Consider the following 41,202-nt stretch of genomic DNA (forward strand, 5'->3'; position numbering starts at 1 on the left):
TTGTTTCTCGGTTCCGCATCCGCCATCAAATTGGCGGGACCGGCGATCTTGTTCTCCTATGCCATCGGCGGCATCGCCATCTTCTTTATCATGCGCGCGCTTGGGGAGATGGCGATTCAGAACCCGGTCGCAGGCTCCTTCAGCCGGTACGCCCGCAATTACATGGGACCCCTGTTCGGATACTTGACCGGCTGGAACTATTGGTTTTTGTGGGTCATCACCTGCATGGCGGAAATTACGGCCGTCAGCGTGTATATGGAATTCTGGTTCCCGGGCGTGCCGCGCTGGATCTGGGCGTTGGCCGCGCTGATCATCATGAGCGCCGTCAACCTGATTGCCGTCAAAGCCTACGGCGAGCTGGAATTCTGGTTTGCGCTCATCAAAATCGTCGCCATCATCCTGATGATCGTGCTTGGAATCAGCATGATCGCATTCGGGCTCGGCAACGGCGGCACCCCTACGGGCATCAGCAACTTGTGGGAGCACGGCGGATTTTTGCCGAACGGTTGGAAGGGCGTTCTTCTATCCTTGCAGATGGTGATGTTCGCTTATCTGGGGATCGAAATGATCGGGGTGACCGCCGGCGAAGTGCAAAACCCCAAAAAGACGTTGTCCCGCGCCATCAACAGCGTTTTCTGGAGAATTCTCCTTTTCTACGTCGGCGCTCTGTTCGTCATCATGTCCATCTATCCTTGGAACGAAATCGGGCAGAAAGGCAGCCCGTTCGTTATGACCTTCGATCAATTCGGCATTCCGTATGCGGCAGGCATCATCAACTTCGTCGTGCTGACGGCGGCATTGTCCTCCTGCAACAGCGGCATCTTCAGCACCGGCCGCATGCTGTTCAACCTGGCCCAGCAAGGGGAAGCTTCTCCGAAATTCGGCAGGCTGAGCAAGAGCGGAGTGCCCGGCACGGCCATCATCGTCTCCGGTTTGGCGCTGCTGGTAGGCGTCGTGTTGAACTACCTGGTTCCGGAAAAAGTCTTTACCTGGGTGACCAGCATTGCCACGTTCGGCGCGGTATGGACGTGGGCGGTGATCCTGATTTCGCAGCTTCGGTTCCGCAAATCCTTGTCCGCTGAAGAACAGAACCAGCTCGTCTACAAAATGCCCTGGGCGCCTTACAGCTCTTATCTGGCATTGGCGTTCCTTGCCCTCGTCATCGTCCTGATGGCATTCTCGCCGGAAACCCGGATCGCCCTGGTGGTCGGCCCGGTCTGGTACGCCATTCTGATCGGGGTATACTACAAAAAAGGATTGCACAAGAAAAATAAAACGGTTCTTCTGAACGAAGACCGAATGGCAGGCTGACCGGCAGTCGGCGTCACCCGGTTTATGTAAGCCCTTACGTTGGAACGCCCCCCGGAGGAAATCCCGGGGGGCAAGGTTATTTTTTGGCCAGCTGCACCAGCTCGATCGGGTTCACGATTAAGACCACCTGTCCGTCGCCCAGCAAGGTGGAGCCGGAAATGCCGGGTATGCCCGCCAGGTGCCCGTCCAACGTTTTCATGACGAATTCCTGTTCGTTTTTCAGCTTGTCCACGACAAGGCCGAATTTTTCCGGCCCATTGGAGACAATAACCGTATTCAACTCTTCATGGTCCGTCGTTCTTTCGCCGAGCAGAAACAGCTTGCTCAGCCATTCGATGCCGATGACATCCCCGCGGAGATGCGCGAAATACTTGCCGTTGAACGCATGGATCTCCTCGGGTTTGATTTTGACGGTCTCGGAAATGTAATCGATGGGAATGATGTACGTTTCGTTTAATACGCGGACCGGCAGTCCTCTGGATACCGCAAGCGTTAGCGGAAGCTGAATGACCATTTTCGTGCCCCTGTCCACTTCGCTGTCAATCCTGATGCTTCCGTTGATTTTCTCGATATTGCTCTTCACGATATCCATCCCGACCCCGCGGCCCGACACCTCGGTAATTTGGCCGGCGGTGCTGAACCCCGGCAGAAAGATCAGGTTGATTGCCTGGCTTTCCGTCATGTTTTCCGCGTCTTCTCTTGAAATCAAGCCTTTATCGACGGCTTTCTGCTTCAGAAGCCGGGCGTCCATTCCTTTTCCGTCGTCTTCAATCTCAATATAGGCATGTTTGTTTTTATGGTACGCCCTCAGGGTGATTTTCCCCGTTTCGCTTTTTCCCTTCCTTTTTCTTTCTTCCGGGGGCTCGATCCCATGATCGGCCGCATTTCGAATCAAATGGACGATCGGATCGCTGATCTGCTCGACGATCGTTTTGTCGATCTCCGTATGTTCGCCTTCCATGCGCAGTTCCATTTTCTTGCCGGTGCTTTGCGAAATATCGCGAACGATTCGGGGCATTTTTTGAAATACCGTCTTGACCTCGATCATTCTCATGGACAGGATGGCATTCTGCAATTCATCCGATATCCGGTTGATGGAAGCGCCGACCCTTTTCACTTCCTTGGACATTTCCGGAAGGTCGTATTCGACGTTTAATTTGGCGGCGATGTGCATAAAGGCATTTTTCGCGATCAGCAATTCGGAGATCATATTCATCATCTTGTCAAGCTTGTCCTGGCTGACCCGTATGCTCTGCATGCCTGGCGTCAACGCGGCTTTTTGCGGCGGCTCGGGACGAGGATGGAATCTCCCGGAATCGGGCGCCGAATCCATGCCGCCGGTTTCCAAAGCGGACTCCCCGGATAAGGCTCCCGTCGGCTCCCCGGACGCCGGTGATTCCACGGAAGGCGCTTCGCCGGCGGAACTTTCCCGCTGTTTTTGCTTGTTTAAGATCGCATTGGTTTTGCCGGCAATCTCATCCATGCTGCGTTCATCGTCAAATTCGACGACCAGTTCCGTTGCCGGATCGTGCTCTTCGACTTTCCGGGCCAGCCGGATCAGGGAATGGCTTAACAAATCGGCGCTGATCAGCAGATGATCGATAAGTTCGGCATCCGCCTCAACGTTCTTCTCCCGAACCGCAACCAACAGCGTCTCCATGTCGTGGCAGAGCCTGACGATAAAGTCCAACCCCATAAAGGAAGAACCCCTTTTGATCCCGTGCACCCTGTTGTATAGGTCATCCGCCAGTTCGGGATCGTCGGAAACCTCGAGCTTGAGGACCAGCTTCTCGAGATCTTCCCGGCTTGTCTTCCACTCGTCCAGAAGCGTCCTTAACAGGCCCGCATCCCCGGAATGAAAAGCATATCGCATCATATGCACTCTCCCAACTGCACGCATCATCGATTCCATGACCCGACGAGGGACGTTGCCCTTGTTCGGTCATCTCGGTTTTGAATAAACGATGCCGTCTCCGATCCTCTGCATGCGATAGGCCGAAGAGATCCTTCCGACAGATTCGGAATGGCCCAAAAAGATGATGCCCCCAGGATTCAGGCTTTCGTAGAAATCGGCCAAAACCGCCTTTCTCGATTCGTCGTCAAAGTAGATCAGGCAGTTTCGGCAAAAGATAAAATCGCAGCCCGTAATATGGCCGACGGCATCCGAATCCATCAAATTGATTTTCCTGAATTGGACGAACTTCTTGACGTCGGGATTGACCCGATACGATCCATCCTGTTTCGTAAAATATTTTTTCAAATATTCGGGAGGCACATCCCGGACAGACCTGTGTTCATAAACGCCGATCCTTGCCGTACGAAGCACGTCCGTATTGATATCCGAGGCAACGATTTGCAAATTCCAGGTTTCGGGTTCGTCCAGCATTTCCTGAAGGATGATGGATAAGGTGTACGGCTCCTCCCCCGTCGAACAGGCGGCGCTCCAGATCTTGAGGTTACGGTTGTTGCTCTTGTTCTTTTCCCTTACGACCATCGGGAGCACTTCTTCGGCGAAATTTCGAAGCTGCGGATAGTCCCGGAAAAAATACGTTTCATTGACCGTAAGCTCGTTGATCAGTCTGTCGAATTCGGCCGAATCCGTGGAGAACTTCAGCATGCGGTAGTAATCGTGAATGCTGTCCAACTGCAGCATTTCGGCCCGCTTTTCAAGCCGTTTCTGGACGTAATACTTTTTATTCCGCTCGTAGAAGATTCCCGTTTTTCTATAAACCAACTTTACGAATTTATCGAAAAGGTCGTCGGACAAAACCATTTCATCACCGATCTCTCCGGGAGGCTGCAATCGTCTCTCGAATCGCTTCCCGCCATCGTTCCAATTTTTTGACCGAATCATTCACGACTTCCAATACCTGCTCGTTGCTTTTGAACGGCTTGACGAGATAGCCGTTCGCGCCGAGCTCCAGGCAAGTCAAGATCCGGTCCAAGGTCGAATGTGCCGCCATCGCAATCACCTGCGTCAAAGGATCGTATTCCCTGATCCTCCTCAGAAATTCCATGCCGTCGATCTTTGGCATCGTCATATCCGCAAGCACGATGTGGTATTTCTTCTTTTGGAACATGTCCAGGGCATGAGCGGGATCCGCGCAGAGCTCGACCTGGCTGTATCCGGCCAAAACGAACGTTTCGTGGAGCCGTTCCGATATTGCCGTATCCTCATCCACAATCATGATGCTGTATCCGCTCATTTCCCAAGCCTCCATTACGTTTCATCTGCCGCAAACGAAATACCGCCCCCCAGCGCCGCGTCCGTTTCCGTATCGAACAGCTCGAAAGGTTCGATCGCACGAATGGAATCGAATATATTGACCAGCCTTTTCCGCAAGGAATGGCGAACAATAAGGCGCACCGCAATCCCCATGTCCCGAAGGCGCCTTTTCAGCCCGATCAGCCGGTTCAGTTCGGATTCATGAATCATCTCAAGCCGGCTGAAGTCCAATAACAAGCTGCGCGTGCCGGATTTGTCCATCCGTTCGACAAATCCTTCGAGACCCTCCATAAAGGAGGCATGTTTGGCTATGTAAATTTTGTAGAAGTATCTTCCTCTGGCATAACCGTATGCTTTCTCGAACAGCTCCACATATTTTTGGCGGAGGGTTTGGACAAGCTTGCCGTCTAAGCTCCTTTTCCCGCCCGCCGCATCCAGACACAGGCTATAAAACGATTCGATTTCCGGTTTCAGGTCATAACCCGTTGCATCGGGCGGGATGAGGCCGGCCGCTTCCAGATTTTTTCGATATTGCTCGCGGACGAGCTCGGCATATTCCTCCCGAGCGAGGTTGCCCGGATCCTGAAACAGAACGGGACGCATTTGGGGGAACTCTTGAAAAAAAACGTCAAAAAACCGGCGGCTTTCCAGTCCGAACGAATCCGCCCGATTCAGCATCCGATGCTCGGTGAGGTCGGAGATGGCGATTTTCTCGACATAGGTCACATCGAAATAGGTGTATAATTCGGCTTCTTCCAAGTCCGACTCTATAATCATGAACAGAGACGAAAGGTTCGGGTCGGCCGAAGCTCCGTATAGATCCTCGTCGGATACATTGGTATAGACAAGCGAGCCGACATCCTTGACCTGGTTAAAAATCATGAAAAGGATAGGGGAAACCATCGGAATATCGTCGCTGAACGAAATGCAGACGCCGTAGCGATTGGCCCCCGCCCGCTCCGTTCCTTTTAATGAGCTGACCAACCGATCTTCCCGGGCCGGATTCGTTCCGCCGCTTCCCGTTTCCGGATTTGCGTTCAGGATTCGATCGATTTCCTCTTCCAGCAGACCGGCGGCATGAGCGAATTCGTCGCGGCTTTCGTGGCCGGTCGTGGTTTTTTTCGACTCGAGCAGTTGTTTGACATGGTCCAACCCGCTGAAACACAATTGCAGAATCTGGCCGTCCAGGCCGATTCGGCCCTTTCGGACCATGTCCAGCATGTCCTCGATCTTGTGCGTCAGGCTGCCTATATCCTCGTATCCGATCATTTGCGATGAACCTTTGACGGAATGAAAGATCCTGAACAACGCGTTCAAATCGTCGATCGAGTAGCCGGCTTCCAACCGGATCAGGCATTCTTCCGCTTGCTGAAGCCATTCTTCGGTTTCCTCAAGATAGGTCATATATAGCGAATCCATCATGTTACCGCCCTCGCGAAGCCGCCAACGGCCATTTTGATGCATGCTCGCGCTGCAACCATCAGCATAGATGAACAGCCTTAACAATTTCGTCGGCAATCCGGTAGGATGGAACGACGATTTCGGCTCCGCCTCTTTCGATTGCCGCCCTCGGCATCCCAAAGACGATCGCCGTGGATTCATCTTCCGCAATCGTGACGCCTCCGGCCGCTCGGATTTTCACCATGGCGTCGGCTCCGTCGTCGCCCATGCCGGTCATCAGGACGCCGACCACTCTTTTGCCGCCGTATGCCCTGAGCACGGATTCCATGGTCACGTTCACGCTGGGCATGAATGGGGTCACGGGGCTGGCCGAAAGCCGAAGCATTCTGCCGTCCCTGTGAACAAGCAGCTGGTAGCCTCCGGGCGCCAGATACCCTCTTCCGTCCGCCAGCACATCGCCGGCCTCCGCTTCTTTGAACGGAAAAGGACAGGCTTTTCCCAGCCTCTTGGCAAAAGAAGAAGTAAAAGTCGGCGGCATATGCTGAACAACGATAAGCGCAGCCCTAAGGTCCGCCCGCAGCATGGGCAGAACGTCCATCAACGTTCCCGGCCCGCCCGTGGACACGCCGATTACGACAACCTTGGACAATTCGGGGCTTCGGTCCGCACCGGATTTCGCCCAATCCTCGGCGTCCCTTGCCTTCGAGAAGGAGCTTCGGGTCCGGATTCTGTTCTTCAGGCTTGTTCGATTGGCATGCTTGTAGGCGAGCTTGATCTTTTCGATAATCTCTTTTCCGACAATATACAGGTTCGAAGATACGGTTCCGGAAGGCTTGGCCACAAAATCAAACGCGCCCAGCGCCAATGCCTCGAAGGTGGCAAGCGCCCCGTCCCGGGTTAAGGAACTGATGATGATCACCGGGATTTCAGGGTTTTCGTTCAGGATGTACTGCATGGAGGTGAGGCCATCCATCTCGGGCATGTTGATGTCCATCGTGATGACGTCCGGTTGGATTTCCCTGGCCTTTTCAATGGCATCCTTCCCGTCCCTTGCCACCCCCGCCACCTCCAGAGCCGGGTCTGTCGCAATTAATTCACGCAATGCTTTTCGCATCAATGCGGAATCATCTACAACCAATACTTTGATTTTGTTCTTCACAACCATCACCTGCAGAAATAAGGCCGACATAGGACCGGCCCAGGACAACGGCACGTCGCCTGGGCGCAACCGGCCGCATTATGCGGAAATTTGGGCGCAGCCCAGCACCTTATCCAGACGCAGGATCATGACCATCCTTTTCCCCTCGTCGAGTTTGCCGACGCCTTCTACATAGCTGCTGTCAATCCCGCTCTTCAACAGTTCCGGCGGCGGCTCGATCAGCGCTTTTTCAAAACGCAGCACTTCCGACACCGAATCCACGATGATTCCGGTTTTTTCCCCGGCCGAGTCGACAATGATGATCCTTGTCGTATCCGTCACGGCTTTATCGGAAAGGCCGAAAAGCTTTCTTACATTCAGAACCGGGATGATGTTCCCCCGCAAATTCACGATGCCGTCGATGAAGGAGGGGGCGCGGGGAACCTTGGTGACTTCGGTCATCCGGTTGATTTCCTGCACTTCCCTGATTTTGATCCCGTATTCTTCATTGTCGATTTTGAACGCGACCAACTGTTCCTCATCCATATTTTGTCTTTCGAAGCTTTCCGCCTCGCCGGCTTCTTGCGGCGCTTCCTCCAGACCGCCGATCAGCCTGTACGCATCGGCAGACATGATTTTCGACGGGTCGAGCAGCATGATCAGCCGTTTGCCGCCATCGAGCTTGGCCACCCCTTTAAGCTGCTCGCCGCTTTGCGCAAGGAACTTTGGAGGGGGCTGAATCAGGCCGGAGGGCACCCTGAGCACCTCGGACACCTTATCTACGATCATGCCGGCCGAAAAGCCTCCCATATCCACAACCAGCACTCGGGTCTGATCGGTGATCGCCTCGGGTTCCATGCCAAAATAGGTTCTCAGGTTGAGAATGGGAAGAAGACGGTTCCGGATGGATACGACCCCGTCCACATAGGCTTCGCAGTTCGGAACCTTCATTCGTTCGGGGACGCGAATGATTTCTTTGACCTGCATGATCCCGATCGCGTATTCCTCTTTGCCAAGCAGGAAGGACACCAATTGTTCATCGGCGGCGGCATCCGACGCCGGCTCGACGCTGGGCTCCCAAAACCGGCCGCCCGAAGCGTCCTGCTCCGCCGTTTGCTCCCTTGCCCCGCCGTCTCCGCTAACGGCTTTGACGATGTCAAGCAGCATGATCAGCCGGTTTCCGTTATCCAGCTTGACAATTCCGTTCACGTAATCCGCCTCTGCATGTTGTGCGATTTGCGGAGGCGCCTCGATGTCCGAAGCGCTGACCCGAACGACTTCGGACACGCGATCGACAATGATTCCGGTCGCTTTGCCGTTTACCTCGACGACCAATACCCTGCTGTTTTCGTTCCTTTCTTTCTTCTCCATATGGAAGCGGGCTCTTCCGTCGATAATGGGCAGGACATGGCCCCTTAAGTTGCAGGCCCCTTCGACGTAACTCAACGCATTCGGCACTCTGGTGATTTCGGGAACTCTTACGATCTCCTTTACATGTACGATGTCCGCACCGAATTCGTCATCCCCAAGATGGAAGGTAACCAGTTGGCATTCGTGAAAACCCGCATTTCTTTCGGAAGACGCCATAGCCTCTCCTCCCGCCCGCTACATATTTTGAAGTTCGTCCGCAAGTCCGGATATTTCCTCAATGGCTTCGGCCAACTCCTGCATGCCTTTTGCCTGCTCGGTTGCCGCGCTTGCCGCCTCCTGCGTAGCCCTGCTGGCCTCCTGAGCGGCAATGGCAATCTGCTCGATCGCTTTTCTGGCCTGTTCCAACGCGACCAGCGATTCTTCCGAGCCCCTTTCCGTATCCTTCGTTCCCGCGCTGATTCGGATCATGCTTTCTTCGATCACGTTCAGATTGTGCGTAATCTTCTTCGCTTTCTCCACTTCGGCGAACGACGTCTTGCTGGAAACGTCGATATCCGCTGCGACTCTTTGAATCTGGGTCTGAATGCTTCTTACCAGATCCTTGATCTTGTCCGTATTCTCGGCGGATTCATTGGCCAGCGCCCGTATGTCTCCGGCTACTACCGAGAAGCCTCTGCCGAATTCCCCTGCCCTGGCCGCTTCAATAGACCCGTTTACCGCCAGCATGTTGGTCTGAATGGTCACATTGACAATCGCGTCCACGATTTTGTCGATCTTGCGGACGGTTTCCTCCAGATTTTTGATGTTTCGGGCCGCGACCAGGCTGGCGTCGGCCGAAGCCGAAATGCCGGCGATCATGTCCTCTACCGCGATTTTGTTGCTTTCGATCAGTTTTTGCAGCTCGGCCACCTTCTCCGAAGAGACCTGCGCCCTTTCGTTCATTTGTCTTGCCGCCACCACAAGCTTCTCGGCAAACAGCGAAGACTTCTCGGTAAGCTCCGCCTGCATCTCCGCGCCCGCCGAAATTTGCTCCATCGCCTTCATAATCTCGCCGGATGTGGAATGGGCCTCCTCCACGTTCGCGGCCAATTCCTCCGCCGCGGCGGCGAGAGCTTCGGACGATTTCTGGGTGTCGGTCGAGACCTTTAGCTCTTCCGCCATCTGGGCCAATTCGGAAGCGGCCGCATTCAGCTCGTCGAAAGCCCGGTTTTGCAGCTGCAAGGATTGCTCCACTTCCTCGGTGGCGCTGCTTTGCTGTTCGGCTGCCGCCGCAATCTGTTCGACGAGGCGAAGGAATTCGGAGGCGCCCTTGCTGGCATCGGCGGCATTCTGGGAGATTTCGGCGACGCCGTTCTTGACCGCCACGATTTCCTCGTCGATCTTGATCAGATCTTCCGTCGTTTTCTTGGCTTTTTCCACCTCCGCATTCGTGGCTTTCCCGGCGTTTTCGATGTCGCTCACGACGATCTTGACATTATTTTGAATCTCCGTCACCAATTCCCGGATGTTTCTTGCGGACTTCTCGGATATTTCGGCCAGATTGCGGACCTCGTCGGCCACGACGGCAAATCCCCTGCCATGCTCGCCGGCTCTGGCGGCTTCGATCGCGGCGTTTAAGGCCAACAGATTGGTTTGGTCGGCGATTCGCACGACCGCCTGCACAATATCGCCGATCTCATCCGACTGCTTTTCCAAATCGCCGACCAGCTTGACCGACTCGATGTTGGCTTCGGCCGCGGTCTGGATTCCCCGAATCATCGTTTCAATGTCTTTGGACGTATTCTCGATCAGCTCTTTCGCCGCATCCACGCGCTGAAGGGACTCCCTGGCGTTCGCGTCCGCCACGACGGACGCCTTCTCGATCTGGTTAATGGCAGCCCTCGATTCCTCCGCCGCCGAAGAAGTCTCGCTGGCGCCTTTCGCAATTTGCCCGACGCTTGCGCTAAGCTCTTCCGCCGCGCCGCTCGCTTCTTCTATCCCTGCGGCAAGCTGTTCGGTCGCGGTCGCGATCCGCTCCGCGAGCTGCTGCTGCTTGGCCAATGTTCTCGCCTTCACCTTGTCCAGCGCCTGCTTTCGGGCGAACTCTCTCTTTTTCTCGATCTGATCGGCATGAACGGATCGCGGCGCGCCTCCTTTGCCTTGAGCGGCGGCCGGTTTCGCAAGTTTCTTTTCCATCGATGTTCCTCCTGGCGTTAAATGTTCAGAACGGTCGCATCCGGAACGGGCCGAACCTAAGACGGCTCGTTCGTCAAGGGATCGTGCTCCGGGCAGTAAATCAAATAGTAGACATGCACTCCGTCTCCGGTCGGTTCGTTCCCCAAGTACCCGTCGCGAAATAACGAATGCACCCTTTTGCGCAAGTCCTCTATCGTCGTTAGAATATGGTTTTGCGCTAATGCCTTATGGATTTCGGCTAACGTAAACAACTCGTTTTCGCTGTACTTCAACAGCTTCAACAATTCTTCATCGGTCGTCAGTTGCATTTTCAGCCCTCGTTCTGGATGTGTCGGTTTAGGCGGCGGTAGCGCCGGGACGCTCGATATCGGGAAGCCATTCCTGCCGGACGCAAGGTCCCCCCTTTTGCGAATCGAACAAAATTATCATTTTGTTAGGTCCGGGAAACGCTTCAAAAAACAAAAAAAAGCCTTTAAAATAAAGGCTTACGGTCATTTCGGACGCTCCCGAAAGGGAATTCAATCTAACATATTGAATTATATATTGCATTATTCGAAATCATGAGGTGTTCTCGATCATGGCAACAAGACGTGGAGCAAATGCGGTTGAACCCATACGCGATTTGGACAAAATTCAGGAAATCAAAAACTATTTGCTGGCACGTTCTTATCGCGATTATTTTCTGTTCGTCTTCGGCATCAACTCCGGTCTGCGGATCAGCGACATCCTCCCTTTGAAGGTTCTGGACGTGCTGCACACGAAACACTTGAAAGTAAGGGAGAAGAAAACGGGAAACGCCCGGAAAATCGTCATTACAAACGCGCTGAGGAAAGAAATCGAGAAATATACCCAAAATCTTGCCGATTCGGATTATCTGTTTCCGTCCAGAAAAGGGGGAAAGCCGATTCACCGCGTGCAGGCATGGCAAATCATCCACGACGCCGCAAAAGCGTGCAACGTCGAAGGCGCGATTGGAACCCATACCTTGCGCAAAACGTTCGGTTATCATTTTTATCAGCGTTTTAAAGACGTAGCGATGCTGCAATACATTTTCGGGCATTCCAGCCCGTCCGTCACCTTGCGGTACATTGGAATCAATGACGACATGGTCGATGAAGCTTTGGAGTCATTTTCTCTCTAGTCCTTTATGTCTAATTTTGTAGAATAATGTGGAAGAAACGTCTGGATTTTTTGGTTCTATTGAACTATAATGAATGTGTTTATCATGGTTCCATTTTCCACTAACCTAACAAAATGATAATTTTGTTTTTTTGGATGCGGCCGTCCGTTTCCATTTGAAAGGAAGCTTCTTGGCTTTCGCGGGGGGTTGGGCCCGGAACGGCCGTCAATCCGCTCCGAAATTGTAAGGTTATGTCGAATCAGGGGCGGGAAAACAAAAGCCAATCTTACGAAACGTTCGTTTTGTAAGATTGGCTTTTCGTCTGCTTGATATCTTTATAGGATTTGGTGTATGCCGCTTCCCAGGTCAGCTTCAAAGTGTAAGAACGTCTATAATGGAGAAAATGATACCATCGGCCGCTTTCGCCGGAGGGCAATTGGATGGGTTGGATTGACGCGCAATTGGCTGGTGAAAGCAAAGCCGGTTGCTCTTTATAATGGAACAAGGTTGAGCGCGGACAACGCGCGGCGTTCCATGTTGAGCGCCGCGAGCAAAATCCAGATGGCAGGTGGGAAATCGGAGATGAATACAACTTGGCTGCTGGCCGCCGTCGTGATCGTCATGGTTTCGGGTCTTATCGGGACGTTGATGATCGGCCTGTCGAAAAGCAACAAGGAAGAAAACCCCGATTATTTCCGGCATACGGGGAGGAAATGGATACGTCTTAGCGGGATTTATGTCGTCGGCATTGTCGTGGTGGTCATTATCTTTATTGCGTTGTTGAACAGGTAAGGCGCGATTCGAACCTGATAAAACGAAGGAACAACCGCCGAGGAACGCTTGTCCGGCGGTTGTTCTTGTCGGCAGGGTTAACCGATCATTTTCCGCAGCGCTTCCGCAAACTTCGCGATCCCCGGAACGATATCCTTGGTTTCCGGTCTTGCAAACGTAAACCGCACAAAGCCGGAATCCGATCCGTAGACGCTTCCCGGCACGAAGACGACTCCCCTTCGGATCGCTTCATCCAGCAGCTTGCCGTCGTGGACTTCGGGAATCAGCTTGCACCACAAGTGCAATCCGCCTTGAGGAACCGTAAATTCGACCAGTCCCGGCAATTCTCTTTGCAAAGCTTCGATCAGCAAATCCCGTTTATAGAGAAGCTGCGTGCGCAAACGCTCCATATGGGGACCGAAATAGAGCGACCGCAGAAACTGCGCGGCAACCTGCTGCGGAATGATGCTGAGGCCGAAATCCATCTGCTGTCTGGCATCGGCGAGCCGATCGACTACGGAGTGCGGAGCGACCATCCATCCGATGCGCAGCCCGGAAGCCGCGATTTTGGAGAAGGAACCGATATACAGGATCGAACCGACCGGATCCATCGATTTCAGCGGCGGCGGAGGGTTCCCCTCGAAGGCCGTCAAGCTGAAGGGATCGTCTTCCACGATCGGAAGCCCCAGTTCGCTCGCCACGTCAAGCAGCCGCCTCCGCCGTTCGGCGTCAAGCACCGTGCCCGTCGGATTTTGAAAGTTCGGATTCACGAACACCATTTTGATGCGATGTTTTTTGTATAAGGAACGAATGTCCTCGGGACGGATTCCTTGGCGGTCGACGGGAAGCCGGAACAACCGCAGCCCGGCCGATTGGAACATGGGCAGCGAGTAGCAGTATGAAGGATCTTCGATGGCCACCGCGTCTCCCGGGGACAGCAGGCATTGCGTAATCAAATACAACGATTGCTGCGAACCGGACGTGATGAGAATCGACGATTCGGTCGCCTGTATGCCCCGATAGTCGCGAAGATACGAGACCAGCGCCTGCCGGAGCGGGATATACCCTTGCGGATTGTCATAGCCCAAATAAGGAATGGACCGGTTTTCGCTCATGAGCGCCGCGATTTCCTCAATAGGAGACAAGTCCGCCGCCAGCTCGCCGCTCGCAAAATCGATGAGCGACGGATGCTGCGCGAGCGCCTCGCGGATGCGCCGCAAAAAAGGCAGGTTGGGCAGGAAACTCCCGCCTTCCGCATACCGGCGCCAGTTCGGGGTATGCCTGGGCGTGGCTCCCCATTTTGTTTTGCTGACCCGCGTTCCGCTGCCTGTCCGGCTTTCGATGATGCCAAGCGAACGAAGCTCCGCGAAAGCCATAATGACGGTGCTGCGGTTGACGCCCAACTGTTCGGCCAATTTTCGTTCGGAAGGAAGCAAACTGCCCGGCGGAAATTCGCCGTAGGAAATGCGCCGTTCGAGATCGTCGGCAATTTGTTGATAGAGAGGTTGTTTGCTTTGGCGATCGGGCTTCCACACGATCTCCGCCTCCTCCGGTTTGGATATCGAATAAACCATCATCTGCGCCTTTTATCATACACCATTTTCGAAAGCGGAAGGCGCGTTTTTCCTCGAAGCCATGACAAATGTCTGTCGATTCGTTGAACATGGATGGTGTTTTTCGCCTCGAATTGGATGGTTTGTTTTTGACTTCTTTCTTTTATCATAGTCAACAAATCGGAATTCTGCGGGGAGGGATCGTTCTTGACCATTCAGGGCAAGGAAAAAGAATCGAAGATCGAAGCGATTAAGCGGCAAAGCCGCTACCTGCGGGGCACCATCAAGGAAGCCCTTCAGGATGGCAAGCCGATGTTCTCGGAAGAGGACATCCAGGTGCTGAAGTTCCACGGCGTGTACCAACAGGACGATCGGGACTTGCGGTCCAAGCTGGTGAAGGAAGGCAAAGAGAAGCATTACTCCATGATGATCCGCGCCCGCATCCGTTCAAGGTTGCGATCGTACCGGAAGGCGACAACTGCCTCGATGTCTACGACAACGACATCGGCCTTGTGGCGCATATCGAGGACGGCCGCGTCGCGGGCTACACCGTGCTGGCAGGCGGCGGCATGGGCCGGACGGCGGTCGATCAGTCGACCTACCCGAGGCTGGCGAGCCCGCTCTGCTATGTGTCCAGGAAGGATGTCGTCGATACGATCCTCGACACCTGCGTGGCCATCGTGACCATCGAACGGGACTTCGGAGACCGCTCGAACCGCCGGTTCGCCCGCATGAAATATTTAATCGACCAGCGAGGACTGGACTGGTTCCGGCAAGAGGTCGAGGCCAGACTCGGACGGAAATTGGAGCCGCCGCGAACGCTGCAATGGCATAACGGGCACGACCATCTCGGTTGGCATCGCGAGCGCGACGGAACGAGTTTCCTGGGCCTGTTTATTCCATATGGCCGCATTAAGGATACCGAGAACATGCAACTGAAATCGGTTCTTCGCGACCTTGTGCTTGAGCTTCGGCCGACCGTTCGCTTCACCGCGCAGCAAAACGTGATCCTGAGCGGCATCCCGGACGAGCTTCGCCCGGCGGTCGAAGAGCGGCTGCGCTCCGCGGGCGTGCCGCTTCCGCAGGAGCTGTCTACGGTCCGGCAAAATACGATGGCGTGCGTCGCGCTCCCCACATGCGGACTCGCCCTGGCCGAATCGGAGCGGTTCGCCCTGTGCTGGAAGCGTTCGCCCATGAGCGGGAACAAGGCGAGGACTTCGGCAGCTATTGGCGCCGCGTTGGCTTGGAACGGTTCCGAAGCGCCGGGAACGCATAACGGAAGCGCGAATCATGCGTAAGATCAAGGGCTGGGAGGAGTACCCGGGATGGCCAAAGCGCTGGAGGGAAAACGGATTGTCATTGCGGGGTCCCGCAAAATAAGCGAAATGAGCGAAATTATCGAGAGACAAGGCGGCGTTCCCGTCGTCCGTCCGCAGCAAGGGACCCTGGTGCTGGCAGAAGACGAAGTGAAGCGCGATCTGCTTCAAGTGCTGGAAAGCGGGACCGATTGGTTCATTTTCACGACGGGAACCGGACTGGAAACCCTGCTGGATCAGGCGGAACGGATCGGTGTCCGATCGCCGCTCCTCGACATTGTGAAGCAGTCCAAAGTCGGGGCAAGAGGCTATAAAACCTTGGCGAAACTCAAGCAGCTTGGCATCGAGCCGATTGTCGCCGACGACGACGGGACGACGCAAGGACTGATCCGGAAGCTTGAAGCTTACGATTTCGAAGGTCAAGGGGTAACCGTTCAATTGCATGGCGAGCCCATGCCGTCCTTGGCCGGCTTTTTCGAACAAAAAGGGGCCGCAGTCCGGGCGATATTGCCGTACAAGCATGTTCCGCCGGACGCTCAGGTGTCGCGCCGGTTGTGCCAGGAAATTGCGGACGCGTCCGTCGATGCCGTCTGCTTCACGTCAGCGGTGCAGGTTCGTTATTTTTATCAATTTGCCAAACAGAACGGCCTGGACCGGCAAATTACGGAAAGCCTGAACCGGCGGGTGCTCGCGGCGGCGGTCGGAAAAGTCACGGCCGAGGCTTTGCGGGAAGAAGGCGTCAGCCGGGTGCTGGCGCCGGACATCGAACGGATGGGCGCGATGATCGTGGAGCTTGCCCATTATTACCGGAACCAATCTGCGCTAAAGGGGATGATGGAATGAAACAGCGCCGAATTCGTGCCGCCGTCGTGCAAGCGGCGCCGATTCTGTTCGACAAGCGGTCCGCGATGGACAAAATCAGAAGCAAAACGAAGGAAGCGGCCGGGCAAGGCGCCCATCTCGTCGTATTTCCGGAAGTGTTCCTGCCGGGCTACCCGCGGGGCTTGTATTTCGGCACGCGCGTCGGCAGCCGGGATTCGGCCGGCAGACAAGACTGGGAACGCTACTGGAACAGCGCGATCGAGGTGCCGGGCGCCGAAACGGACGAGCTGGGCGAGCTGGCCCGAGAGACCGGCGTTTATCTGGTTGTAGGCGTTGTGGAGCGGGATCGGGAATTCAGCACCGGCACGTTATACAATTCCATCGTGTATATCGGGCCGGACGGAAGCGTATTGGGAAAACATCGAAAGCTGGTGCCGACAGGGGCTGAACGGCTCTTGTGGGGACAAGGGGACGGCAGCACGCTTACGGTGATCGATACCCCTTTCGGCCGGATCGGCGGTCTGATCTGCTGGGAAAATTATATGCCGCTTGCCCGCATGGCCATGTATGCGCAAGGCATTGACATCTTGATTACGCCGACCGCGGATGCGCGCGACACCTGGCAGGCCACGTTGCGGCACATTGCCTGCGAAGGCCGCTGCTTTGTCGTGTCCTGCAACCAGTTTGTGACGAAAGATTCGTATCCCGGCGACTTGGCCTGCTACGAGGACATTCGGTCCGATCCCGACATTCTTTGCAGAGGCGGCAGCGCCATCGTCGGCCCGCTTGGAGACTATGTGGCGGAGCCGCTCTACAACCGGGAAGGCATCCTGACAGCCGAGCTTGACCTGTCCCAAGTCACGCAAAGCCGCTTCGACTTTGATGTGACGGGCCACTATAGCCGGCCCGACGTGTTTCAACTCGTCATCAACGGCCAGAAGCAGGAGATTGCCCGCTTCACCGGCAACTAAAAACTCGTTCCCCGAAAAAAGCCGGGCATCCGTCAGGATGACCCGGCTTTTTCTTATGAACCTCAGCACTTCACAGCATATTTTTCCCGGGCAATCTTGGTTGCCTCGACCATATTCCGCAGCGAAGCGACCGTCTCCTCCTGCTTGCGCGTTTTCAACCCGCAGTCGGGATTGATCCAGAACAGCGCCGGATCGAGAACCCTTAGCGCCCGATCGATCATGGCGACCATTTCCTCGACGGACGGCACCCTCGGGCTGTGAATATCGTATACCCCGAGCCCGATTCCCTTGTCGTACGTGTTGTTTTCAAAGCTTTCGATCAGCTCGCCGTGACTGCGCGAGGTCTCGATCGAAATGACGTCCGCATCCAGCGCGCGGATGGCGTCGATAATATCGTGAAACTCGCTGTAGCACATATGCGTATGGATCTGGGTCTCGTCCTTCACGGTGGAGGTAGACAGGCGGAAAGCCCGGACCGCCCAATCCAAATAATCCGCCCATTTGTCGCGTTTGAGCGGCAGCCCTTCCCGGAGCGCAGGCTCGTCTACCTGGATCATACCGATGCCCGCCGCTTCCAGCGCCTCGACTTCGCTGCGCAGCGCAAGCGCGATTTGATACGCCACCTGCTCGCGCGGCATATCGTCGCGGACGAACGACCAGTTCAAAATCGTAATCGGGCCCGTCAGCATCCCTTTGACCGGCTTGTTCGCAAGGGATTGGGCATACACCGTTTCCGCAACCGTCATCGGCTTGACGAACGCGACATCGCCGTAGATGACCGGCGGCTTCACGCAGCGCGAGCCGTACGACTGCACCCATCCGTTCGACGTAAACGCAAATCCGTCCAGCTTCTCCCCGAAAAATTCCACCATGTCCGTCCGCTCGAATTCCCCGTGAACGAATACGTCGAGTCCGAGCTCCTCTTGCAGCTCGATCCACGTTTTGATTTGTTCCCGGATAAACGTTTCGTACTGCTCGTTGCTCCACTCGCCTTTTCTCCATTTCAGCCGGGCTTGCCGGACTTCCGGCGTTTGCGGGAAGCTGCCGATCGTCGTCGTCGGCAGCAGCGGCAGCTGCCATCTCTGCTGTTGAACCTTCCGCCGGGTCTCGAAGCTGCTCGCCCTTCGGGAAGGATGGGCGTCGAGCCGGGCGACCGTTTCCTGAACGGATGGACGGTTGCGAAGCGGCGACTGCTGCAGCGCTTCTCTTGCCTCCCTGCTGGCCGTAAGCTCTTCCGCGACGGCAGCCTTGCCTTCCTTAACGGCTTTGACGAGCAGCGCAAGCTCGTCCAGCTTCTCGTCCGCAAAGGCCAGCGCCGCTTTCAGAACCGGGTCCAGCTTGTTTTCCGGCTCCGTGGTAACCGGAACATGAAGCAGGCTGCAAGACGGCTGGACGATCATGCGCTCGTAGGGAACGACCGCGGACAACTGCGCAAGAAGCTCCAGCTTGGCATCCAGATCGGCACGCCAAATGTTGCGCCCGTCAATCACGCCCGCGCCAAGCACTTTATCTTCCGGGAACCCGAAGGCAGTCAACGAGCGGAGGTTTTGCTCCGAGCCGTGAACGAAATCAAGTCCGATCCCCCGAACGGGGAGGGAAATGACGGCTTCGTAGTGATCGACGGCTTCAAAATACGTTTGCAGCATGACCTTCAACCGCGGAGCCGCTTGGGCCAGCGCCTCGTAAACGGCGCTTACGCGCTTCATGTCCTCCGCCGTCAAGGAAGTGGCGAGAATCGGCTCGTCAACCTGCACCCATTCCACGCCTTCGGCTTCCAGTTCCTTGAACACCTGGACATAGAGCGGCAGCAGCCGGTCGATCCATGCCCCGAGCTGCTCCGGTTCATAGCCTTTGGACAGCTTCAAAAACGTGTACAAGCCGACCATCACCGGCTTGCCGGCAATGCCGAGCTTCTCTTTGGCCTCCCGGTAAGCGGAAAGCGGGCGATTCTCGGTCAGCGCCGGCGCCGCATCCGCCAATTCCGGCACAATATAATGGTAGTTCGTGTTGAACCATTTCGTCATTTCGCACGCCGTCGCCTCCCGGTCGCCGCGGGCCATGGCGTAATAGACGGAAAGCGGAACCGCGCCGCCTTTGTAGTCGAACCGTTTGGGAACCAATCCGAACATGACGGCCGTATCCAGCATATGATCGTACAAGGTGAAGTCGCCCACCGGAATCCGGTCGATGCCCTTCTCCCGCTGGCGCTTTAGGCCGTCCAGCCGAATTTCCGCCAGCTGCTCGAGAAAGCTTTTTTCATCCAGCTTGCCGGACCAGAACGCTTCAAGCGCTTTTTTCCATTCGCGATTTTTTCCGATTCTGGGGTAACCCAAATTACCGCTTTTGATCAATGTTCAGCACTCCTCGCAAGGTTTAAGTGATAGCAGCAGGCCGCAAATAAAAAAGGCATCCCTATCCTAAAATAAGCAGGATAAAGATGCCCCTCTTGTTTGTTTCGCATAAGACGGACGCCATCTTTAACACCTCCCTATCTCCCGTAGGTCAAAGCAGTGTTGTTAGAACAGGCAGGTCTCCTGGCTCCAGAATCTACGCCTTGTCAGCAGCCTTCCCAACCTTGCGGTCAGTGGCCAAGCGCTGCGGCTCCTCTGTTACAGTGGCGGGACCGCGCCGGATTTGCACCGGTCTTCCCTTTTAAGCCTTGGACGAAGGGTCCAAAGCACCTGTTCCCAAAGTATTCAATTGTGAAACGTTGCAGCGTTGGCGCGCATAATCGCATTGAGCTGCAAACGTATAATGTCACATTATATCGTAACCCTCCCGAATATGCCACCGAAAAAAAATCGGCGTCCTCCGGCGGAGACGGAGCGGTCAGGTTACGGCAGCAATTTCAATTCCGCCCAATGCGGATGAGCCTCAAGGCGCCGTTCCATGTCGCGGAAAGCCTGGAGCGACCGTTTCAGCTTCGCGTAGGCGTCGCCCCCCTCGCTCCAGCCCTGAAAACCGATCATTCCATCAAAACCGATCTTTTTCAGCGCTCCAAGCAAAGCGAAGTTATCCAGCTCGCCTTCGTCCAGCGGCTCGATCGTCGCCACGTTGCCGAATCCGTGCGGATTCCGGCGGCTGCCGGACAGGTTCGCTTGCTTCAGGTACGGCGCAGCCGCCTCCAGAATGCCCGTCAGGTTGGTTCCGTCGACGGCGTACCAGTGGTAGCCGCAGAACACGATGCCCAGATTGGGGTGGTTCAACCGCCGGCACAGCCGCACCGCATCCTCGTGGCGTTCGATCCAGAAAGACAGATGCGTATACAGCAGGAGGTCGATGTTCCGCCGCTCGCAAATCTTAAGCGCTTTTTCCAGCCACTTCGCCGCGATGTCGTCGCCCGCCGGGTCCGACGGACGCAGACGGCCGCCTACGGACTGGATCGCCAGTTCGACCGTCGAGCATCCCTCGATCGTCTCCAGCAGTTTCAGGATGCCTTGATTTTTCGGATGGTCCTCGCCCAAAGACAAATCCAGCACGACGTACACGCCCGCGACGTCCAGCCCGTATTTTTCCTTGACGCCGGCAAGCTTCGCCGCATCCCGCCACCGCTCTCCGTGCCAGACGGACATATGCATGGCGTCGTACCCGATCTCTTTCAGCATCTCGCACCGCGCTTCAAAGCTGTAAATGCCCATGGAGTTGTAAAAGGAAAAATCCATCGCATAAACACGGTAAGCCATCGCGTCAGTTCCTCCTTCCCGCCGAACCGATTCCCGCGTCCACGGAATCGCCGTAGCGTTGCCCCAACGCATACGCTCGTTGCAGCAGATTGTCGTAATGCTTGCCGATCTCTTCCCCGCTCTCCATATCCTCGGCCAGCGTGTTGTACAGAAACGCCACTTCCGATTGGGAAATGCCCGTATACCCGGCCAGACCGACATTCAGATAATGGGAAATCATCGTATCGAAATTCCGTTTTTTCAAGCTTTCTTCCGTCTCCCCGACCAGCGGAATCCATAATACTTTTTTGTGCGGAAGCTTCGATCCGCCGTAAGCGAAGCCATAGTTCCACGTGCGGTCGATATAGCCTTTGACCATGGCCGGCAGGGAATACCACCACAACGGGAAGATAAACGCCAGCCCTTCGTTTCGTTTCAGCCGTTCCATCTCGGCGTGAACGCGCGCGGAATAGCGCTTTTGGGGGTTGTCCCAATCGGGCTCGTCTTTTTCGAAGACAAGCGGATCGAACTCCTCCCCGTACAAGTCCGCCACTTCCGCTTCATGGCCGGCATCGGTCAGGCCTTGAACGAAGCGTTCGGCAACGGCAAACGTAAGGGAATTTCTTCTCGGATGCGAAACGATCGTCAGCACTTTCACAGCAGCCACTCCTTAACGGATTTTGGCGAAGCCAACCGGCCGCGAGACAGCCGGGGTTCGTCCGCTTACGAATGTTCCTGTTGCTTGCCCGTCAATGCGGGAAAATGCGGCACGACTTCTTCGCCCAGCTCTTCGATCACTTCTTCCACCGGACGATGGCCGTATTTCAGATTGATGATCACGTGGTTGACGCCGATTTGCTTCAAAAAGCGAATGAAATCAAGCAGCGGATTGCGCCCGATTCGGAACCCCAAATGGATGGGAACCGGCGGATGGTTCGGATCCTCGGTCAAATCGATATACAGGGATTGGGTGAACGGTTTAAACTGATCGGTGTGCGACCGCCAATTTTTAATCAGCTCCGCCTGGAATTTCACATTTCGGGGATAATACATCCAGCCGTCGCCGTGTTCGGCAATCCATTCCTCGGACTGCAGGCTGTGGCCGGTTACCAGCACGGGAATATCCGCCAGACGCGGTTTGGGCAGAAGATCCCCCTGCGTCATATCGACGCGCGGCGATTGAATCGTCGGGAAGCTCTCCTTCCACGCCGTTTTCATAACCGAAACGGCTTCCTGGAACAAAGCGCCGCGCTCGCCGGGGTTGACCGAGAAAGCGGGGAATTCGATCGGACGGTCCCCGGTCGCCACGCCGAGAATCAGCCGTTCGCCGGAAAGGCGGTCGACGGAAGCGGCGGCTTTGGCCACATGCAACGGATGGCGCAACGTGAGAATGATGCTGGCGGTGCCCAGCGCGATGTCCCGGGTGTTGGCGGCCAGATACCCCAAATAGACCCAGGGATCGTAAATTTGGCCCACGTCTCCGAAATAGGGGTCGTGCAGCGGAACGTCCCGGACGAACAAGGCGGCGAAACCGAGCTCCTCGGCTCTTTTGGCCAGCTTCATTTGCTTTTCCAAGTTCATCTCCGGAACGCTGCCTTCGTACGATTCCAACGGAAAGAACAATCCGAGCGTCAGGTTGTCTTGTTTAAATAGGCGCGAATACCCTCTATGCTGCTCAAAGCGGTTCATCAGCGTCCCCTCCGAATCTATAATAATAAATATCTAAAAATATCGATATAATCATAAAACAAAAATGCGTTTCCTGCAAGGATCAAGCAGCGGCGGCCGACCCGAGCGGGATTTACAATTCCCTGGCCAGCAGTTCCGTCATTTTTTTAATATTTTCCTCGTCCCTTTTATAATACGTAAATTGCCCAATGCGTTTTGCTTTTATTAATCCGGCGTTTTGCAGCATGGACAGGTAAAGGGATACGGTGGATTGCGACAATCCGACTTTTTTGTGAATATCGCTCACGCACACCCCGTCTTCGCGGATATCCCCGTTAAGCGGTTTCGGAAAATGAATTTCCGGGTGCTTTAACCACTGCAGCATCTGCAGCCTCGTTTCATTGGACAAGGCTTTGAAAACTTCCAAAAGTTCCATGGCTACCTCCAGATGCGAAAACTTCATTCGTATGGTGATCCCCGATTTTCCATCCCATAGTCTTACTCATTCTAACATTCCAAAGCGGCCGTTTGGAATACCGTTGCGCCAAGAAGCTTCAAGAACCGGAATCGCTGTCTTCCTTAAGCTCCTGACTCTGCTTCGGATCCGCAGCCGCAAGCTGCTCCCTTTTCCGTACATACTTGCATACGGTGCTGACGTAGGTCGCGTGCGACCAGGTAAGCGGCGCCACCGACAAGGGACTGCCGTCGAGCGGGTGAAGCTGCTCCGGCAGATTGCCGCCCTGCAACGTGTGCCGCGTCACGTTTTCGAGGGTCGCTTTCGGCCTCTTCAGATCTTCCGTCGTCTTGGCCGTCTCGATCTGAAAATTTGCCGCCCACAGCGTGCAGATGATCCACGGATTGCCGGGAACCCTTTGCACATCGTCGCTTTGCTTGAAGTAGCAATCGTTCGTGTAGCGGGCAATGCCTCCCGTTTCGGTCCGTACGGCCAGTCCGTCTTCGATCGCCTTCATCGTGCCGGCCACCCGATCGTCGTCCGCCGGCAGCACGCCGAATTCGAACAGGCCGAACAGGCTGCTTTCCAGCGTCATGTCCTTGACCCAATGTCCGTCCCGCTGCACCAGGCCGCGCGCGAACCGCCCGGATTCCTCGTCCCACAAGTGCTCCAGCAGCCCCGCCTTCATGCGCTCCGCCGCGCTCCGGTAGCGGTCGCTCCGCTCATAATCGCCGAACAGGTCGGCGAAATACGACGCCGCCATCAACCCGCCGTACACCGACGCCGCCGTATACGTCCAGATGCCGAAGCGCTCCTCCCACAGGTCGTAGCTGGGCAGCGGCAGTCCGAGCGACGGCTCGATGAATTCGCACATGAACGAAGCCGCCTTGCGGACAAGCGTCGGATACAGCGCCTGCGGCAGCTCGATTTCCCCGTGGCGCTCGTAGTCCTTCCACAGCGCGTACAGCACCAGCGCCGTCTCGTCCTCCTGAATCGGCAGCCGCGGGCTGCCCTGAACGACATACGGATGCCAGCTGGAACCGACTGTTCCGTCCGGGTTGTACTTGTGATACAGATATCCTTCCGGCGACAGCGCGCGGTTGCAAAATTCGAAAAACGGCGCAATCGTCCCGTGATAGCCGGCAAGCGACAACGCGTCGGCGATCAGGGCGCCGTCCCGCGGCCACATGTAGCTGTAGTGGTCCCGGTTGTACTGCAGGATGTCGGTATCGGCCGCGGCAACGATGGCGCCCCGCTCGTCGATCTGCGTCCGCACGATCAGCAGGCTGTGCTTGTATAGCCGGACGACGGAATCGGGCAAATCCCCGAACTGCGCGTCCGCTTTGGCGAGCCAATGGTTCCAGTAGATGACGATGCGGCTCAGCAGCTTTTCCGGATGGCTTTCCAACACGTATTGATCCAGCCGCTTCACTTCTTCGAGGTCTGCGCCGACCGACATCCAGTAGTAGAACGTGCTCTCGCCTTCCCCCGGCACCTCCGCGCGCAAGCTGATCGTGCTGTCCACCGAGCCCTGCGCGATCGCGTTGCCCATCAGCTCGCCGTCTTCGGCGTCCCGCCAGGTGCCTTCCGCCGCATGGAACCGCTTGATGCCGGTCGAGAACTGGAAGATGCCGCCGCCGGGAGAGCGGCCGTTAAACATGAAATAGGAGGATCGTTTGTAATGAAAGACCGTCCGGTTGCCCGGGAAAAACGCCGCCGTATCCCCGACTTCGCTGTCGTCGATCATCAGGTCCTGGTGGAAGAACAACCTTACGTCCTTCTCTTCGCCGGTCAAGTTGCGAACGTTGATCCGCTTGAGGTAGATGCATTCCCGCTGGTGGATGCCGTCGTTGACGGACAGCTCCAGGCCGAGCTCCTCATTGCGGGCGGTGACGTTCGTCACCAGGGAGTTCTCAATGTAGCCGAGCTCGATGCGCCAGGACGGATCGTCCAGCCAGGCGAACTTGCCGCCGCACCAGATGCCGAACCGGCACGGGTTCCCGCCGGTATGGTTGAGCTGCCCGACGAACGGAAAGTAAATATCCCGAATAAAACAGTTCCTGTCCAGATTCACCAAAAATTTGCCGTTTCCGAGCACCAGATGCCGGGCCATGCGCAAATCCTCCTTCCTTATTGGGCAAGCTCGCGATAGATCCGCCGATAGGCGTCGGCAGACGTCTTCCAACTGTAATCCCGGCTTGCGCCGGCTTTGACGATTCGTTCCCAGACCGCTTCGTCCTTGTAAAAAGCCAGCGCCCTCCGGACCGTAAACACCATGTCGCGGGACGCGGCCGGTCCGAAGCTGAAGCCGTTGCCCGTGCCGTCAAACTCGTTGTAGGGCTCGACCGTATCCCGCAGCCCGCCGGTCTCCCTGACGATCGGCACGGCCAGATAGCGCATCGCGATCAACTGGCTCAGCCCGCACGGCTCGAAGCGGGACGGCATGAGGAACATGTCCGAAGCCGCGTAGATGCGGCGCGCCAGCCCCTCGTTAAAACCGAACCAGACAAACAGCTTGTCCGGATGCCGCCCGCTCGCGTCGCGCAGCATCGCCTCGAAATGCGGGTCGCCGGACCCGAGCACGACCATCTGCAGATCCTCGGCCAGAAGCTCCGGCAGCGCCTCGCCGATCAGATCGAAGCCCTTCTGGCCGGCGAGCCGGGACACGATGCCGATCATGGGCGTTCGCTCGCTCTCGGGCAGCCCGAATTCGCGCTGCAGCGCGGATTTGTTTTTGCGCTTTTTGGCCAGCGAATGGCGGTACGGAACCGCCAGGTTCGGATCGCGCTGCGGATCGTAGCTGTCCGTATCGATGCCGTTCAGAATGCCCGTCAGGTCGCCGGCGCGCTGCCGCAGCACGCCGTCCAGCTTTTCTCCGTAGGCCTCGGTTTGGATTTCCTGCGCGTAAGCGGGGCTGACCGTCGTCAACTTGTCCGCGTAGCGCAGCCCCGCCTTCATGCAGCTTCCCGCTCCGTAAAATTCCAGCCCATCTTCGCCGAACAAGTCGTCCCCGATCGACAGCAGGTCCTTGAGCAGCTCGCGGGAGAACACCCCCTGATACTGCAAATTATGAACGGTGAATACGGTTCGGACCGGCTTCAGCCCCGGATCGTACGCGTACCGGGTGCGAAGCAGCATCGGAATGAGCCCGGTCTGCCAGTCGTGACAGTGCACGATGTCGGGCGGCGTCTTGGACCGGACGAGCGCTTCGCAGACGGCAAGGCAGAAAAACGCAAACCGCTCCGCCTCTTGATCCCCGTACCCGTACAGATAATGCCGCTTGAAATAGGATTCGTTGTCGATCAGCAAATATCGCACGCCGTCGGCATGCGTTTCCAGCACGCCGCAATATTGCCGCCGCCAGCCGAGCTGGACTTCGAACGTGTCGAGCGTCGCCGCGTCCTTCGTGAACGCCTCCGGAATGGCGCCGTATTTGGGCAGCACCACCGTCACGTCCACGCCCAGCTTCCCCAGCGCCTTCGGCAGCGCGCCGGCGACATCGGCCAGCCCTCCCGTCTTGACAAGCGGCACCGCTTCCGATGCCGCAAACCAGACCTTCATCGAACCCCTCCTTGTCCCTCAGATCACGTGCCGCTTCGCCGCCAGAAAGGGCATGTCGGGCGAACCTTTGAGCTGCTGCAGCGGCCGGATTTCCGCTTCCTTGTCGAGAATGCAGTTCTCGAGCATTCCGCCCTCGCCCACGATGCCGTTCTGCATGACGATGCTGTTGCGCACGACCGCGCCTTTGCGGATTTTTACCCCGCGGAACAGAATGCTGTTGTAGACTTCCCCGTCGATTTCGCAGCCGTTGGCCACCAGCGATTGCACGACGGCCGCGCGGCTTCGGTAGCGGGTCGGCGGCTCATCCTTCACTTTGGTCAAAACGGACCCCGGTTCGAAAAACAGCTCTTTCCACACTTGCTGGTCGAGCAGCTCCATGCTGTGGCGGTAATACGCCGGTATGCTGTTGACGACGCCGAGATAGCCTTCGTGCAAATACGCGCTGACGTTCAATTCCCCGAGACGGGACAATACGGCGTGGCGGACGAAATGATCTTTGCCCTGCGCGAGCGAAGTTTCAACCAGGTCGACAAGCAGTTCCTTGCCGAGCACGTACATCTCCATCGACACCACCTCGCTGGCCAGCCGTCCGAAATGATCCTGCATCTCCGTAATCCGGCCGCTTTCATCCAGCCGCGCTTTGCGGACCAGTCCGGTCCGGGCGCCCGGCCACCGTTTGCATACGACGGTAATATCCGCGCCGCGCGCCTGATGAAACGCCAGCACGGCCCCGAAATCGATGTTGCAGACGATATGGCTGCGGGCGATGACGACGTATTCGTGTTCGCTGCGCTTGAAGTAATCCCGGTGGCGCCAGAAGTGATACAGGTCTCCCTTGCCGAAGTCGGTTTGGTCCTCTATCGCCGGGGGCAGCACGAACAGCCCTTGCTGCTTCCGGTGCAAGTCCCAGTTGCTGCCCGAACCCAGGTGATCCATCAGCGAGCGGAATTTCGTATGCGCAAAAACCGATACGTTGGAAATGCCCGAATTCACCATCGAGGAGAGGACAAAATCGATCAGCCGGTAGCGGCCCCCGAACGGAACCGTGGCGAGACAGCGGCCGGCGGTCAGCGCGCCCATTTCCTCCGTTTCGTGGATCAGGTTAATGACGCCCATCAGCGGCAGCTTCATAACGGATTCGCCTCCTCCAGCGTATTTTCCGCAGCGATGTGCTCGCCGCTTGCGACGACCGCGATCGGCCCGGAATCGGCACTTCCGACCCGGCACTCGCCGGCGACGACCGCATGTTCCCCGACAATGGCGCGAATGACCCTCGCTCCCGGCCCGATCACCGCGCCGGGCATAATCACCGAATCCTCCACATGGCTCCCTTCCCCCGTCTTTACGCCGTGAAACAGCACGGACCGGTTTACCCGCCCTTCGACGACGCACCCCTCGCTGACGAGCGAGTTTCGGACGGAAGCGAGAGGCGACAAGTAGTGGGCGGGCTGGTTCGGATTCACCGAATAAATCCGCCACGTCCTGTCGTCCAAATGCAGCCCCGGGTCGTCTTCCAGCAAATCCATGTTCGCTTCCCACAAGCTCTCGATCGTCCCGACATCTTTCCAATACCCGCCGAACCGGTACGCATATAACCGCGAGCCTTCCGCCAGCAGCCTCGGAATGACGTCCTTGCCGAAATCGTTGGAGGAGCGGCTGTCGGCTTCGTCGCGAACGAGCGCCTCCCGCAGCGCCGGCCAGGAAAACATATATACGCCCATCGAAGCCAGGTTGCTCTTCGGCTGGCTGGGCTTTTCCGCGAATTCGACGATCCGCCCGTCCTCGTCGGCACTCAGAATGCCGAAGCGGCCCGCATCCTCCCAGGGGACGGAGATGACGGCGATCGTCGCGTCCGCCCGGTTTTTTTTGTGCGCGTGGAGGAGCCGTTCGTAATTCATCTTGTAAATGTGGTCGCCGGAAATAACCAGAACGTATTCGGGGTCGTACCGTTCGATAAATCCGATATTTTGATAGATGGCGTTCGCCGTTCCTTTGTACCAAACGCCGCCCTTTTGGCGGACATAGGGAGGGAGGACATGCATGCCGCCGTCCCGGCGGTCGAGTCCCCACGGGCTGCCGATGCCCAGGTATTGGTTAAGCACGAGCGGCTGGTATTGGGTGAGCACGCCCACCGTTTCGATTCCCGAATTGACGCAGTTGCTGAGCGTAAAGTCGATGATCCGGTATTTTCCTCCGAAATGGACGGCCGGTTTCGCCAGGTCTTTGGTCAACACGCCCAATCTTCGGCCTTCCCCTCCCGCGAGCAGCATGGCGATGCATTCGTTGCGGCGCATGTTGAACGACTCCTCTCTATGCGAAGATTCCGTGCTTTCAGCGGGTCACAAGACGGCATACGGCTCCGGTTCCAGCAGCAAAAACGTCAGCGGCGGAACAGGGATCCCGATGCTGAACGGCTGCCCGTGCAGCGGCTTCCGTTCCGCCTTCGCCTGTCTGGGCATCCGGCAGCCGGAGCCGCCGTAATCGGCGAAATCGCTGCTCATGATCGGGCGGTAAGCCGTCCCGCCGGGAACGCCGATGCGGTAAACGGGATAAAACGTTTTGGAAAAATTGCAGACGCAGACGAGGTGACGCCGCTCGTCCCGCGCGAAACGGACATACGTGAGCATGGCTTGGGCGGCATTGTCCGCATCGATCCAGCGAAAGCCGTCCGGATGATGATCTTGCTCCCACAGCGCGGCCTCCGCTCCGTACAAAGCGTTCAAATCCCGCACATACCGCCGCATGGCGTCGTGAAGCGGGTAACGCAGCAGCGGCCAGTCCAGTTCCGCGGCGTCCTTCCATTCGTCGAACTGGCCGAATTCGCCGCCCATGAACAGCAGCTTTTTGCCGGGATGCGTCATCCAATAGCCGTAATACAGCCGAAGATTGGCGAATTTCTCTTCGTAGGTGCCGGGCATCTTGCCCAGCAGCGAACCTTTGCCGTGCACGACTTCGTCGTGCGACAGCGGAAGCACGTAATTTTCGGAATAGGCGTACAGAAGAGAGAAAGTCAAAAGCGAATGGACGGAAGGACGGCGGGACGGGTCGGTTTGCATGTACTTCAGCGAATCGTTCATCCAGCCCATATTCCATTTGTAATTGAATCCGAGGCCGCCCAAATAAGTCGGAGAGGTAACGCCGGGCCACGCGGAGGAATCCTCGGCGACCATCAACGCATCCGGAAAATAGCGGAATACCGTTTCGTTCAGCTTGCGCAAAAATTCGATCGCCTCCAGATGCTCGGTTCCTCCTCTGCGGTTGCAGGTGTGCATTTCCGCAGGCTTGTCGAAATGAAGGTCGATCATGCTGGCCACGGCGTCGACCCGGAGGCCGTCCACATGATAAACCTCCAGCCAGTAGATCGCGTTGGAAATGAGAAAGCTCTGCACTTCCGGCTTGCCGAAATCGAAGGCGAGCGTGCCCCAGAGCGGCTTCTCCGCAAGGCGCCAATCGTCCGGCTCGAATTGGGGCGTTCCGTCGAACAGCCGCAGCCCGTGTTCATCCTTGCAGAAGTGGCCGGGCACCCAGTCGAGCAGCACGCCGATGCCGCGCCGGTGGCAGCGGTCGACAAGCAGCTTGAGCCCTTCCGGAGGCCCGTAGCGGCTGGTCGGCGCGAAATACCCGGTCGCCTGATAGCCCCAGGACTGATCCAGCGGATGCTCCGTCAGCGGCAGCACCTCGATGTGGGTGTACCCCATCTCCGCGACGTAATCGACCAATTCTTCGGCGAGCCGTTCGTAACTCCGAAACGACCCGGGACCGTCGGTCCGCCAGCTTCCCAGATGAACTTCATAGACAAGCATGGGCCTGTCGTACGGCGCTCTCTTGCGCCTGCTTTCCAGCCACTCCCGATCCTGCCACTTGTACCCGTCCAGACGGGCGACGACGGAAGCGGTCGCCGGGCGCAGCTCGGCGTGAAACGCGAACGGATCGGCCTTGAGCTTAAGGTTGCCGGAAGCGTCTACGATTTCGTACTTGTAGATCTCGCCTTCCCCGATGCCGGGGACAAAACCGATCCAAACGCCCGTCGTTCCCGCCGGCTCCAGCCGATGGTTCGCCCCGTTCCATCCGTTGAACGCGCCGGCCACGCGAACGTCGCGCGCGCGGGGAGCCCACACCGCGAAGCGAACGCCGGTCTCTCCTCCGCATTCCACCGTATGTGCGCCGAACGTGCGGTATGCATGAAATAATTGGCCGCGATTAAACAAATACAACATTTCGGAAGAAACGAAGGGGGAGGACATAGTCATGCAGGGAGTCACCGCCTTTGAGGAAAATGGCTGGGCATCGTACGCGAAAGAGGTAGTTTTTTGTCAACATTTCTTACAAATCACACGTATCTTACATTCATTATACGGGAACAACCGGATGTTTTCATCCGAATTTTCAAAATATTTTGAGGCCGATTTTGTCGCCGTTCACGCAAAAAGAGCCCCCGAAAGGGAGCTCTCCGCTGCTGCCTTATTTGAAAAACGCGACTTTCGTCTGCAAATCCGACGACTTGGCGCGCAAAGACTCGGACGATGCGGCAATCTCCTGCATCACCGCCGTCTGCTCCTGCGAAGCCGACGACACTTCCTTCGCCCCCAAGCGAATCGCCTCCGCCTCCCGGGCGATATTGCGCGCTTCGTTCAGCACGCCCTCCACCTTCTCGGTCTGACGGGCGAGCCGCGCGGCGATGGTTTCCACGATTTCGCTGACAAGCTCCGCTTCCCGGGCAACCGTCGCGAGCGATTCGGCCGAAGCCTGACCCTGCTTGTATTCGCGTTCCGCCACCTGCGATTGCTGCTGGATATGCGTGACGGCATTGGCGATTTCCGCCTGAATCTGCGTAATCACCTGGTGAATGTCCTTGACGGCGCTGCCGCTCTGCTCGGCCAGCTTCTTGACCGCCTGGGCGACGACAACAAAGCCTTTGCCTTCCTCGCCCGCGCGCGCCGCTTCGATGGAAGCGTTAAGCGCAAGCAGGTGGGTCTGATCGGCAAAATCCCCGACAACGTTCGAAATCGAACCGATCTGGTCGGCATGCTCGTTGAGCTTTTTGACGATTTCGAGCGCGCCGCGGTTCTGCTCGGCAAGCTGCTGCATGCCGTCGATCATCGAGCGGAACACTTTTTCGCTTTCCTCCACGGAACGGTTCATGATGCGGGTCCTCTCCCGCGCTTCCGCCGCTTGGCCGTTGATCTCGTTCGCCGCCTCCGACAGTTCCTCGACGGAAAGCCGCATCGACTCCGCTGACTGATGCTGCCGCTGCGTGCCTTCCGTAATCGTTTCCGCCTGCTCGGAAATCTGCTCGATTTGCCGGGCGGCCTCGCCGATCGCCGACTGCAAATCCGCCGCATGCTGGTCGGCTATGCCGGAATTGTCGCGGATGCCGTTGATGATCGTAATCAGTTGCTTCAGCATGTGGTCGAACGAGCGGCTGAGCATCGTCAGCTCATCGTTCGTCCGGCCGATCGCCACGTGCACGTGCAAATTCCCTTCCGCCGCTTCGCGCGCCGCCGCCGTCAGCGACAGCAGCGGCTTGAGCAGCCATTTGGAGAAGAAGAAACCGAAAAGCCCGGTCCAGAACACGCCTACGAGCAATGTGAGAAGGACAAACAACCAACTGGGAAGAAAGTCGAACCAGTCTTTCAGCACCAGCAGGAAAAATGCGCTCGTCATATACGTAATTCCGGATACGACGGTAATGCCGAGTACCATTTTTTTGACGATGCCAAATGAAATCTTCATGACAAAGGACCCCCGTTGACTGTTGTCGAAAAGTGCCGGTTGTACTGTGTCAATATTCGCTTTCTTCCCAATTTTTCCTGTTGTCGATATTGTGACAATTTTCATGGCTGTGATCCGGCTCCTAGACTCCGGCAAGTCCAACGATATGCGCCTTTGGCCGTCCGGCTTGAGACGGAAAGACGGGGAATCCGCGCGTTGAAGCCCGTTCGCGACGGGAGTTCCGTTCGGAGAAGACCTACCCGGGCGATTGGGTTACGTTCGGCAGTGTTCAGCACGCCAAGTAGTCCGCCCAGTACCTCTCTTTAACGTCATCGCCCCCGCCAACCCGCCATGTAGTCCGTCCAGTACCCTACATGCCTCCGATCCGCGGTGCTTAGCCGCCATGTAGCTCTAGCCCCGAGCGACTATATTGGATTTTGTGCAGGATACGGGTTCCTTTCGTCCATTTCCGCAACGTATGTTGGATTTGATCCAATGAAAAGGCCCGAGAACCTTGTGGATTCGGCTTCTGCGGACCAGAAAATTGGATATATTCCAACATAGACCGGCTTTCGGCGCCTGAACGGCGAATTTGATTGGAAATTTCCAATATAGACGCATAGGCCGCGGTTGCTCATCGGCTACGGTGGCTGTATGGTCACGGTTGCGATAAATTGCCGAAGTTGCTATATAGCCACGGCGGCTATATAGCCGGAGTTTCTCTTAACGAACGAACAGCCGCTGCGTAATCTTGGGCAACTTCGGCCTCTGCCGGCATGCCGTTCCCGACTCTCTTTCCGGATGCAACGCGATTTTTGAGCGGGAGCATCCTCCAAACCTCCGCCCAATAGGGCTCATCCCAAGTCCGACAGCGCGTTTGGAAATGCTTGTTCGTTAATGGCCGGTCGCGCTAAAAAACCGGCCCGGGAACAGTCCCAGGCCGGTGATCGGGAGCAGGTCGCATCCGGAACGACCGGCGCGGCTTCGCTTACCGCAGGTGATTCCAGACGACGTGGCCCCATTGCAGCTCGTTGCGGAGCTGGCGCGTGTTCGTGTTTTTGTCGATGACGACGGCTTCGATGCCGAACAGATCGGCCAAGTCCAGCATTTGCTCGGTCGTCAACGCTTGGGAGTAGACCGTGTGATGCGCGCCGCCGGCGAGAATCCACGCTTCCGCGCCGACCTGCAACGAAGGCAGAACCTTCCAGAGGACGCGCGCGACCGGCAGCTTCGGCATGTCCTTCCCGACTTCGACGCCGACCACCTCGCTTACGATCATCCTGAAGCGCGTGCCGAGATCGATAAGGGAGACGTTGATCGCCTCTCCCGCCTTGCCGTTGAAGACGAGGCGGGCCGGTGCGGCCTTGCCGCCGATGCCGAGCGGGTGCACCTCGATGCGCGGCTTCGACGCCGCGATCGTCGGGCACACTTCAAGCATATGCGAACCGAGCACCATTTCGTTGTCGGGCTCCAGATGATACGTGTAATCCTCCATAAACACCGTACGGTCGTTTCCGGAAGCGACCTTCAGCAGCCGGGTCAGCGCGGCCGTCTTCCAGTCGCCTTCGCCGGCAAAGCCGTAGCCTTGCTCCATCAGGCGCTGAGCCGCAAGGCCCGGAAGCTGCTCCAACCCGTGCAGATCCTCGAACGTCGTCGTGAACGCGGTAAACCCGCCTTCGTCAAGAAAACGCTTGATCGCGATTTCCAGCTTCGCCTGATAGGCGATCGCGTCGCGGACCGGCCCGGCCGTGCGGCCTTCCGGCACGATGTCGTAACGCTCCTCGTACTCGCTCAACAGCCCGGCGACTTCCGCGTCGGTTACGGCATTCACAAGCTGAACAAGATCGCCGACGCCGTGCGTGTTCACCGACCAGCCGAACTTGATCTGCGCTTCAACCTTGTCGCCTTCGGTGACGGCCACTTGGCGCATGTTGTCGCCGAAGCGGACCACCTTCAACGTGCGGCTCTCGTTGAATGCGACCGCGATGCGCGTCCAAGCGCCGATGCGGGCCCGCACCGCCTGATCTTGCCAGTGGCCGACCACGACTTTGCGCGGAATGCCGAGGCGCGCGCCGATGAAACCGTATTCACGATCGCCGTGAGCCGCCTGGTTCGTATTCATAAAGTCCATGTCGATCGAATCCCACGGTATTTCGCGATTATATTGCGTATGCAGATGAAGAAGAGGCTTGCGCAGCTCGGTCAGGCCCGCGATCCACATCTTCGCCGGGGAAAAGGTATGCATCCACGTCACGATTCCCGCGCAGTTCTCGTCGGCGTTGGCCGCCATGCACACGCGGCGGATCTCTTCGGGCGTCGTCACCACCGGCTTGAACTCGACCGGAAAGGGGATTGCCGCATCCGCGCTCAGACTTTCCGCGATTTCCTTGGAATGGGCGCTTACTTCCTCGAGGGTCTCCGGACCGTACAAATGTTGGCTGCCGGTGACAAACCAGAATACATACGGTTTCAATTGCAGCATCGTGCGACCTCCTGGAACGAAATTGGATTGAACTTGTAATTTGTAACTTGTACGTACATCATTGCAATTCAAGTTTACTTCGTATGGTCTTATTATTCAAGCATTGTTTTTATTAAAAGAATAAAATGAGCCCATTTCCGTTCATGAAAACATATAACTTGTATTTACAACATAAGGCGCTTTCACGATCCTCTCCGGACAGCAGCAAAAAGCGGTTCTTCCTCCCGCCAGGCGGAAGGCGAACCGCTTATCGCCGCCGACTTCAGAACGTCGGCAAGTTGTCCAGGTTGTTGTCCTCGCGTCCATCCGGGTCCGAGCGCAAATGCTCGTCGCCGTCCCGGCCTTTGAACACGTTGACGTGCTCGATCTGGCCGTCCTTGGCCATCTGCTGGGCCTGCTTGTAATCGACGACCTGCCCGGAAGACAGCTTCAGCTCGACAATGTCGCCGTCGCCGTTTTTGCGGACGGCAACCACTTTTTCGGCCATGCGCAACACCTCCATGGAGGTAGGGTGCGTCCGGCAGGAATTTTTATGCATCAGGAAAGCAAATGGGTGCGTCCGGCCGGCAACCCGCGTAAAGGATGCGGCCGTGCCCTCCAGTTGTCTCCCCCGCCGTTCCGCTCGGGACAGCCGTTTGGCGGAGGCGCGCAACCGAATGGGGGCGTGAATCGGGTCCGGGCAAACGGCTTGGGAACCCTTCCTCCTTCCCGCTCCTGACTGACGAAAGTTTAATTGGGTGCAAGCGGCCGAACGATATAGGTTCGGCCCGCGGCGGTCGGAAACGAAACCGCCGTTTCGCCGGTCGGCCGGACGCCCGCCGCCTCCTCGCCCTCCGGCTCGACGGAGACGGGTCTTCCCGCGTCGACGGCGCAAAGCTTTCCGCTCGCAGATACAATCGCCGCTTCGACCAACTGCCCGCCCGCCCACCGGATGGAGACTTCGAAGCCTCCGCGGGCGCGCAATCCCCGGACGAATCCGTCAGGCCAGGCGTCTGGCAGCGCCGGCAGCAGACGGATGGCTCCGCTATGGGATTGCACGAGCATTTCCGCGATGCCGGCGGTCGCGGCGAAGTTGCCGTCGATCTGAAACGGCGGATGGGCGCCGAACAGATTCGGGTAAACGCCCCCTCCCTCGTAGCGCTCGTCGTTCTCGCGGACCAGTTGCAACAGGTTCGAAAGAAGCCGGTAGGCCCGGTTGCCGTCGCCGAATCGCGCCCAAAGCCCGATTTTCCACCCGAGGCTCCAGCCGGTGCCCCCGTCGCCGCGCCGCTCCAGCGAACGCCTGGCGGCGGCGAACAGTTCGGGCGTCGCATCCGCGGTCAACTGCCGGCCGGGGTATACGCCGAACAGATGGGAGACGTGTCGGTGGTGCACATCCTGATCCTCGAAGTCGCGGGACCATTCCTGCAGTTGGCCGTATTTGCCGATCTGCAGCGGCAGCAGCCGCTTCCGCGCATTCGCCAGCTCCTCTCGGAACGCTTCGTCGATTCCGAGCGTTTCGGCAGCTTCCATGCAGTTGGTGAACAAGTCCCACAGCAGCGACAGGTCCATCGTCGCCGCAGGGCTGACGCTCGCAAGCGCGCCCGAAGGCGCGACGAACTTGTGCTCGGGCGAAGTGGACGGCGACGTGATCAACCGGCCTTGGCCGTCCTCGATCAGCCAATCGAGCCCGAACAGCGCCGCTTCCTTCATGATCGGGTATGCCCGCTCGCGCAGCCACTCTTGGTCGCCGCCGAACGCGTAATGCTCCCACAGATGCTGGCAGAGCCAAGCGCCCGCCATCGGCCAAAGCGCCCATGACGGATCGCCGTGGCCGTAGGCGCCGACCGGCGCGGTCTGGCACCAGATATCGGTGTTGTGGTGCGCCGTCCAGCCGCGGGCGCCGTAGTTGACGCGGGCCGTTTCGGCGCCGTTGCGGGCCAAATTCGCGATCAGATCGAACAGCGGCTCGTGGCATTCCGCCAGATTGCACGTCTCCGCCGGCCAGTAGTTCATTTCCGCGTTAATGTTCAGCGTCCAGTTGCTGCTCCACGGCGCCCGGGTATGCTCGTTCCAGATGCCTTGCAAATTGGCGGGAAGCGTGCCCGACCGGGAGCTGGCGATCATCAGGTAGCGTCCGTACTGGAAAATCAGCTCCGCCATTTTCGGGTCGGAAGCGCCGTATTCCTGCACCCGATTGTCGGTGGACATCTCCTCCGGCGCGGCCGAATCGCCCAGCCGAAGCTCCACCCGGTCGAACAGCGACCGGTAATCTTCGACATGCCGCCGGCGCAGCTCTACATACGGCTTGCCGAGCGCGGCGCCGAGGAGCGCCGACGCCTTCGCGTCCGGATCGGCGCCGTCCCGCCCCGGCGACCGGTCGAAGCCGCCAAAGCTGGTCGCCGCGCTGAACACCAGCGTAGCTCCCGTCGCGTTCCGAACGCGCAGCCCGTCCGGGTCGGCGCTGAACGAGCCGTCGTCCAGGGCGGCGCCCAGATAGCCGGCGAACCGCATCGCATCTGTCGTATCCGGATCGCCGTAGCGGATCGGATCGGGACGGTGATAGTAGTTCGGGTCCGTATGCTCCGGCGCCTGGCCGCGCAGCACGAGGACGTCTCCCTCCGCCCGCACGAGCGACCGGAGAGGGCTATCCAGCTTCGCGACAAAGTTCAGCTTGCCCGGACGCTTCGCCTCAATCCTGAGGACCATCACCTGGTCCGGGAAGGAAACGAACGCTTCCCGCATATATTCGGCCTCGCTGATCCGGTATTCCGTACGCGCGATCGCCTCCTTCAGATCGAGGCTCCGGCGGTAAGAAGGCCACGCGATATTTCCGTGTTCGAAGCGGATCGTCAAATGCCCGAGCGGCAGGTAGCTCTGCGTATAAGGCCCCATCATCTCTTTGCACAAGGCGTCCGCCTGCTCGTATTTTTCTTCCGCAAGCAGCCGCCTCACTTCCGGCAGCACCTCGCGGGCGCGCGGGTTGTTCCCGTCCTTCGGGCTGCCGGACCAAAGCGTGTCTTCGTTCAACTGCAGACGCTCGGTTTCCACCCCGCCGAACACCATCGCGCCCAGCCTTCCGTTGCCGATCGGCAGCGCTTCCGTCCATGCGCGGGCCGGGGCATCGTATTGCAGCTTCACGCGTTCGCCTCCCCTTTTTTCAATGCTCGATAATCATGACGCTGCGGCCCGGCAGCCGCACGGAGCCTTGTACCCGCTGTCCGGACAAAAGATCGGTCCCCTGCCGGCCGGCCAGGTCGACTTCCGACTCCTCCGCGTTATGGTTCAGCAGGAACAGGAACGATCGGCCGTCTTTGACGCGCAGCGTCGATTCGACGCCCGCCGGCGCGTTGACCAGCGGCTTGATGCCTTTGTCCGCGCATAGGCTGGACAGAAAATCGGTCATGAACCGCCCGTCCGGGCTCGACGCCACATACCAGGCCTGCCCTTGGCCGAAGCGGTTGACGGTCAGCACCGGCATGCCTTTGTAGAAGTCGGAGCCGTACTCCGCCAGCACTTCCGCTCCCTCCGAATGGATCAGGTCGCACAGCAGCCCGCATTCGTACATGCCGTTAAGCGCGCCGTATTCCTTTTTCATGACGATCTGGTTGGTGACTCCCGGGAACAGCGCGTCGATCTCCTCCGCCCAGATGCCGAGCAGCTTGCGCAGTTCGCCCGGATAGCCGCCGAGCGTGACCAGATCGTTCTCGTTCACGATGCCGCTAAAGAACGTCGTCACGAACGTGCCGCCCGCCTTCACGAACGCCTCGAGCTTTGCCGCGTATCCCGTCTTCACCATATACAGCACCGGCGCAATGACGATATCGTAGCCGCTCAGGTCGGTTTCGACCCCGATCATATCGACCGGAATGCCCAGCTTGTAAAGCGCGTCATAATATTTGTGCGTTTCGTCCACATATTTCAGGGCGACGGTCGGACCGCTCGACAGCTCGATCGCCCAGCGGTTTTCCCAGTCGTATACGATCGCCACCTTCGCCTGCACCCGGGAATCGAGCAGCTTGTCGGACAGCAGCTGCAGCTCCCGGCCCAGCTCCGCGCATTCGCGGAACACCCGCGTGTGCTCGTGGCCGACGTGCTCGATGACGGCGCCGTGGAATTTTTCGCATGCGCCGACCGAACGGCGAAGCTGGAAGAACATGACTGTCTCGGCGCCGCGCGCCACCGCCTGATAGCTCCACAGCCGCATGACGCCGGGGCGCTTGAGCGAGTTGTAGGGCTGCCAGTTCTGCTGGCTCGGCGTCTGCTCCATCAGCATGAACGGCTGGCCCTGTTTCAGCCCCCGCATCAAGTCGTGCGTCATCGCCGTCAGGCTCGGCGGCGTGTCGAGCGCGGGATAGTTGTCCCAGGACACCACGTCCATATGCTTTGCCCATTCGAAATAGTTCAGCTCCGGATAAAAGCCCATCAGATTCGTCGTAACCGGAACGTCCGGCGTGTGCTTTTTGATCTCCTCGTATTCGATACGGTAGCATTCCAGCAGCGCATCCGACTGAAAACGCCGGTAATCGAGGGAGATGCCCTGGAAGTTCGTCCGGTTGCCGTCCCATTCCTCGCTGAGGGCGTTCGGCGGCACGATCTCGTCCCAGTCGTAAAAGGTATGTCCCCAAAACCGCGTATTCCAGGCCTTGTTCAATTTTTCCAGCGTTCCGTACCGCTTCCGCAGCCACCTGCGGAACCCCTCCGCGCACAGATCGCAATAGCAGTAGCCGCTGTATTCGTTCGACACGTGCCAGATCAGCAGGGCGGGATGATCCTTGTAGCGCCGGGCCAGCTCGCCGGCCATCAGGCGCGAGTAATGGCGGTACACCGGACTGCTCGGGCAGGAGTTGTGCCGGCCGCCGAACTTCCGCTTGCGCCCCTGGAAGTCAACGCGAAGCACCTCGGGGTATTTTTTGGCCATCCAGGCCGGATGCGCTCCCGTTCCCGTCGCCAGACAAACGCCGATGCCGTTCGCATGCAGCCGGTCCATCGTCTTGTCGAGCCACTCCAGGTTGTACTCGTCTTCGCTCGGCTGATTCAGCGCCCACGAAAAAACGTTGATCGTCGCGACGTCGATTCCCGCCAGCTTGAACAGCCGGTCGTCTTCCGCCCATGTATCCGCTTCCCATTGTTCCGGATTATAGTCTCCTCCGTACCAGATCTTCGGCAATTTTCGGTTGATCATGACGGGCACTCCTTTTGTTATATAAGGATATCCTTATTTTAAAGCAAGGCGGAATGCGGTAAAATATAATCATTTATCAAGGGTATATAAAAAAATAACAACGCGGGAATGCGAGGAGTTACGGCTTGAGGAGCATTTTCGCCGCATGCTCAACGTTCTACGGAACGCAGCCGCCCTCTCGCCCGGGACCCGCGAAACCGCAATCGTCAAGGAGAGCCATGGCATGCGCAGATTCGCTTTTACAACCGGGAACGGGCAGACGCTGCCCCTGTTCGTCGAAACGGTCGGCATCGCGGACGAACGGAGCAAAATCGTCCGGACCGAAGGGTATCCGTATTTCCACTGGCTGCAGACGATCAAGGGCGAGGGGCTTTTCACCGTAAACGGCGCCACCTTCGCCCTGCCCGTGCACAGCGGCGTGCTGGTATACGCCGGCACTCCCCATCAGTACGAACCGGCCCCGGAAGGGTGGGAAACCGCCTATTTGACGTTCGGAGGACCGTCGGTACCGGATATGCTGCTGACGCTGAAGCTTCAGGAAGGCGTGCCGGTGCGTTGGGATGCGGACGCTCCTTTGAACGGACTGCTGCAAGAAATGCTCGATCGGCTGGAGAAAGATCAAGACCTGTTCGGCCTGAACGCCTCCGCGGACGCTTACCGGTTTCTGATTGCCTTGCGGCAATACGGGCGGTTCGACAACCGGACGGACATCGTGCGCGGCTCCGAGCGGCTCCGTCCTCTGCTGGACTGGCTGGAGCGGCATTACGCGGATTCGGGGATCGGGCTTGCCGAAATGGCGGAAACGCTCGGCGTGCCCGCCAGCACGATGAACCTCTGGTTTCATCACACGTTCGGCTTGTCGCCGTACGCGTACCTCGTGCAGCTTCGCCTGCGCAAAGCGAAGGAACTGCTCATCCGCTCTGCCGACGCCACCGTCAAGCAAATCGCCGAGCGGGTCGGCTTCCGGGACGCCAGCCACTTCGTCGCCACGTTTCGCCGCAAAACGGGCATCCCGCCGCAGCAGTTCCGCAAGCTTTACAAGTAGCCGCGAGCCATCGCGGCCGGTATGCGGGCAAAAAAAACGGCTCCGACTGAGCCGTTACGGAACGTGGAATTTCAATCGCTCGGTCGCTTATGAGCAACCGCGGCTATGGCTACGGCTACCCGGCTGCCGAGCCGACATTGATGTCGTGTCTCTATCCAATATGCGTTCCGGAATTGGGCGAGCGGAGCCCGTAACCTGCACAACGTCCAAATATCGCTGCTCGGGGTTATTAAGTAGGGTACTGGACGGACTACATGACGGGTTGGCAGCAAAGACGGC

At 57.6% G+C, this 41,202-nt stretch carries 31 protein-coding genes, 1 pseudogene and 1 riboswitch (1 of these 33 cut by a window edge); of the genes and pseudogenes, 8 read left to right on the forward strand and 24 right to left on the reverse strand.

What is annotated here, in order from left to right; genetic code table 11:
- Positions 1 to 1,311, forward strand: the 3' portion of a protein-coding gene (locus F560_RS22520) for an amino acid permease (RefSeq protein ID WP_019004585.1). Its footprint begins 93 nt before the window's first position; 1,311 of the gene's 1,404 nt are visible here — the last part of the coding sequence; the start codon falls outside the window, past its left edge; its stop codon occupies positions 1,309 to 1,311.
- A gap of 76 nt (positions 1,312 to 1,387) precedes the next feature.
- Here the strand turns inward: F560_RS22520 and F560_RS22525 are convergent, their stop codons facing one another.
- The 8 genes from F560_RS22525 to F560_RS0104860 form a co-directional block, all read right to left on the reverse strand.
- The gene (locus F560_RS22525; protein ID WP_019004586.1) at positions 1,388 to 3,187 is read right to left on the reverse strand and encodes a chemotaxis protein CheA; all 1,800 of its coding nucleotides are present in this window, start codon (positions 3,185 to 3,187) and stop codon (positions 1,388 to 1,390) included.
- 66 nt (positions 3,188 to 3,253) lie between these two features.
- Entirely contained in the window at positions 3,254 to 4,084 is an 831-nt protein-coding gene (locus tag F560_RS0104830) for a CheR family methyltransferase (RefSeq protein WP_019004587.1), read from the reverse strand.
- A 4-nt stretch (positions 4,085 to 4,088) separates the two neighbouring features.
- Positions 4,089 to 4,517 (reverse strand): response regulator, encoded by a 429-nt coding sequence (locus F560_RS0104835; protein WP_019004588.1) that lies wholly within the window; start codon positions 4,515 to 4,517, stop codon positions 4,089 to 4,091.
- Positions 4,518 to 4,531: 14 nt separating this feature from the next.
- Positions 4,532 to 5,959, reverse strand: coding sequence for an Hpt domain-containing protein (locus F560_RS0104840; protein WP_169449890.1), 1,428 nt, complete (start codon positions 5,957 to 5,959; stop codon positions 4,532 to 4,534).
- Positions 5,960 to 6,017: 58 nt separating this feature from the next.
- Positions 6,018 to 7,127 carry a protein-glutamate methylesterase/protein-glutamine glutaminase gene (locus tag F560_RS0104845; protein WP_342662928.1) on the reverse strand — a complete coding sequence of 370 codons (1,110 nt, stop codon included), beginning with the start codon at positions 7,125 to 7,127 and terminating at the stop codon, positions 6,018 to 6,020.
- Positions 7,128 to 7,175: 48 nt separating this feature from the next.
- Positions 7,176 to 8,663, reverse strand: a complete 1,488-nt coding sequence (locus tag F560_RS22530; protein WP_019004591.1) for a chemotaxis protein CheW — start codon at positions 8,661 to 8,663, stop codon at positions 7,176 to 7,178.
- Positions 8,664 to 8,681: 18 nt separating this feature from the next.
- A complete protein-coding gene (locus F560_RS0104855; protein ID WP_019004592.1) occupies positions 8,682 to 10,622 on the reverse strand; it encodes a methyl-accepting chemotaxis protein in 1,941 nt (646 codons plus the stop codon).
- A gap of 56 nt (positions 10,623 to 10,678) precedes the next feature.
- Positions 10,679 to 10,930, reverse strand: coding sequence for a hypothetical protein (locus F560_RS0104860; protein WP_019004593.1), 252 nt, complete (start codon positions 10,928 to 10,930; stop codon positions 10,679 to 10,681).
- 269 nt (positions 10,931 to 11,199) lie between these two features.
- Between F560_RS0104860 and F560_RS0104870 the strand changes: the two genes are divergently transcribed.
- Both F560_RS0104870 and F560_RS25485 read left to right on the forward strand, forming a co-directional pair.
- Positions 11,200 to 11,763, forward strand: coding sequence for a site-specific integrase (locus tag F560_RS0104870; protein WP_019004595.1), 564 nt, complete (start codon positions 11,200 to 11,202; stop codon positions 11,761 to 11,763).
- A 561-nt stretch (positions 11,764 to 12,324) separates the two neighbouring features.
- Positions 12,325 to 12,534, forward strand: a complete 210-nt coding sequence (locus tag F560_RS25485) for a hypothetical protein (RefSeq protein ID WP_156828895.1) — start codon at positions 12,325 to 12,327, stop codon at positions 12,532 to 12,534.
- A gap of 77 nt (positions 12,535 to 12,611) precedes the next feature.
- On the opposite strand, the gene pdxR is transcribed toward F560_RS25485, so the two are convergent.
- Positions 12,612 to 14,048 carry a MocR-like pyridoxine biosynthesis transcription factor PdxR gene (pdxR, locus tag F560_RS0104885; protein WP_026298098.1) on the reverse strand — a complete coding sequence of 479 codons (1,437 nt, stop codon included), beginning with the start codon at positions 14,046 to 14,048 and terminating at the stop codon, positions 12,612 to 12,614.
- Positions 14,049 to 14,497: 449 nt separating this feature from the next.
- Here pdxR and F560_RS26410 point away from each other — a divergent pair.
- The 4 genes and pseudogenes from F560_RS26410 to F560_RS0104905 all read left to right on the forward strand — a co-directional run.
- Positions 14,498 to 14,857: pseudogene (locus tag F560_RS26410) on the forward strand (NADPH-dependent assimilatory sulfite reductase hemoprotein subunit); the annotation flags it as partial.
- A 12-nt stretch (positions 14,858 to 14,869) separates the two neighbouring features.
- Complete coding sequence (locus F560_RS26415) at positions 14,870 to 15,364, forward strand: assimilatory sulfite reductase (NADPH) hemoprotein subunit (RefSeq protein WP_281167163.1); 495 nt, start codon at positions 14,870 to 14,872, stop codon at positions 15,362 to 15,364.
- Positions 15,365 to 15,391: 27 nt separating this feature from the next.
- Positions 15,392 to 16,225, forward strand: a complete 834-nt coding sequence (locus F560_RS0104900) for a uroporphyrinogen-III synthase (protein WP_019004601.1) — start codon at positions 15,392 to 15,394, stop codon at positions 16,223 to 16,225.
- Entirely contained in the window at positions 16,222 to 17,175 is a 954-nt protein-coding gene (locus F560_RS0104905) for a carbon-nitrogen hydrolase family protein (protein WP_019004602.1), read from the forward strand. The genes F560_RS0104900 and F560_RS0104905 overlap by 4 nt, the downstream gene beginning before the upstream one ends.
- A gap of 62 nt (positions 17,176 to 17,237) precedes the next feature.
- Here F560_RS0104905 and metE read toward each other — a convergent pair whose 3' ends face one another.
- The 15 genes from metE to F560_RS0104980 form a co-directional block, all read right to left on the reverse strand.
- Entirely contained in the window at positions 17,238 to 19,526 is a 2,289-nt protein-coding gene (gene metE, locus F560_RS0104910) for a 5-methyltetrahydropteroyltriglutamate--homocysteine S-methyltransferase (protein WP_019004603.1), read from the reverse strand.
- 156 nt (positions 19,527 to 19,682) lie between these two features.
- A riboswitch (cobalamin riboswitch) is annotated at positions 19,683 to 19,875 on the reverse strand.
- 134 nt (positions 19,876 to 20,009) lie between these two features.
- Positions 20,010 to 20,858 (reverse strand): sugar phosphate isomerase/epimerase family protein, encoded by an 849-nt coding sequence (locus F560_RS0104915; RefSeq protein ID WP_019004604.1) that lies wholly within the window; start codon positions 20,856 to 20,858, stop codon positions 20,010 to 20,012.
- A 4-nt stretch (positions 20,859 to 20,862) separates the two neighbouring features.
- Entirely contained in the window at positions 20,863 to 21,495 is a 633-nt protein-coding gene (locus tag F560_RS0104920; RefSeq protein ID WP_019004605.1) for an NAD(P)H oxidoreductase, read from the reverse strand.
- Between the two features lie 65 nt (positions 21,496 to 21,560).
- Positions 21,561 to 22,526, reverse strand: a complete 966-nt coding sequence (locus tag F560_RS0104925; protein WP_019004606.1) for an LLM class oxidoreductase — start codon at positions 22,524 to 22,526, stop codon at positions 21,561 to 21,563.
- 112 nt (positions 22,527 to 22,638) lie between these two features.
- A complete protein-coding gene (locus F560_RS0104930; RefSeq protein ID WP_026298099.1) occupies positions 22,639 to 22,941 on the reverse strand; it encodes an ArsR/SmtB family transcription factor in 303 nt (100 codons plus the stop codon).
- Positions 22,942 to 23,059: 118 nt separating this feature from the next.
- Complete coding sequence (locus F560_RS0104935; RefSeq protein WP_019004608.1) at positions 23,060 to 25,072, reverse strand: glycoside hydrolase family 15 protein; 2,013 nt, start codon at positions 25,070 to 25,072, stop codon at positions 23,060 to 23,062.
- Between the two features lie 17 nt (positions 25,073 to 25,089).
- Positions 25,090 to 26,520, reverse strand: coding sequence for a glycogen synthase GlgA (gene glgA, locus F560_RS0104940; protein ID WP_019004609.1), 1,431 nt, complete (start codon positions 26,518 to 26,520; stop codon positions 25,090 to 25,092).
- 18 nt (positions 26,521 to 26,538) lie between these two features.
- Entirely contained in the window at positions 26,539 to 27,651 is a 1,113-nt protein-coding gene (gene glgD / locus F560_RS0104945) for a glucose-1-phosphate adenylyltransferase subunit GlgD (protein ID WP_019004610.1), read from the reverse strand.
- The gene (locus F560_RS0104950) at positions 27,648 to 28,814 is read right to left on the reverse strand and encodes a glucose-1-phosphate adenylyltransferase (protein WP_019004611.1); all 1,167 of its coding nucleotides are present in this window, start codon (positions 28,812 to 28,814) and stop codon (positions 27,648 to 27,650) included. Before F560_RS0104950 ends, glgD begins: the two co-directional genes overlap by 4 nt.
- Positions 28,815 to 28,859: 45 nt before the next feature.
- The gene (gene glgB, locus F560_RS0104955; protein WP_019004612.1) at positions 28,860 to 30,764 is read right to left on the reverse strand and encodes a 1,4-alpha-glucan branching protein GlgB; all 1,905 of its coding nucleotides are present in this window, start codon (positions 30,762 to 30,764) and stop codon (positions 28,860 to 28,862) included.
- A 217-nt stretch (positions 30,765 to 30,981) separates the two neighbouring features.
- Positions 30,982 to 32,253 carry a methyl-accepting chemotaxis protein gene (locus tag F560_RS0104960; RefSeq protein WP_019004613.1) on the reverse strand — a complete coding sequence of 424 codons (1,272 nt, stop codon included), beginning with the start codon at positions 32,251 to 32,253 and terminating at the stop codon, positions 30,982 to 30,984.
- Positions 32,254 to 33,220: 967 nt separating this feature from the next.
- Positions 33,221 to 34,714: an L-arabinose isomerase gene (araA, locus tag F560_RS0104965; RefSeq protein ID WP_019004614.1), complete on the reverse strand. Its 1,494-nt coding sequence runs from the start codon at positions 34,712 to 34,714 to the stop codon at positions 33,221 to 33,223.
- 262 nt (positions 34,715 to 34,976) lie between these two features.
- Positions 34,977 to 35,201, reverse strand: a complete 225-nt coding sequence (locus F560_RS0104970; protein WP_019004615.1) for a DUF3892 domain-containing protein — start codon at positions 35,199 to 35,201, stop codon at positions 34,977 to 34,979.
- A gap of 242 nt (positions 35,202 to 35,443) precedes the next feature.
- Positions 35,444 to 37,834, reverse strand: coding sequence for a glycoside hydrolase family 95 protein (locus F560_RS0104975; protein ID WP_019004616.1), 2,391 nt, complete (start codon positions 37,832 to 37,834; stop codon positions 35,444 to 35,446).
- A gap of 19 nt (positions 37,835 to 37,853) precedes the next feature.
- Positions 37,854 to 39,878: a beta-galactosidase gene (locus tag F560_RS0104980; RefSeq protein WP_019004617.1), complete on the reverse strand. Its 2,025-nt coding sequence runs from the start codon at positions 39,876 to 39,878 to the stop codon at positions 37,854 to 37,856.
- 223 nt (positions 39,879 to 40,101) lie between these two features.
- Between F560_RS0104980 and F560_RS0104985 the strand changes: the two genes are divergently transcribed.
- On the forward strand, positions 40,102 to 40,923 hold the full coding sequence (locus F560_RS0104985; protein ID WP_019004618.1) for a helix-turn-helix domain-containing protein: 822 nt from the start codon (positions 40,102 to 40,104) through the stop codon (positions 40,921 to 40,923).
- Positions 40,924 to 41,202: the final 279 nt, after the last annotated feature.

The sequence above is a fragment of the Cohnella laeviribosi DSM 21336 genome, from assembly GCF_000378425.1.
Classification (GTDB): Bacteria; Bacillota; Bacilli; order Paenibacillales; family Paenibacillaceae; genus Cohnella; species Cohnella laeviribosi.

What these genes read in the sequence shown, in the direction of transcription:
- F560_RS0104930 (WP_026298099.1), bottom strand. Translation starts at nt 22,941, where the DNA reads ATGGAACTTTTGGAAGTTTTCAAAGCCTTGTCCAATGAAACGAGGCTG.
- F560_RS0104900 (WP_019004601.1), top strand. Translation starts at nt 15,392, where the DNA reads ATGGCCAAAGCGCTGGAGGGAAAACGGATTGTCATTGCGGGGTCCCGC.
- F560_RS0104905 (WP_019004602.1), top strand. Translation starts at nt 16,222, where the DNA reads ATGAAACAGCGCCGAATTCGTGCCGCCGTCGTGCAAGCGGCGCCGATT.
- F560_RS22530 (WP_019004591.1), bottom strand. Translation starts at nt 8,663, where the DNA reads ATGGCGTCTTCCGAAAGAAATGCGGGTTTTCACGAATGCCAACTGGTT.
- F560_RS0104915 (WP_019004604.1), bottom strand. Translation starts at nt 20,858, where the DNA reads ATGGCTTACCGTGTTTATGCGATGGATTTTTCCTTTTACAACTCCATG.
- F560_RS0104960 (WP_019004613.1), bottom strand. Translation starts at nt 32,253, where the DNA reads ATGAAGATTTCATTTGGCATCGTCAAAAAAATGGTACTCGGCATTACC.
- glgB (WP_019004612.1), bottom strand. Translation starts at nt 30,764, where the DNA reads ATGTCCTCCCCCTTCGTTTCTTCCGAAATGTTGTATTTGTTTAATCGC.
- F560_RS0104985 (WP_019004618.1), top strand. Translation starts at nt 40,102, where the DNA reads ATGCGCAGATTCGCTTTTACAACCGGGAACGGGCAGACGCTGCCCCTG.
- F560_RS0104925 (WP_019004606.1), bottom strand. Translation starts at nt 22,526, where the DNA reads ATGAACCGCTTTGAGCAGCATAGAGGGTATTCGCGCCTATTTAAACAA.
- glgD (WP_019004610.1), bottom strand. Translation starts at nt 27,651, where the DNA reads ATGAAGCTGCCGCTGATGGGCGTCATTAACCTGATCCACGAAACGGAG.
- F560_RS0104845 (WP_342662928.1), bottom strand. Translation starts at nt 7,127, where the DNA reads ATGTCGGCCTTATTTCTGCAGGTGATGGTTGTGAAGAACAAAATCAAA.
- F560_RS0104835 (WP_019004588.1), bottom strand. Translation starts at nt 4,517, where the DNA reads ATGAGCGGATACAGCATCATGATTGTGGATGAGGATACGGCAATATCG.
- F560_RS0104860 (WP_019004593.1), bottom strand. Translation starts at nt 10,930, where the DNA reads ATGCAACTGACGACCGATGAAGAATTGTTGAAGCTGTTGAAGTACAGC.
- araA (WP_019004614.1), bottom strand. Translation starts at nt 34,714, where the DNA reads ATGCTGCAATTGAAACCGTATGTATTCTGGTTTGTCACCGGCAGCCAA.
- F560_RS0104950 (WP_019004611.1), bottom strand. Translation starts at nt 28,814, where the DNA reads ATGCGCCGCAACGAATGCATCGCCATGCTGCTCGCGGGAGGGGAAGGC.
- F560_RS0104970 (WP_019004615.1), bottom strand. Translation starts at nt 35,201, where the DNA reads ATGGCCGAAAAAGTGGTTGCCGTCCGCAAAAACGGCGACGGCGACATT.
- F560_RS0104830 (WP_019004587.1), bottom strand. Translation starts at nt 4,084, where the DNA reads ATGGTTTTGTCCGACGACCTTTTCGATAAATTCGTAAAGTTGGTTTAT.
- F560_RS0104935 (WP_019004608.1), bottom strand. Translation starts at nt 25,072, where the DNA reads ATGGCCCGGCATCTGGTGCTCGGAAACGGCAAATTTTTGGTGAATCTG.
- F560_RS22525 (WP_019004586.1), bottom strand. Translation starts at nt 3,187, where the DNA reads ATGATGCGATATGCTTTTCATTCCGGGGATGCGGGCCTGTTAAGGACG.
- F560_RS0104855 (WP_019004592.1), bottom strand. Translation starts at nt 10,622, where the DNA reads ATGGAAAAGAAACTTGCGAAACCGGCCGCCGCTCAAGGCAAAGGAGGC.
- F560_RS0104840 (WP_169449890.1), bottom strand. Translation starts at nt 5,959, where the DNA reads ATGATGGATTCGCTATATATGACCTATCTTGAGGAAACCGAAGAATGG.
- F560_RS0104980 (WP_019004617.1), bottom strand. Translation starts at nt 39,878, where the DNA reads ATGATCAACCGAAAATTGCCGAAGATCTGGTACGGAGGAGACTATAAT.
- F560_RS0104870 (WP_019004595.1), top strand. Translation starts at nt 11,200, where the DNA reads ATGGCAACAAGACGTGGAGCAAATGCGGTTGAACCCATACGCGATTTG.
- glgA (WP_019004609.1), bottom strand. Translation starts at nt 26,520, where the DNA reads ATGAAGGTCTGGTTTGCGGCATCGGAAGCGGTGCCGCTTGTCAAGACG.
- F560_RS25485 (WP_156828895.1), top strand. Translation starts at nt 12,325, where the DNA reads ATGAATACAACTTGGCTGCTGGCCGCCGTCGTGATCGTCATGGTTTCG.